Origin of the sequence: Roseomonas gilardii (genome assembly GCF_001941945.1) — a bacterium.
Classification (GTDB): domain Bacteria; phylum Pseudomonadota; class Alphaproteobacteria; order Acetobacterales; family Acetobacteraceae; genus Roseomonas.
In genome coordinates, this window is the sequence record NZ_CP015583.1 from 2,512,667 (window position 1) to 2,568,467 (window position 55,801).

The following is a 55,801-nucleotide window of genomic DNA, read 5'->3' on the forward strand; positions in this document are numbered from 1 at the left end:
AGAAGCACGACCATCGCCTGTGGCGGGAAGCGCTGGAGCGGCTGGAATGGCCGCTGCGGGTCAAGGGCATCGTGGCGGGTGAGGCAGGCGGGCCGGGAGGCGGTGCCGAGGTGGTGCAGTTGGACGGCCTTTCCCGGACCTGACGCGCATGCGGACCGAACCCTACGGAACAGGTCCGCGGCGACCTCCGGGGGAAAACCCCGGAGGGGACCAGGAAAGATCCCGGGGAGGATCGCCTGGGATGATCCTCGGGTCCGGGCCAGGGCGGCTCTCGCATCGCCGTGCCGGCGGAGAGCAGGAGCTCTGGCTGGGTTTCGGCGGCCGGGCGGACCAGGCCTGGCTGCGGCTGCTGCGGCCCGGCTTCCGGCATTGCTTCGCGGCGCTGCGCGACAGGAACGGGTGGACGGTGCTCGACCCACTCTCGGGCCGGCTGCTGGTGACACGGCTGGAGGTCGGCAGAGATTTCGACCTGCCGGGCTTCTGGCGGCGCGCGGGCTGCCACGTCCTGGGTCCCTTCTCGCCTGCCGATCCGGCTCCCGGTCTGCCATGGCTCTCGCCCCTTTCCTGCGTCTCGCTTTGCAGGGCCCTGCTGGGACCGCACGCGCCCTTCGCACTGACTCCTTATAGACTCTACCTTGGGTTGCAGAAAAATTTTCTTGTTGATGGGAAAATATTCTTGACTTCCGCCTCTGATCGCCTGTAAACAACACGTCATCAACGGGCGACTTGCGCCCAAAGGAATTTCTTCCCGAACCCAAGGCCCAAAGGCCCGCGCCGCAGCCCGGCGCGGGCCTTTTTTCGTCCTGGCGGGATCTTTCAGGAGAGCGCGAACGCATGGGTGGCCTCTTCAGCGTACCGAAGCCGGTGGTGGTCGCCACCCCTGCCCTTCCACAACAGGCCGCGGCCGATGCCTCGGCGGGCGCCGCCAATGCCGCCGCCGCCGATGCGCGGCAGGACGATGCCGCGCGGCGCCGGCGCGGACTGGCGGGCACCGTCGCCACCTCGGACCGGGGTGTGCTGTCCCCCCTGCCCGCGCTGCCGGCGGCGGCGCGCAAGACGCTGCTGGGGGAGTGAGGGGATGAAGCCCGAGGAGATCCTCCAGCGCCACGCCCGCGCCCTGGAAGCCCGCCGCCCCTGGGAAGGGGTCTGGCGCGAATGCTATGAGCATGTGCTGGCCACGGTGCCGGGCACAGGCGGCCCGGCGCTGTTCGACGGTACCGCGGCGGATGCGGTGGAGCAGCTGGCAGCCTCGCTCCTGGCCGAGCTGACGCCGCCCTGGTCACGCTGGTTCGGCCTGACGCCGGGCCGGGCGCTGACCGGGCAGGACGATCCCGCCGCCGGGGTCCAGGCTGCCACGGAGGCGTTGGAGCAGGCCGCCGACACGCTGCAGGGGCATCTGGACCGCTCCTCCTTCGCACTGGAGATGCATCAGGCCTTCCTCGATCTGGTGGTGGCCGGGACCGGCGTGCTGCTGGTGGAGGAGGCGGCGCCCGGCGAGGCCTCGGCGCTGCGCTTTCAGGCGGTGCCGCTGCGCGAATGCGTGCTGGAGGAAGGACCCTCCGGCCGGCTGGAAACGGTCTATCGCGCCGCACGGCTGGACCGGTCCGCGATCGCCGTGCGCTGGCCGGGCGCGAGCCTGCCGCCTGCGGGAGCCGGAGAGCCGGACGGCAGGCTGCGGGTCGTCGAGGCGGTCTGGCCGGACGGCGCGGGCTATGGCTTCGCCGCGGTGCTGGACGGCCTGGACGGACAGGCGCGGATGCTGGCGACCGGCCGCTTCGCCCGTAGCCCCTTCATCGCCTTCCGCTGGATGAAGGCGCCGGGCGAGAGCTATGGCCGCGGGCCGGTGATGCGGGCGCTGCCGGATATCCGCACCGCCAACAAGGTGGTGGAGCTGGTGCTGAAGAACGCCTCCATCGCGGCCACCGGCATCTGGCAGGCGGATGACGACGGGGTGCTGAACCCGGCGACGGTGCGGCTGGTGCCGGGGGCGATCATCCCCAAGGCGCCGGGCTCCTCCGGCCTGACGCCGTTGGCGGCGCCGGGGAATTTCGACGTGTCGCAACTCGTGCTCTCGGACATGCGGGGGCGCATCCGCTCGGCGCTGCTGGCGGACCGGCTGGGGCCGCCGCAGGACGCCCGGATGACGGCCACCGAAGTGCTGGAACGCTCCGCCCAGGCGGCGCGGCTGCTCGGCGCCACCTATGGGCGCCTCCAGGCGGAGCTGCTGACGCCGCTGATCGCCCGCTGCCTGTCTATCCTCCGGCGGCGCGGCGAGGTGCCGCCGATCCTGCTGGACGGGCACGAGGCGAGCCTGAGCTACCAGTCCCCGCTGGCGCGGCTCCAGGGCCGTTCGGACGCGGCGAACATGCTGCTCTTCTTGCAAGCCGTCGCGGCGCTGGGTCCGGAGGCGACGGCCCAGGTGGACCGCCCTGCCGCCGCCCGGCACCTGGCGAAGATCCTCGCCGCGCCGGCCGGGATCCTGACCACCGCGGCCGGCGCCGTGGCCGCGCCACAGCCGTCATCGCATCCGGGTTCCGATCCGGATGCCGCCCTCGGCCCCGTCAGGGCCGCCATCGAGGAGTGACCATACGCATGACCGACAGCCTGCTGGATGCGGCCCTGGTGCCGGGCGGGGAGGCCGATGCGCCGGATGCGGCGGCGGTTCCTGGGGAGGCGCCCGGCGGCACCGCCCGGCCGCCCGAGGTGCCCGAGAAGTTCTGGGATGCGGAGGCCGGGCGGGTCCGTCTGGACGGCCTGCTGAAATCCTATCGCGAACTGGAGCGGAAGCTGTCGCAGCGGCTGGCGCGCCCGGGTCCGGAGGCGCCGGAGGACGAGCACCGGCGCTTCGCCCGGCTGCTGGGCGCGCCGGAAGCGCCCGACGGCTACCGGATCGCCGAGCGGCACACGTTGTGCTGCTCCGACCCGGAGGTGAACACGCGGCTTCACGCGGCGGGCTTCACCCAGGACCAGGCGCAGCTCGTCTATGACCTGGCGGCGGAGAAGCTGCTGCCGGTGATCGCGGAGGCGGCGGCGCAGTACGAGGCGCAGCGCCAGCTCGACCGGCTGCGCGAGGAGTTCGGCGGCGAGGAGCGTTTCGCGCAGCTTTCGCGCCAGATCTCCACCTGGGGCCGCGCGAACCTGCCGGCGGAGGTCTTCGCCGCCCTGTCCACCACGGCAGAGGGGGTGAAGGCCCTGCACGCCATGATGCGGAAGGGGGAGCCGGCCATGGCCCGTTCCGCCGAGGAGCCGGCGGGGATGGACGAGGCGGGACTGCGCCGGATGATGCGTGATCCGCGCTACTGGCGGTCCCGCGAGCCGGAGTTCGTGCGCCGCGTCACCGAGGGCTTCCGCCGCCTCACGGGCGGTTGATGCAGAGAAATGCTGACAAGAGGCCAACCGGCGTGATGGAGTCGCGTTAGCCGGTTGACCCACTGCAGCGAGGCCGATCCCGGTCCTTCCTCCACTTCCCCCCTCGGGAAGGCCGGAAACCTCGCTGCGCCGGAACCATCCCCTCCCCCCAAAGGGATGGCCCGGCACCACAGGGGCGGGTGACGCCACTATCCCCCTCGGCGCCGCCCGCCCCTGTCCTCTTTCCAGCCCTTTTCCGGCAGGCCCAACCCGGCCCGCACCGCGCCCCAGGATCACTCCTGGGGCGGGTGCGGCGCCGGGCGTCTGTCGTCTGAGCCGCAGGGCCCGGCCCCCAGCAGGGGGGAACCGGGCTTTCGGCGTTTCCTCTCAACCTTCCCCGATGGAGAAGATGCGTGGGTCAGATCGACGCCGCTTTCGTGAAGCAGTTCGAGGCCGAGGTGCACGAGGCCTATCAGCGCCAGGGCAGCAAACTGCGCCCGACCGTGCGCTCCAAGACCGGGGTGCGCGGTGCCTCCACGGTCTTCCCCCGCGTCGGCAAGGGCACGGCCGCGGCCAAGTCCCGCGCCGGGCAGGTGCCGCTGATGAATCTCGACCATGCCACGGTCGAATGCTTCCTGCAGGACTACTATGCCGGCGAGTGGATCGACCGGCTGGACGAGGTCAAGCTCTCCTTCGACGAGCAGACGGTGGTGGCGCATGCCGGCGCCTATGCGCTCGGCCGCAAGACGGACGAGCTGATCATCGCCGCCCTCGACACGGCGACGCAGACCGCCTCCGGCACCGGGACGGGGCTGACGGACACGGACGGGCTGACCCTCGCCAAGGTGCTGCGCGCCTTCGAGATGCTGGGCGCGGCGGATGTCCCCGATGACGGCCAGCGCTATGCCGTGGTCGGCTGGAAGCAGTGGTCGCAGCTGCTGCAGATCGAGGAATTCGCCAATTCGAACTACATCGGCGATGCCGACCTGCCCTGGAAGGGCACCCAGGCGAAGAAGTGGCTGGGCGCGACCTGGCTGCCGCATTCCGGGCTGACGCTGGATGGGGCGGTGCGCAACTGCTTCTTCTACCACCGCACCTCGGTCGGCCATGCGGTGGCGCAGGAGGTCACCACCGACATCACTTGGCACGGCGATCGCGCGGCGCATTTCGTCAACAACATGATGAGCCAGGGCGCCGTGCTGATCGACCCCACCGGCGTGGTGCGGATGCGCGCGGCGGAGTGAGGGCTTCGGTCCGGGCCGGCTCCTCCCGCCGGCCCGGACCGAGGCGCGGGGCGGGCTGAGGCTCGTCGCGGGAGCGGTGGCCAACGCCGGATATGGAAAGGACCGTATGCGGACCTTCTCCCGGCCCGACCGCCGCGTGCCGGTGTCGGGACGGCGCCTCCAGGCCCCCGCCCGGCAGATGGACCCGCGGGCCCTGCACCACCTGAGGTTGCACAGGATGCATCACGGATCAGCGATTCGTGATGAAATGGAAGCCGGAATGTTCCGCCGACCGCACCCCAGAAAGGGTCCGTCCGGTCCATCCCACCCCACTCTCCCCTTCTCAGGAATTCCGTCGATGGCGCTTTCCGCCCTCGTTCTCTGCTCGCGCGCCCTGCTCCGCATCGGGGCACAGCCGATCGCCTCCTTCGAGGAAGGCACGGCCGAGGCAGAAGTCGCCGCCAGCCTCTACCCGGCGGCGCGCGACGCGCTGCTCGCGGCCCATCCCTGGTCCTTCGCCACCGGGCAGATGGTACTGCCCCGGCTGCTGGACGTGCCGGTCGCGGACATGGCCCATGCTTTCCAGCTACCGCCGCGCTGCCTGCGCGTGCTCTCCGCCGGCAGCGGCCGGCGCGGGCGCGGGCTGGAATACCGGCTGATGGAGCGCCGCCTGCACGCCGACGCGCCGAGCGTGACGCTGACCTATATCTTCAGGCCGGAGGAGGCGCTCTTCCCACCGCATTTCGCCCAAGCCCTGGTGTCGCGCCTTGCGGCGGAATTCTGCATCCCGCTGACGGAAAGCACATCCCGCGCCGAGCTGTTGCAGCGTCTCGCGGGGAGCGACTTCCGCGATGCCCGGCTGGCCGACAGCCAGCAGGCAACGCCGCGGGCGATCGAGGACTTCCCCCTGATCAGCGTGCGGGGCTGAGCCATGCCGGACAGCAGACGCGCCAAGACCTCCTTCACCGCGGGCGAGCTCGCGCCCGAGATGCTGGGGCGCGGCGACACGCGGGCCTTCGACAACGGGGCCCGCATGCTCCGCAACCTGATCCTGCAACCGACCGGCGGGGTAACCCGCCGGCCAGGTCTGCGCCATGTGGCCATGCTGCCGGGCCCGGCGCGGCTGGTGGGCTTCGAGTTCAACACGGAGCAGACCTACCTGCTGGTTTTCCTGGACGGGCGGATGCTGGTCTTCCTGGGAGACGAGCAGGTGGCTTCCGTCAGCGGCCCCTGGACCGCCGCCATGCTGCCGCAGCTCGCCTGGACGCAAAGCGCGGACACGCTGCTGCTGCTGCATCCGGAGATGCCGGTGCAGCGCATCACCCGCAGCAGCCACACCGAGTGGACCGTGGCAGAGTTCAACTTCACCTGGATGCCCTATCACCGCTTCGCGCCGGAGGCGGTGACGTTGCAGGCAAGCGCGCTGGAGGGGCAGGTGACGGTCGCCGCCAGTGCGGACCTCTTCGTGGCGGCGCATCTGGGCAAGCAGCTCCGCATCGCGGGGCAGCGGGTCCGCATCCGCTCGGTGACGGATGCGCGGCATGTGGTGGCCGATGTCGAGGATCGGCTGACCGCCACCGACGCCACGGCGGACTGGGACGAATCTGCCTTCGGCGCGCATGGCTGGCCGGTCTCCGCCTGCTTCCACCAGGACCGGCTGGTGCTGGGCGGGTCGCGCGACCTGCCCAACCGGCTCTGGATGTCGCAGTCCGGCGACCTGGGCAATTTCGACCTGGGCACCGGGCTGGACGACGAGGCGATCGAGTTCGGCCTGCTGTCCGACCAGGTGAACGCGATCCGCGCCGTCTTCTCGGGGCGGCACCTGCAGGTCTTCACCTCGGGCGGCGAGTGGATGGTGACGGGCTCGCCCCTCACCCCGGGCTCGATCCAGATCCTGCGGCAGACACGGGTGGGCTCCATCACCTGGCGGATGATCCCGCCGATCGACGTGGACGGCAGCACGCTCTTCGCCGGGCGCTCCGGCACCGCGATCTACGAGTTCGCCTATACCACCGTGGAGGATGCGTATCAGGCCGGGGATCTGGCGCTGACGGCGCACCATCTGGTCCAGGACCCGGTGGACACCGCCTATGACCAGCGGCGGCGGCTGTTCCATGTGGTGATGGGCGACGGCAGCTTGGCGACGCTGACGCTGTACCGCGCCGAGGAGATCACCGCCTGGACCCGGCAGGAGACCGACGGCGCCTTCCGCGCCGTCGCCGAGCTGGAGGGCGCGGTCTGGTTCGCGGTGGAGCGCGGCGGCACGCTGCGGCTGGAGCGCTTCGACGACGCGCTCTGCACCGACGCGGCGCTGACCGGCACGAGCGACACGGCGCGGACCGTGTGGAGCGGGCTGGAGCATCTGGAAGGCCGCGCCGTCAGCGCGGTCGCCTCCGGCGCGCCGGCCGGGCGCTTCACGGTGCTGCGCGGCGCCGTCACCCTGGCCGAGGCGGCCGGGACGGTGGAGATGGGCCTGCCCTTCACCCATCTGCTGGTGCCCATGCCGGTGGAGGCGCTGAATGCGCCCGGCATCGCCGGCGCGCCGCAGCGGCTGGTGAGCGTCACCTTCCGCCTGCTGGAAAGCAAGGCGCTGGCGGTGGATCTCGGGCGCGGCGCGCAGCCGGTGCCGCTGCGCCGGCTGGACACGGCGCTGCTGGACGCGCCGCCGCCCGCCTTCACCGGCGATGTCACGCTGCGCGCGCTGGGCTGGCGCAAGGACGCGCTGCGACCGCTCTGGCGCATCGAGTCCGACGAGCCCCTGCCCTTCACGCTGCTGTCCGTCACGACCAACACGAGGACCACCGACTGATGTCGCAGCTCGCACCCGTGGCGGGGCTGGTGGGAACCGGCCTCTCGATCTACTCCACCGTGCATCAGGCCCAGGCGCAGAGCGCCCAGGTCAAGGCGCAGAACCGGCAGATCCAGCAGCAGGCGGTGGCGCAGTCGCAGCTCGCCGCCGCGCAGCAACAGCAGGATACGCGGGCGCGGCAGGACCAGCTCGCCGGCACCCTGGCCTCGATCCGTGCCCGCAGCGCCGCCTCCGGCCTCGATCCGAACGACGGCTCGGCGGCGGCGGTGGCCGCCGGGCTGAAGCAGGACGCGGCGCAGGACATCGCGGAGGATGACGCGGTCCGCAACGCGCGCCTCGCCGCCGGGCGGCGCAGCCTGCTGAACAATGACGGCTCGCTGACGACCTGGCTGCGCGCGGGCTCCAGCTTCGCCAGCGCGGCGAAGAGCCTGCTCGGCTGAACCCCGGGCCCCCTTCCCTTCAGGAGAGCATCATGGCCGAGCATATCCGCATCGGCGACGTCGCGCCGCGCGTGCACTATGTGGCCGTCGCGGGCCAGAACGTCTTCGTCTATCCCTTCCCCATCTTCGACATCTCCGACCTGGAGGTGCGGGTCGACGGGCTGCTGGTCCCGTCCGGCTATGTGGTGGACGGAGCCGATGGCAGTTCCGGCGGCACCGTCACCTTCGTCACGCCGCCCGGCGAGGGCGCGCAGGTGCTGCTGCGCCGGCGCCTGACCATCGCGCGCGTCACCGACTTCCAGCCGAATGGCCTGCTGCGCGCCTATACGCTGGATGACGAGCTGGACCGCCAGACGGCCGCCTTGCAGGAGGTCTCGGGGGATGTCGCCAACGCCATCCGCCTCGATCCCGGCGAGGCGGCGGCGCGGCTGCAATTGCCGCTGAAGACCGCCCGCGCCAACCGCGTGCTGGGCTTCGACGCGGTGGGCGACCTCGCGATCTTCTCGCGGGACGATGCGACGCTCTCCGCCCCCTTCCCCGGCGGCATCCCGCGCTCGGTGGAGGACAAGCTCGCGGAACGGCTCTCCGCCCGCGATTTCGGCGCGACGGGCGATGGCGTGACCGATGACGGCGCGGCCCTGCAGGCGGCGATGAACGCGGCGGCGATGGGCGGCAAGCAACTGGTGATCGGCGAGGGCAGCTTCCGCACCACCATTCCGCTGGTTCTGCCGGGCGGCTCGCCGGGTCTGACCATGCGCGGCGCCATCCTCTATGACGGTCCCGCCGGGCAGGTGGCGCTCACCCTCGGCGACGGTGCCGGGGCGCGCAACCGGAGCAAGGTCTATCGCGGGCTGCGCGTGCTGCGCGCCAGCATCGCCGACTGGGGCAACGAGGGCGATATCGGCCTCCTGCTGCGCAACCTCGATGCCTCGCTGGTGGAGATCCAGCAGGTCGAGGGCTTCACCATCGGCGCGCGCACCAGCGGCGAGGCCACCGGCTTCGAGGACAGCACGCTGCATCTCGGCCGCTTCGTGAACAACCGCATCGGCCTCGACATCCATACCGGCAGCGCCGCCGGATGGAACAACAGCGTGCGCTACCTGGGCGGCCATTTCGCCAATGCCAGCGGCACCAACACGACGCTGGACCGCTACGGCATCCGCTTCTCCTGCGAGGCAGGCGCCTATAACCGTCACAACGCGCATCTCTTCATCGGCCCGGCTTTCGAGCTGCAGCGACAGGGCACGCCCGGCACGGTGAGCGCCATCCCCTTCCTCCTCCAGGCGGGCGACGAACGCGGCATCCTGGCGCGCGGCGTGCGGATGGAAGCGTGCAGCCCCTTCGTCGCGCGCCATGCGGGCGGGGCGAACGACTGCGTCTACGAGGTCTGCTACACGGGCACCTACGGCTTCACCGGCGCGGCGGTGGATTATACGGGCACGGCCACCCGGGCCGGCGGCACGGCGATCCCGCTGCACCAGGCCGCAGCGGCGCACGAGACGCCACGTCTGGTGGCGGCAGCGGAGAATGTGCGGCAGCGCGCCTTCCGCCAGACGGTGGACACGGAGGGCGGCATCGGCTTCGAGCAGATGGCGGTGCTGTCGGGCAATCCCGCCGGCCCGCCCACCACGCTCACCGGCTTCGCCTTCGCCGGGCTGGGCAGCCTCGTGCTGAACCCTGACAGCATCGGCCTGCCGACCAGCCGCGCGCTGGCCTTCGTGGTGGATTGCAGCGACTGCAAGGAGTTCTTCATCGCGGCCGAGGGCACGGCGCTGCGCCCGGTGGTGATGCAGTTCGACGCCGGCGAGAACGTCCTGCTGGACACGGCACCCGTGCTGTTCTCCAACATGAACGCCGTCTGGTCCGGCAGCACGGGCAGCACCTCCCGCTTCTGGGAGGGCAACGTCAATCTCGACAGCCCCGTCTCCGGGTTGCTGCTCAACCGGCTGCAACGCGTGACGCTGAACGCGTCGGCGAAGTTCGCGGCGATCGGCGTGCGCGGCGGCGACGAGACGGCGGTGCTGAAGGCGCTGCGCCTCTACTGCTCGCCGCTCCACGCGCCGACGCTGATCTATGGCGGCAGCCGCAAATGGGGCACGCGGGAATACACGGTCACGGATACGGGCTGGAATCCCGGCACGCTCGCGGCAGGCGCGATTGCACAGCGCGACGTCACGCTGAATGGCGCGCGCCAGGGTGATTTCGTCCAGGCCAGCTACCAGCGCTCGACGGGCTTCACCAATGGCGGCGTGCTCTTCCGGGCGGAGGTCGGCGGGACGGCCAGCACCAACCAGATCCGCGTGACGGCGCAGAATGTCAGCGGCGGCAGCATCGCCGCGGATGTGGCCAACGGCACACTCTATGTCCGCGCCGTCAAGCCCCGGCTGTGAGCATGGCGACGCCATGAGCGCGGACGGAATCCTGCCGCCGGAGGAACTCCACGCGGCGATCCGCCGCGTGGTCGCGGATTACGGTGCCTTCGTTGCACGCGAGCCCATGCCCGGCGCGCATGAGGACCCGAAGGGCTTCGCCGCGCACCACGCCGCGGCGAAGACCGCCCTCACCCATCTGGAGCATCTGCTGAAACTGGCCCGCGCCGGCCTCGCCACGGCACCGGCGGGGGATGACGTCCAGACCCTGCTCACCCAGGCCCGCGCCGAGATCGCGGCGGAAGGAGAGGATGACGACGGCCACGACACGGGCGACGAGGACGCCTGAACCGACCGGACCGGATTTCCTGGAATTCGTCTGGGTCTGGAACGCCCGGCTCGGCCAGGCCACGCCGGGCGTCCACCGCCGCATCGCGCGCTGGTTCGATGCCCGGCGCGTGGCAGCCGACCGGCGCCTGCTGCTGATGGCCTTCCGCGGCTGCGGCAAGTCCACGCTGGTCGGACTCTGGTGCGCCTGGACCCTGCTGCGCGACCCGCAGGCGCGCATCCTGGTCCTGGCGGCGGATGCGGCGCTGGCCACGCGCATGGTGGCGAATGTCCGCCGCATCCTGACACGGCATCCGCTCTGCGCGCATCTGCTGCCGGACAGCCCGGGCGAATGGGCCGCCGACCGTTTCACCGTGAAGCGCGAGGGCGCGCTGCGCGACCCCTCGATGCTGGCGGCGGGCATCCTGGGCAACATCACCGGCTCCCGCGCCGACGTGATCGTCTGCGACGATGTCGAGGTCGCCGGCAACTGCGACACGCCCGCCCGGCGCGCAGAGTTGCGGGAACGGCTGGCGGAGACGGAGTTCGTGCTGACCCCCGGCGGCACGATCCTCTATGTCGGCACGCCGCATTGCGCGGAGACGCTCTACCTCCCGCCCGGGGACGAGCGCGCCTTCCTGCGCGGCTACCACCGTCTGCGCCTGCCGCTGCTGGATGCGGCGGGACGCTCCGCCTGGCCGGAACGCTTCGGCGCGGCAGCGGTGGCGGCATTGCGGGATCGCGTCGGGCCGCTGCACTTCGCGCGCCAGATGATGCTGGAGGCCACCGAGGACGCGGCGGCGCGGCTCGATCCCGGCCTGCTCGTCCGCTACGGCGAGGACACTGTCTATGCCGAGAGCGGCGGGCGTCCCGTCCTGTCGCTGCTCGGCCGCCGCCTCGTTTCCGGCGGCGGCTACTGGGACCCCGCCTATGGCCGCCCCGGCAGTGGCGACGCCAGCGTGCTCGCCGCGCTCTACGCCGATGCGGAGGGCAACCACTATCTGCACCGTCTCGCCTATCTGACGCACGAGCCCGACGCGCAGCCCGACCCGGCCACGCAGCAATGCGCCCGCGTCGCCGCCCTGGCGCGGGACCTTCTGCTGCCCGTGGTGCGGGTGGAGACCAACGGCATCGGCCGCTTCCTGCCCGCCCTGCTACGGCGGGAGATGGCCCGCGCCGGCGCCGCCTGCACGGTGGTGGAGCAGTCGAATTCCCGCCCCAAGCGGGAACGCATCCTGGGCGCCCTGGACCCGGCCCTGGCCGCCCGGCGTCTGCATGCGCATGACAGCGTCTTCCGCACCGGCTTCCCGGCGGAAATGGCAGGCTGGCGGCCGGATCTGGCGAACCAGCGCGACGATGCGCTGGATGCCGTGGCCGGCTGCCTGCTGGCGGAGCCGGTGCGGATGCCGGGCCAGCCCGCCACGCCACGCGGGCGCGGATGGCACGGGAATTCCGCTTGACAATAGGAATAATTTCTTCGTAGCCTCGCCGCATCAACGCCATCCCTGCGCCCCGCGCGTCCCGCCTGCTCCGGGATGTGCCTGATCGCGCGTTCGGGGGCGTCTTCCGCCGCCTCCACACCGCCCCGACGGCCGTCCCCACGGCCGGCCCTGCCCGTGCGCGCTCTTCCATCCCTGAAAGGAACACCCCATGGCCCGACCATGGACAGAAGCGGCTTGCCTATCGCTCGGCATGGTCCGCACGCTCCCGCAGCCCCACCGGCGGGCCCGTCATGGCGGCTGACCCCCTTTTCCGCCATCTCGGCCGCCTGCTGCGGCGCGAACCCTGGTGGGCCGAGTTCTGGGCCGGCGCCGCCTGCCTGGTCTGGACGCTCTGGACCTTCCTGGCGGCGGTGGAGCCCGGTGCCCGCCCCACCTTCCGTCTGGCCACCTCCCTGCCGCCGCCCCTGGCCGACGAGCGCTTCTGGCAGGCCAGTGGCGCCGTGCTGGGGCTGATCCAGGTGGCCTCGCTGCTGGCCGACCACCGCCGCGCCCGCCGGGCCGCGAGCTTCCTCGGGAGCTGGTGGTGGACCACCCTGTTCCTGGCCCTGCTCCTCGCCGATCCCGGCGCCCCCGCCATGGCCCTCTATGCCGTGATGGCGGCGATCAACCTCGTCTCCCTGGTTCGCCTGCGGCCGGAGCTGCCCTGAGCATGTCCGACCAGTCGAGCCCCTGGTGGGTCGTGCTGGCCTCCGGCGCCATCTCCGCCATCGGCCTCTGGCTGAACGCGCGCGGCGCCTGGCTGACCACGCGCCTGTCCAGCGAGGAGCGCGAGGCGCGGGAACGCGCCCAGGTCATGGCCTCGCTCGATGCCCGGCAGAGCGCCTGGATCGCGCGGCAGGAACAGGAGCTGGAGAAGATGCGCCTGCGCCTGGAAGCGTTGCAGGCGGATTGCGACCGGGCGCGGGAGCTTGCCCGCGCCTGGCACGCCCGGGCCCATGCGCTGCGCCACCAGCTCGATGCCACACTGCCCGGTCCCGATTCCGGCCCTGGCCCACGGCCTTCCCTGCCCGGTCTTGAGGAAATCGAAACCTGATGCGGGTGGAATTTACCCGTTTCGCTCCCGGACCCCTCCCATGAACCCTCCCGGAAAAGCCGCGATGACCGCCACCGACAGTTCTTCCGCCGACAACCGCGCGCATGATGCCGCGATCCTCGCCCTGACCCTCTATGCCGAGGCCGGCGACCGCCCGCTGCGCGCCATCGAGGCGCTGGCCGCGCTGGTGATGAACCGCCACCGTTCCGGCCAGGGCCATTGGGGCCAGGGCATCACCGGGATCTGTCGCGCGCCCTTCCAGTTCCCGTGCTGGAACAGCCGCCATCCGCACCATGCGCGGCTGCGCGCCGCCGCACCGGGCGGCGAGGCCGCCCGCTCGGCCCAGATGGAGCTTTGCCGCCGCGTCGCGCTGCGCGCCCTGGCGGGTGCGCTGCCCGACCCGACCGGCGGCGCCACGCATATGCACGCGGATGACAGCCAGCCATCCTGGTCGATCGGCCGCACGCCGGTCGCGGAGATCGGCGGCCTGCTCTTCTACCGCCCCGAGCCTGCCGCCGCGCGGCAGCGGGTGGACCGCCCCGCCCTGGCCCTCGCCGTCTGACACGGCGGTGCTACAAGCACCGGCCATGGAACAGACGATCTACACCCTCGTTCGTGGCGAGGACTGGCGTGCCGCCGAGGCGGCGGGCGCCTATCACGGTTCCGCCGACGACCGGCGTGACGGCTTCCTGCATTTCTCCACCGCGGCGCAGTTGCGGCAGAGCGCCGCGAAGCACCGGGCCGGGGAGTCCGATCTCTGGATGGTCGCGGTCTCCGTCCCGGCGCTGGGCGAGGCGCTGCGCTGGGAACCGGCCGCCGGGAGTTCCCGGCCCGGCCTTTTCCCGCATCTCTACGGCCCGTTGCCGTTGCCGGCGGTTCGTTCCGCGCAGCATGTCCCGCTGGGGGCGGATGGACGGCATGTCTTTCCCGCGGACATTCCCTGAGACCATGCGCCCTGTGCCCTGACGGCGGGCACCGGCGCCCCACCGTCACGACAGCCACCCGCGTCAGGGATTCGGGATCACCGGCCGGGAGGCGAAGGAGAAGACGTAGCGCATCGCATCGCCGATCGTGCTTTCCCAGACCGGCCAGACATGCGCGCCATCGACGATGCGGAGCTGCGCCGGCTGCCCTGCGCGGCGCAGCCGGTCATAGAGCCGCGTCGCCTCGCCCTCGATGAAGAAATCGTCGTCATCGCCGGAATTGATGTACATCGGCACAGCGATCTTCTTCGCCAGGAAACCGTCCCAGAGCGTGGGCCAGTTCAGCGACTTCCACACCGCCGGATCGTACTGCTCCGCGCCGAAGACGCCGACGCGGCGGGCCGAGGAGTTCTCCGGCGGCTCCGGATCGTAGATCGCGGGCGAGAGCAGCGCCGCCGCCGCGAACATCTCCGGATGCAGCATGACGAAGCGCAGCGTGCCGTAGCCGCCCATCGACAGCCCGCCGATCAGCCGGCCCTCACGCGTGTCGAGCACGCGGAAGCTCTTCTCCGCATCCGGGATCAGGTCCTGGAAGAAGGCGCTCTCCATCTTCTCCTTGCGGTCCACGTACCAGGTGGTCCCCGCATCGGGCAGGACGATGACGGCGGGCGGGATCTCGCCCGCGCGGATCAGCCGGTCGGCCGTCGCCTGCAGGTTCCCCTTCACCGGCCACTCGTTCAGCGAGCCGCCATTGCCGTGCAGCAGGTACAGCACCGGATAGCGCAGCGTGCCGCCGTCATAGCCATCCGGCAGATAGACGTTGTAGCGCCAGGCCCGGCCGAGCTGCTCGGAACGGAATTCCCGCGTCACGATGCTTCCGGCCCAGGCCGGCGGTGCCAGCAGCAACAGCATCGCGAACAGCAGAATGACGCGCAGCCCGCGTGATCTCCGGTGATGGTCCGGCATGTCTGTTTCCTCCACCGGAGTCCGTGTCTCCCCTCCGGCACGCGCAGGGAACCATGCGGGTCCATCCCTGTGAAGCGGCCCCTGGGGAAGCAACCCGGCGGCTCACCGCCGCTGCGGCCAGCCCTCCGGTTCCGGCAGGGTGATCTGCGGGAAGACCTGCATTCCGGCGGCGGGCGGCGCCGTCTCCGCCGGCACCTCGGCGCAGGAGGGGCGCAGCACGCCGCAATCCCAGCGATACCCATCCGGCCGCCCCGCGATGCTGCCGCCGCGCTCGAAGCGGCACAGGCATTGCCGCCCGCCCAGGCAGGCCGCCACGCCCTCTCGCGGCGCGTTGCAGACCGGCATCGGCGGCGCATGGGCGGGAAAGGCATCGCCCGGCACGGCCTGCGCCCATGCGACGGTCATGCACAGCGGAAGGGCCAGCATCGCGAGCAGCGGAGCCATCGGCGGGATCGGTCGCATCGCGGCAGGATGCGCCCGGTCTTCCTGCCGGAAGGTTAAGCGTCCGGCTTCAGATCGGCGCGTACTTCACCGCGCAGCCATAGGGGGGCGTGGAGGCCCGCTCCACCGGCCGGCCCGCCAGCACCGCCCGCAGCGCGTCGCGGAAGAAAGGCTGCGCGCGCTCGATATCCTCCTGCCGGGTCGATCGGATGGAATCGATGCCGCCCATGTAGAGCAGCACCCCGTCCGGGCCGATCACGAACATCTGCGGCGTGGTCGTGGCGCCATAGGCCCGGGCCGCCTGGCTGCGATGGTCCAGCAGCACCGCCGTCGGCGCCGCGTCGCGGTTGACGGTCAGGGTCTTCGCCTGCCGCCCGGTGACATGCCCCTGCTCCCCCTCCGGGGAGGAGGCGACCGAGAACCACACCACCCCCTGCCGCGTCGCCTCCCGTTGCAGCGCCTGCATGTTGCCGCTGCCGTAGTGCTTCCGGACATAGGGGCAGTCGTGGTTGGTCCATTCCAGCACCACGAGCTTGCCGCGCTGCTCCACCAGTCCGCGCACCACGCCATCCTGGTCCGGCAGGCTGAATTCGGGCGCCGGCGCCCCGATCAGCGGCGCGGCCAGCGCCCATCGCGGCAGGCAGGTCGAAACAACGGCAGTGGTGCCGGCCAGAACCTTCCGGCGCGTCGGCGGCTTGATCACGTGGTCCCCCTTCCTCCTCTTTCCGTCCCGGCCACGCCATGCAGCGTGTCGTCCAGGGCCTTCAGCACGATCCCTTCGGTCAGGATCTGCGGCAGCACGGCGGGCTCACCCCCTCCCGCCGGGTACAGCAGATACAGCGGCACTCCGTCCCGCCCATGGGCTCGCAGCAGGGCGGTGATGGCCGGGTCGCCCCGCGTCCAGTCGCCCTCCAGCACCGTGACGCCACGGCGGGAAAAGGCATCCTGCACGGAAGGCTGGTCGAGCGCCACACGCTCGTTCACCTTGCAGGTGATGCACCAGGCGGCCGTCAGGTTGACGAAGACCGGCCGCCCCGCCGCGCGCAACGCGGCCAGCCGCGCCTCGGACCAGGCCTCGCCGCCCGCCTCGGCCACGCGCGGCGCCGGCGCCGTGTCCAGCCGCGTCAGCCCGGCCAGCCCCGCCAGGATCGCCAGCGCCGCCAGCCCCCGGCTGGCCCGTTGCAGCAGCCCTTCCGGCGTGCGCTGCGCCTGTCCCCAGGCCCAGGCGGCCAGCCCCACCAGCACCGCGCCGCCCAGCACCAGCAGCACCCCGTCCGGCCCGCTCTGCTGCGCCAGCACCCAGGCCAGCCAGGCCGCCGCGCCATACATCGGGAAGGCCAGGAACTGCCGCAGTCGCTCCATCCAGGGCCCCGGGCGCGGCAGGCGCTCCGCCAGTCCCGGGAACAGCGCCAGCAGGGCATAGGGCAGCGCCATGCCGATCCCGAGCGCGGCGAAGACCGCCAGCGCCGCCAGGGCCGGCAGCAGCAGCGCCGCCCCCAGCGCCGCCGCCATGAAGGGCGCGGTGCAGGGCGTGGCCACCAGCACGGCGAGGACGCCGGTCAGGAAGCTGCCCGAATGCCCGCCCCGCGCCGCCAGCCCGCCGCCCGCCGAGACCGGCCCGCCGAAGGCGAAGACGCCGGACAGGTTCAGCCCGACCAGCAGCATCAGCCAGGCCATCACCGCCACGAAGACCGGCTGCGTGAACTGGAAGCCCCAGCCTGCCACGCCTCCCGCCGCCCGTAGCGCCAGCAGCCCGCCGCCGAGCACCAGGAAGGACAGCACCACCCCGGCGCAGTAGCTCGCGGCATGGGCCCGCACCCGGCGCCGCGCCTCGCCGGACAGGCGGGCCAGCCCGATGGCTTTCATCGCCAGGATCGGGAAGACGCAGGGCATCAGGTTCAGCAGCAGCCCACCCAGCGCCGCCCAGAGCGCCGCCTGCAACAGGCCGATGCCCGGAACGGCGGCCCGGGGCGCCGCGGCGCCCGCCGGCACACCCGCCGTCGTCGCTGGCACGCCTTCAGTTACCGCGGGCGCGCCCTCCGCCGCCACGGGCACCGGCCCGATCGCCGCGGACACCGCATAGGCGGCGCGTGTCCCGGCCGCGTCGGTGATGGCGACGACGCCCTCCAGCCGGTCCTTCGGCGCATCGCCCTGGCCGCGCGACAGGCCCAGCACCAGCCCGCCGTCGCGCAGGCTGAGCGGCTGCGGCGCCGCATTGTCCACCGCGCCCCATTCCGCCGGGAAGAAGAAAGCCTGCCTCACCGCGCCGGGCCCCAGCTCGGTCCCGTCCAGCGCCAGGGCGCCGCGCGCGCCATCGAAGCCCGCCCGCGCCACCCAGGGCGAGGGCCTGGGCAGCGCCGCCTCCGCCTCCGCGAAATCCGCCGACAGCGCGGCATCCGGCCGGGGCTTCGCCTCCACCGGCAGGTCCAGGCGGAAGCTCCCTTCCTCCGGGATGCAGACCTTCTCGCAGACCAGCCAGTTGCCGCTGCCCTGCACGGTGAAGACCTGCCCCGGCGCCAGGTCGCCCGGCACCGTCACGGTCAGCGGGAAATCCGCCCGCCCCTCATAGCCGAAATTCACCAGCGGCCCGAGCGGGATGCGCTCCGGCGCCGGGAACTGCAGCGGCCCCGCCGAAGCGCCCGCGGGCAGGTCCAGCACCAGCTCCGGCGGCTGCCCCGCATCGCCCGGATTGGTCCAGTAGGTGTGCCAGCCCGGCGCCAGCCTCTGCCGCAGCATCAGCCGGAAGCTCTGCCCCGGCGCCACCGCCGCCATCTCGCTGGCGAGCACCACGGTCGCGCGCGGCGAGGCGACAGGTTCGGACTCCGTGGCCCGCGCGCCATTCCAGGCGAGACCCGGCGCGGCCAGGAGAAGCCCCGCGACCAGGGCCACCTTCACCGGACCATTGGCCGGAATCCCCGGAATGCCAACCACCTGTCCCATTTGCCTCACTAAACGCGACAACATGAACGCCTTGCAATCCTCGGCATGTGACAAAGCGCGACGCTTGCGCCTATCTGACGGCAGCATGCTCCCCGAACTTCCCGTCACGGAAGCCCTGCCCCGTCTGGCAGCGGCGCTGCGCGATGCCTCGAACGCGGTCCTCGTGGCCCCGCCGGGCGCCGGCAAGACCACCCTGGTCCCCCTCGCCCTGCTGGACGAGCCCTGGCTGGGGGATGGCCGCATCCTGGTCCTGGAACCCCGCCGCCTCGCCGCCCGGGCCGCCGCCCGCCGCATGTCCGACCTGCGGGGCGAGGCGCTGGGCCAGACCGTGGGCCTCACCACCCGCCTCGACCGCGCCGTCTCCGATGCCACCCGCATCGAGGTCGTGACCGAGGGCCTGCTGGTGCGCCGCCTGCAATCCGACCCCGGGCTGGAAGGCGTCGCCGCCGTGCTGTTCGACGAGGCGCATGAGCGCCATCTCGACACCGATCTCGGCCTCGCCCTCTGCCTGGACCTGCAACGCGCCCTGAGGCCGGAGCTCCGCCTCGTCGCCATGTCCGCCACGCTGGACGCCGCCGGCTTCGCCACGCTGCTCGGCGAGGCGGGCCGCCCCGCCCCGGTGATCGAGAGCGCCGGGCGGATGTTCCCGGTGGAGATCCGCCACCGCCCACGCGACCTCGCCTCGCCGCGGGACCTGCCGGAGGCCATGGCCGGCACGATCCGCGAGGCGCTGCGCGAGCATCCGGGCGACGTCCTGGCCTTCCTGCCCGGCTGGGGCGAGATCGCTCGCACCGCCGAGCGCCTGGGCGGGTTGGACGCCGATGTCATCGCCCTGCATGGCGAGCTTCCGCCCGCCGAGCAGGACCGTGCCCTCTCCCCCTCCGCGCGGCGCAAGGTGGTGCTTTCCACCTCCATCGCCGAGACCTCGCTGACCGTGCCCGGTGTGCGCATCGTGGTGGATGGCGGCTTCCGCCGCGTGCCAAGGCTCGATCCCGCCTCGGGCCTCTCCAAGCTCGCCACCGTGCGCATCGGCCGCGCCACGGCGGAACAGCGCGCCGGCCGCGCCGGCCGCACCGAGCCTGGCGTCGCCATCCGTCTCTGGAGCGAGGCGCTGCACCGCGGCCTGCCCCTGGCCGACCGGCCCGAGATCCTGGAGGCCGAGCTGTCCGGCCTCGCCCTGGACTGCGCCGCCTGGGGCGCCGAGCCGCGCGACCTCGCCTTCCCCGACCCGCCGCCCGAGGGCACGCTGGCCGCCGCCCGCGCCCTGCTGCGCGACCTCGACGCCCTCGACGCCCAGAACCGCATCACCCCGACCGGCCGCCGCATGGCGCGCCTCGGCACCCATCCGCGCCTCGCCCGGATGATGGAAGCCGCCGCCTCGCCCGAGGAACGCGCGCTGGCCGCTGACCTCGCGGCGCTGCTGGAGGAACGCGACCCGATCCGCGCCCCCTCCCGCGACCGCGACGCGCCTTCCGACATCGAGCTGCGCCTCGACCTGCTGCGCGGCGGCGACCATCCCGGTGCCGACCGCGCCACCCTGTCCCGCATCCGCCGCGCCGCCGGGCTGCACCGCCGCCGCCTGCGCGTGCCGGGCGGCATGGCGGCGGAGGGCGATCCCGGCGCCCTGCTCGCCGCCGGCTTCCCGGACCGGATCGCGGCGAAGCGCGGCACGATGGACGGCGCCTTCCGCCTCGCCTCCGGCCAGGGCGCCCGCCTCGGCGCCACCGACCCGCTGGGCAAGCAGCCGCTGCTCGCGGTGGCCGACCTCGCCCTCCAGGGCACCGAGGCGCGCATCCGCATGGCCGCCCCGCTCAGCCGCGCCGTGCTGGAGGAACGCTTCCCCGAACGCTTCGTGCGGGAGGAAGGCGCCAGCTTCGACGCCCGCGCCGGCGCCGTCCTGCCCCGCCGCCGCCTGCGTTTCGGCCCCCTGGTGCTGGAGGAGACCACCCTCCCCGTCGCCGATCCCGCCGCCGTGGCGGAGGCACTGGCCGAAGCGGTGGCCGGACGCGGCTTCCGCGACCTGCCCTGGACCGACGCCTCCCGCCGCCTGCGCGCCCGCCTCGCCTGGGCACATCGCGTGGAGCCGGAATCCTGGCCCGACGTTTCCGACGAGGCGCTCGCGGCGCGCGCTGCGGAATGGCTCGCCCCGCATCTGCACGGGCTGACGAAGCTCACCGAGCTGCGCGGCCTGAACGCCCATGAGATCCTTTCCGGCCTGCTCGACTGGCCACAGCGCCGGCGCCTGGACACGGAACTGCCCGACCGGCTGGAACTGCCGAACAACCGCTCCGCCGCCATCGACTACGACCGCGACCCGCCGACGCTGGAAGCCCGCGCCCAGCACCTCTTCGGCCTCGCCAGCCTGCCGCCGCTGATGGGCGGGCGCGTGCCGTTGCAGGTGGCCCTGCTCTCCCCCGCCGGACGCCCCGTGGCACTGACCGCCGACCTCGCCGGCTTCTGGCGCGGCGCCTGGGCCGATGTCCGCAAGGACATGCGCGGCCGCTATCCCAAACATGCCTGGCCCGAGGACCCGACCGCCCCCGCATGAGTGACGCACCATCCCAGCCGGCCGGCGACGGCCCCCTGAACACCGCGACCGCGCCATCCGCCGCCCAGGCCGAGGCGGCGTCCCCATTGCTGCGAAACCGCTCCTTCCTGCTCTTCTGGGTGACGCGGGTCTCCTCCGCCCTGGCATTCCAGGTCATCGCCGTCTCGGTGGGCTGGCAGGTCTATGCGCTGACCGACAGCACCTTCGCCCTCGGCATGGTCGGCCTCGCCCAGTTCCTGCCGCAGATGATCCTGACCCTGCCGGCGGGCCATATCGCCGACCAGTACGACCGCCGCCACATCATGCGCATCTGCCAGCTCGCCGAGGCGCTGGCCGGACTGACCCTGGCCGCCACCGCCCTGGCGGGGCACACCCCGACCTGGCTGATCTTCGTGGCCGTGGCGGCGGTGGGCGGCGCCCGCGCCTTCGAGAGCCCGGCGACCGCCTCCCTGCTGCCGGGCCTCGTGCCCTCCTCCCAGTTGCAGCAGGCCATCTCGCTCACCAGCTCGGCGATGCAGACCGCCATGATCCTGGGCCCGGCCCTGGGCGGTATCCTCTACGCGCTCGGCGCCAGCCTCGCCTATTCGGTCGTCACCGCGCTCTTCCTGACCGCCACCCTCGCCACCACGCTGATCCGGCTGGACCACACGCCGCCGCGGCGGGAGCCGCTGACGCTCGCCAACGCCTTCGCCGGCATCGGCTTCATCCGCACCCGTCCGATCCTGCTCGGCGTCATCACGCTCGACCTCTTCGCCGTGCTGCTGGGCGGCGCCGTGGCGCTATTACCCGTCTATGCCAGGGAGATCCTGCACACGGGCCCCTGGGGCCTCGGCCTGCTGCGCTCCTCGCCCGCGATCGGCGCGCTGGCGATGTCGCTGCTGCTGGGGCGCTTCCCGATGCGCCACCATGCCGGGCTGAAGATGTTCGGCGCCGTCGGCCTCTTCGGCCTGGCCACGGTGGTCTTCGGCCTTTCGACCTGGCTGCCGCTGTCCGTCGCGGCGCTCGTCGTGCTGGGCGCGGCGGATGTGGTGAGCGTGGTGATCCGCTCCGCGCTGGTGCAGTTCGCCACGCCCGACCACATGCGCGGCCGCGTCAACGCCATGAACATGCTGTTCATCGGTGCCTCCAACCAGCTCGGCGAGTTCGAATCCGGCGTCACCGCCGCATTGCTCGGCACGGTGCCCGCCGTCGTGCTGGGCGGGCTCGGCAGCATCGTGATCGTGCTGCTCTGGATGCGCCTCTTCCCGGCGCTGCGCCGCGTGGACAACCTGGAGGCGCTTTCGCGTTAGGCACGGAGGGCGGCGCCCGGGTCCGGAAGGACGCGGGCGCCGCCGGAACCGGAGACGGAAACAGGCTCGAGAAGACCCATGGATATCGTCACCCTCGTCCTCGTCATGCTGCTCGCCGTGGTGGTGAGCAACTACATCGCCCGCCTGTCCCCGCTCCCCCTGCCCCTTCCCCTGCTGCAGATCGCCCTCGGCGCCCTGCTGGCCCATGGCATGCATTTCGAGGTGGAGCTGGAGCCGGAGATCTTCTTCCTCGTCTTCCTGCCGCCCCTGCTCTTCCTCGACGGCTGGCGCATCCCCAAGCGCGGCTTCTTCCGCGACGGCTGGACCATCCTCGCCCTGGCGCTGGGCCTCGTCGTCTTCACCGTGCTCGGCATGGGTCTCTTCATCCACTGGCTGATCCCGGCCATGCCGCTGGCCGTTGCCTTCGCCCTGGCCGCCGTGCTCTCGCCCACGGACCCGATCGCCGTCTCCTCGGTCGCCGCGCGCGTGCCCATCCCGCACCGGCTGATGCATATCCTCGAAGGCGAATCCCTGCTGAACGACGCCTCCGGCCTGGTCTGCCTGCGCTTCGCCGTCGCGGCGGCACTCACCGGCACCTTCTCCATCGCCGAGGCTTCCGTCACCTTCCTCCAGCTCGCCCTCGGCGGCGTCGCCATCGGCGTGGCGGTGACCGTGGCGGTCAGCTTCGTGCAGAAGCGCCTGCTCCGCCATGCCGGGGAGGATCCGGGCATCCAGACGCTGGTCAGCCTGCTGATCCCCTTCGGCGCCTACCTCGCCGCCGAGCAGATGCACACCTCCGGCATCCTGGCCGCCGTCGCCGCCGGCATCGCCATGAACTACGTGGAGAATCTCGGCATCGCCCTGGCGGTCACGCGCATGCGCCGCGCCGCGGTCTGGGACACGGTGCAGCTCGCCGCCAATGGCGCCATCTTCATCCTGCTGGGCGAGCAGCTTCCCCGCATCCTGGCCGGTGCCGCCGCGACGGTGAACCAGGCGGAGCACCACGACGAAAGCTGGCTCGTGCTCTATGTCATCGCCATCACCCTGGGCCTCGCCGCGCTGCGCTTCGCCTGGGTCTGGATCTCCGTGCAGTTCGTCCTGCTGCACGCCTCGCAGAAAGGGCAGCCGGTGGAACAGCCGAGCTGGCACCTCGTGGCCGTCATGGCGCTCGCGGGCGTGAAGGGCGCGATCACCCTGGCCGGCGTGCTCACCCTGCCGCTGGTGTCGCTGGACGGCACTCCCTTCCCGGCGCGCGAGCTCGCCATCTTCCTCGCCATGGGCGTCATCCTGCTTTCGCTGGTCGTGGCCAGCCTGAGCCTGCCGCCCCTCCTGCGCCGCCTTCACCTGCCGCCGCAGCCCTCGCACGAGCACGAGGAGGACGAGGCCCGCGCCGCCGCCGCCAGGGCCGCCATCCGCGCCATCGAGCGCGTGCAGCACGAACTGGCCGAGGGCCGCGACGATGCCGACCTCTTCGCCGAGGCAGCCTCCCACGCCATGGAGCCCTATCACCGCTCCAGCGACACCCGGGCCCAGGAGCCCGAGGAGCAGGAGCGGGCGCAGAAGCGCGTGGCCGTCGAGCGCCACCTGCGCCTCGCCGGGCTGCGCGCCGAACGAGACGAACTCTACCATCTCCGCCGCGCCCGCCGCATCGAGGATGAGACGCTGCGCCGGCTGGTGCGGGAGATCGACCTGACCGAGGCGCGCTACGCCTCCTGAGGCCGATCCAAGGATGGCCTGCCCGTAGGCACCCGGCGGCAGCGGTCCGCCCTAGCGCCGCCGCGGACCTGTCCACAGCGTCAGGCGGCTGAACAGGGCCACCAGCTCCGCCTGCCGCCCGGTGCCGGTCTTCTCGAAGATCGAGCGAAGCTGCGTCCGCAGCGTTTCGCGCGACAGCCCCGTGGCCGCGGCCGCCTGCGGCAGGCTGTGCCCCTGCATCAACAGCCTCGCCAGCCGGATCTGCGCCGGCGTCAGGCCGAAGAGGTCGCTCAGCAGCGTCGCCTCCGGCAAGGGCGGCGGCTGGATCTCGTGGAGCACCAGCACCGCCAGCGCCCCCGTGAAAAGCTCCTGCGCCCCCCGGCGCAGGGGCAGCAGCCGCAGGATCATGGCGGGCCGCGACCCCGCGGGCGCGATGGCGAAGGACAGCAGCGGTGGCAGCCGCGACGCCGCGATCGCCTCCAACGCCGCGAGGATCTGCCGCCCTACGGCCTCGTCCGGCAGGGCCAGCCGCTCCCCGCCTTCCGCCGCCTCCCGCCGCGCCAGGAAGGCCGCGTTCGCCGCCACCACGCGCCCGCCCAGGCCCAGCACCGCGGCGGGCAGGTCGATCTCCTCCAGCAGTTCGAGTTGGCGGTCGAGCTGGCCCAGGCCCATCCGGGCCGTGATCGTGGCGGCGCGCGCCAGATGCGGCCGCAGATGCTGCAGGAACCGGATCTGCTCCGAATCGAGCGGCCCCCGGGACAACTGCCGCTGGACGCTGAACATCAGCCCCTCCCCGGCCGGCAGGTCCACCACCGAATAGGCACCCCAACCCAGGTCCCTCGGCCGGAGGAACTCCTGGTGGTGCGGGTCTGTCGCCATCTCCTCGCGGGTATAGAGCTCCGTGTATTGCAGGAAGCGTGTCCCGGAGTTTCCCAGCAGCCGCCGCGACAGGTCCGAACGCCAATGCCACCCCTCGGCGAACCATTCCCCCGCCGCGTTCCGCAGGCCCGGCGAGGTGATATGCTCGATCCGCTGCCCCAGGGTGACCAGGGACACCCCACCATCGCCGACCTGGAACAGACGCTCCATCTCCCGGAACACGGTTTCCCAGAGCTCGGGGCGCAGCACGGCCTCGTAGATGCGGTCGGTCAGGGCGTCGATGTCTTCGTCCGTCAGGCCAGGATCGCTCCCTTATCCATCGCCCGCCGGGGCCAGCCGCCAGGTGAGCGAGCATGACCGCAGGATGGCCGGGCGATCAAGCCGCTCGGCCAACCCGCTTCCGGCGCCCTCGCCGTGTGCTACCCCACCCTCCCCGGAGCCGCTCAGCCGCCTCCATGCCGCGGGGCGAGGCCCTCGCCCAGTTCCGCCACGAGGCGGAAGGAGCGCAGCCGGGCCTCGTGGTCGAAGATCTGCCCGGTCAGCACCAGCTCGTCCGCTCCCGTCCGCTCCTGGAAGGCCTCCAGCCCGGCCCGTACCTGCGCCGGCGTGCCCACGGCAGAACAGGACAGCGCCCGTTCCGTGCCGGCCCGCTCGGCGGCATTCCAGAGCCGGTCCATGTCGTCCACCGGCGGCGGCAACTGGCCGGGCGTGCCGCGGCGCAGGTTCAGGAACTGTTGCTGCAGCGAGGTGAAGAGCCGCCGCGCCCCGGCCTCCGTCTCGTCCGCGAAGACGTTGATCGCGGCGGCCACATAGGGCCGGTCGAGCTGCTCGGACGGGCGGAACTGCTCCCGGTAGATGCGCAGCGCCTCGTCCAGCGCATCCGGCGCGAAATGCGAGGCGAAGGCATAGGGCAGGCCCAGCGCCGCCGCGAGCTGCGCGCCATAGAGCGAGGAGCCGAGAATCCAGAGCGGCACCTCCTGCCCCGCCCCCGGCACGGCCTGGAGCGGCTGTCCCGGCCGCGCGGGGCGGAAATAGGCCTGCAGTTCCACCACATCGCGCGGGAAGCCGTCCGGATCGCTGTCCAGGTTGCGGCGCAAGGCACGCGCGGCCCGCATGTCGCTGCCCGGCGCCCGGCCCAGCCCCAGGTCGATGCGGCCTGGAAACAGCGCCGCCAGCGTGCCGAACTGCTCCGCGATCACCAGGGGCGCGTGGTTGGGCAGCATGATGCCCGCCGCGCCGACCCGGATGCGGGAGGTCGCCGCCGCCACCTGGCCGATCACCACCGCCGTGGCGGCGCTGGCGATGCCGGGCATGTTGTGGTGCTCGGCCAGCCAGAAGCGCCGATAGCCCCAGGATTCGGCATGCCGGGCGAGGTCGATCGTGTTGCGCAGCGCCGTGCCGGCATCCGCGCCCTGCGGGATGGGCGAGAGGTCGAGGAGGGTGAAGGGGACCATGCGTCCTTCCGTCCGGTGGCCCGGGCGGGATTGCCTCGGGCCGTCCGGCTACAGATAGGGTGCCCGCGCCCGTCCGTCCCGCCCATCCCGCAAGGCTGCCCCGCAAGGCACCTATCGGGCATCCCCGCCGCGGTCCCCGTCTGCCCGGGGGACTCGGTCCGGTGACCGGCGGGCGGGCGGGCGCGCCACCTTCCCACCTGACAGGGCTTTTCCCCGCCGCCGGCGGGCCCAGTTGGAAAGGCCCGACCGAAGGCCGCGCCCAGGAATGACTTTTTCGCCACAACCCCGGCATGCCGTCCCCGCAGCACCGCCGCGACGGGCGCAATCCCCGGCTTCGGCCCTTTTGGCGCCGCCCGGGATCGAGGATGATCCGCCCATGATCCAGCACAGCAGCCGACGCAGCGCCCTGCTTGCCTTGACGGGCCTCGCCATGGCGGGTTGCACCGCCCGCCCCAATTCCGCCGAGGCACAGCGGGTGGCGGTGCTCGACTTCGCCGACCTCGCCGAGAAGGTCCTGCCCGCCGTGGTGAACATCGCCGTCACCGGGGAGCAGCAGGTCCAGATCCCCCCCGACATGCGCGGCACCCCCTATGAGCGCTTCTTCCGGGAGCGCCGGGGCCGCCAGCAGGTCCAGGGCGCCGGCTCGGGCTTCATCATCGACCCCTCCGGCCTGGTGGTGACCAACAACCACGTGGTGGGCAATGCCAACCGCGTCGTGGTGGCGCTGCAGGACGGCACCGAGATGCCGGCCCGGGTGGTGGGCACCGACGACCTCACCGACCTCGCCCTGCTGCGGATCGAGAGCAAGGAGACGCTGAAATCCGTCCCCTGGGGCTCCTCCGGCAAGCTGCGGGTCGGGCAATGGGTGCTGGCCGCCGGCAATCCCTTCGGCCTGGGCGGCACCGTCACCTCGGGCATCGTCTCCGCCCGCGGGCGCGAGATCGGCGCCGGCCCCTTCGACGACTTCATCCAGACCGACGCCGCCATCAACCCCGGTAATTCCGGCGGCCCGCTCTTCAACATCGACGGCGAGGTGATCGGCATCAACACCGCGATCTTCTCGCCCTCCGGCGGTTCGGCCGGGATCGGCTTCGCCACGCCCTCCGACCTCGCGCGCCCGGTGATCGAGCAGCTCCGCCGCGACGGTCGGGTGGAACGCGGCTGGCTCGGCGTCGCGGTCCAGGATTCCACCCCGGAAGGCGGGCGTGGCCGGCGCGGCGTGCTGGTGCAGGGCGTGGAGCGCAACAGCCCCGCCGCCCGCGCCGGGCTGCGCCAGGGCGACCTGGTGATCGCGCTGGATGGCGAGCGGGTCGATACCTCCCGCGTGCTGATCCGCTCCGTGGCCGGGGTGGCGCCGGGGCAGACCGTGCGGCTGACCCTGATCCGCGACGGGCGGCAGCAGGACCTCCCCGTGCAGGTCGGCCGGCGCCCCAGCGGCGCGGGCTGAGGCCGCCATCCGGCCAGCCGCCAAGCTCCGGGTCATGCCTCGGGCCGCCCCTTGGGGCCACCCCTTGGGGCCATGCCCCGGAAGCATGGCGCGGGAGCGTGGCACCATCCGCGAATGATTATCAGTGCATGGCGAATTGGTGTATGCACCCGCCCATGCCGCCGACCCCGCCCTACCGCATCCGCGACATCGCCACGCCTCACGGAACCCCGCTCCACGGAGCCGCCCCGAAGTGAGCGTCGCCACCGCGCACGACCTCGCCGCGGCGGACTACCGGCGCCTCCTGCTTCGCCGTGGCGCCGTGCTGGCCGGCCTGACCCTGCTGCTGCTGGTGGCGCTGGTCTGCGACGTGATGACGGGGCCCTCGCGCCTGCCCTTCGCCGACGTGCTTTCCACCATCCTCTCGCCCGACGGCGCGACCGGCCCGATGCGTGTCATCGTCTGGGATGTCCGCCTGCCCTACGCGCTGATGGCGGTGCTGGTCGGCGCCGCCCTGGCGCTGGCGGGGGCGGAGATGCAGACGGTGCTGAACAACCCGCTGGCCAGCCCCTTCACCCTCGGCGTCTCTTCCGCTGCCTCGCTCGGCGCGGCGCTCGCCATCGTGCTGGGGCGCGGCGTGCCCTGGGTGCCGCAGGACTGGCTGATCCCGGCCAATGCCTTCGTCTTCGCCTTCGCCTCGATGCTGCTGCTGCACTTCATGTCGCGCCTGCGCGGCGCCGGGGTGGATGCGCTGGTGCTGTTCGGCATCGCCCTGGTCTTCGCCATGAACGCGCTGGTGGCGCTGCTGCAGTTCGTGGCCACGGAACAGGCGCTGCAGCAGCTCGTCTTCTGGTCCATGGGCTCGCTGGCCCGCGCCACCTGGCCGAAGATCGGCATCATGGCCCTCGCGCTCGCCGTCTGCGTCCCGTTCTGCGCCCGCGCCACCTGGAAGCTGACGGCGCTGCGCCTCGGCGAGGACCGTGCCCGCTCCTTCGGCGTGGATGCCACCGCGCTGCGCCGGGGCTCGTTGCTGCGCGTCTCGCTGCTCGCGGCCGTGTCCGTCGCCTTCGTCGGCACGATCGGCTTCGTCGGCCTCGTCGGCCCGCATGCGGCGCGGCTGATGGTGGGCGAGGACCATCGCTACTTCCTGCCCGCCTCCGCCCTTTGCGGCGCGGTGCTGCTCTCGCTCTCCTCCATCGCCTCCAAGATGATCGTGCCAGGGCTGCTGATCCCGATCGGCATCGTCACCGCGCTGATCGGCGTGCCCGTCTTCGTGGCGCTGGTCTTCGGCCGGGCGCGCGCGGCATGAGGGACGACGCCATCCACCACACGGACAACCGCCAGCCCCTGACCGTCGGGCACGTCTCGGTCGGCTACGGCAAGCGGCAGATCATCCGCGACCTGTCGCTGCGCCCGATGCTGCCCGGCACGCTGACCGCCCTGGTCGGCCCCAACGGCGCCGGCAAGTCCACCCTGCTGCGCGGCCTAGCCGGGCTGGTGCCGGCGAAGGGCCAGGTCCACCTCGGCGGCCAGGACCTGTCGGCCATGTCGGTCGGCCGGCGAGCGCGCCACGTCTCCTACATGCCGCAGGGCCTGCCCCAGGGCGTGGCGCTCACCGTGCTGGAAACGCTGGTCGGCGCGCTGAAGGCCGTGGCCCCCGCCTCGGGCGCCGTCTCCGGCGAGGAAGCCGCCCGCCGCGGCCTCGCGATCCTGGAGCGGCTGGGCATTGCCGACTTCGCCCTGCGCGGGCTGGACCGGCTGTCCGGCGGCCAGCGGCAGCTCGCCGGCCTCGCCCAGGCCCTGGTGCGGGAGCCGGAAGTGCTGCTGCTCGACGAACCGACCTCGGCGCTCGATCTGCGCTTCCAGCTCTCGGTGATGGGGCTGGTGCGGCAGACGGTGCTGGAGCACGGGCTGGTGGGCGTGGTGGTGCTGCACGACCTCAGCCTCGCCGCCCGGTTCTCGGACCGTGTGGTGGTGCTGCACGACGGCACGGTGCGGGCGGACGGCACGCCCGAAGACACGCTGACCCCGGCGATCCTGGCCGAGGTCTATGGCGTGGCGGCGCGGATCGAGTTCTGTTCCCAGGGCAGCCTGCTGGTCCTCGCGGACGCCCCCCTGCCCCGGCAGGCGGCCTGACCCCGGCGCCGCGTCCGGGGATGACCCGGCCGCTGCCCCGGCCTCAGCCCAGCGCGTCGATCCGCAGCATGCTGTCCACGGCCCGCAGGGTCCGCCCGTTCGCGACATAGGCCCACCGCACCGCCTCCATCTCCGCCGGCGGCTGCGTTCGGCCTGCGGCCCCTGTTGAAGGCCCCGGTGAGGCCGGGTGTGAATCGGCGAACGGGCGCTGATCGCCCCACTGGCTGCCCCCCACTGGCCACCCACGACGCCGAGGGGAGCGAGGACCATGCTCATGCCCCGAGATTGCCGTCCGTTCGTTAACGCCGCCCTAAAACGCTGCAACCTCCTTACCCGTCCGGACCGTCGGCAACAGCTTCCGCCTCGCTTCCCCGCCCCACCCTCCACATCGGCGTCCGGACGCGCCTGCGCCCCTGCTTGACACTGCGGTGCGAAAGGATCATGCGCCTTCCCGCCGCGCGGTCCCTTCCAGGGTCCGGCGCGGCGCCGAACCCCCAGACGAAGCTCATGCCAAGCGACAGTCACAGTCGATCTCGCCCGCCGTTGGTGGCCGCCGCGGACTGATCCCGCGCCTCTGGGTCCGGTTCACCGCGTTCCGCTGCCAACGGCATGACGGAACGGTGAAACATGGATACGAACAGGAACACCCCCGGCGGCATCCAGGCCGACCGGACCGCCGCTCCCGGCCTGGCGCAGGATGTGCGCGAGCAGGGTCCGGCCGCCACCCTGGCGGAACAGCTCGCCCAGGGCCATGTCGCCGATGCGGTGGAGCAGCTGAACACGCTCTCGCCCGAGGAATCGGCCGCCGCCCTGGCGCTGCTGCCCGATGATCGCGCCGTCGAGATCCTCGACAAGCCCGAGCTCGACGACCCGGCGGAAATCGTCCACTTCCTGCCGCGCGACCGCGCCGCGGTCCTGCTGGAAGGCATGTCCGCCGACCGCGTGGCCGACATGCTGCGCGACCTGGAGGGCACGGAGCGGGCCGCGCTGGTGGCGCGGCTCAGCGCCGAGATGGCGCTGGCCGTGCAGCGCCTGCTCTCCTATCCGCCGCGCACCGCCGGCAGCATCATGACCACCGAGTTCGTGAGCGTCCCCTCCAACTGGACGGTGGCGCAGACCCTGGCGCATGTGCGGAAGGTCGAGCGCACGCGCGAGACGATCTACGCCATCTACGTGGTGGAGCCGCGCACACGCGCCCTGGTGCGCGCGGCCACCATGCGCCGGCTCATCACCGCCGAGCCCGGGGATTTCATCCTGTCCGCCACGCGCGAGACGGAGCCCGTCACGGTCAAGCCGCTGACCAGCCGCGAGGAGGTGGCGCGCCTGTTCCGCCGCCACGACCTGCTGGCCGTGCCGGTGGTGGACGACGCCCGCCGCATCCTGGGCATCGTGACGGTGGACGACGTGCTCGACGCCATCGTCGAGGAAGGCACCGAGGACGTGCAGCGCTTCGGCGGCATGGAGGCGAGCGACGAGCCCTATACCGAACTCGGCTTCGGCGCGATGATCCGCAAGCGCGCCGGCTGGCTCTGCGCCCTGTTCCTCAGCGAGATGCTCACCGCCAGCGCCATGCAGCACTACGAGGACGCGCTGGAGCGCGCCGTGGTGCTGACGCTGTTCATCCCGCTGATCATGAGCTCGGGCGGCAATTCCGGCTCCCAGGCGACCTCGCTGCTGATCCGCGCGCTGGCGCTGGGCGAGCTGCGGCTGCGCGACTGGTGGCGGGTGGCGCTGCGCGAGCTGCCGACCGGCCTCACCCTGGGCGCCATCCTGGGCGTCATCGGCATGATGCGCATCGTGGCCTGGCAGGAGCTCGGCTTCTACGACTACGGCGAGCACTGGCCCCTGATCGCCCTGACCGTGGGCACGGCCCTGGTGGGCATCGTGACCTTCGGCTCGATGGCCGGCTCCATGCTGCCCTTCATCCTGAAGCGCATCGGCTTCGACCCCGCCAGCGCCTCCGCCCCCTTCGTGGCGACGCTGGTGGATGTCACCGGCCTGGTCATCTACTTCTCCGTGGCCTCCGCCATCCTGCGCGGGACCCTGCTGTGACCCCATCCCGCCCCCGGAAGACCCGGCCAGGGCACCGCGGGGCGGCCGCTCCGGTCTTCACAAAAGACCGGAATTTCATCAGCCTGCCCATCCAGCACGGTCTGGGCTAAGACAACATCCCGCCGGGAGACCTGGAATGCGGATTCTGCTTGTGGAGGACGACGCCGAGGTCGCCCGCTTCGTGACCAAGGGCCTGCGCGAGGCCGGGCATACCGTCGAGCATTCGTCCAATGGCCGCGACGGCCTCTTCCTCGCCGCCTCGGAACCCTTCGACCTGCTGGTGCTGGACCGGATGCTGCCCGGCGGCGTCGATGGCGTGCGGCTGGTGGAGACCCTGCGCACCCAGGGGAACCGGACGCCGGTCCTGTTCCTGTCCGCTCTCAGCGCCGTGGACGAGCGGGTGAAGGGGCTCAAGGCCGGGGGCGACGACTACCTCGCCAAGCCCTTCGCCTTCGCCGAGCTGCTGGCCCGCGTCGAGGCGCTGGGCCGCCGCCCGGCGGTGGACGCGCCCGCCACGCGGCTGAAGGTCGCGGACCTGGAGCTCGACCTGCTGTCCCGCACCGTCACGCGCGGCGACAAGCGCATCGAGATCCAGCCGCGCGAGTTCCGCCTGCTGGAGCACCTGATGCGCCATGCCGGACAGGTGGTGACCCGCACCATGCTGCTGGAGAAGGTCTGGGACTATCACTTCGACCCACAGACCAACGTGATCGACGTGCATGTCTCCCGCCTCCGCCAGAAGCTGGACAAGGGCTTCGACAAGCCGCTGATCCACACCATCCGCAACGCCGGCTACATGCTGCGCGCGGATCCCTGACGGCAGCCTTTCCATGCGCATCCAGGGGGGCCGGCAACGGGAACCGGCCTCCGCCCCGTCCCGGCCGCACGGGTTACACACCGGCCAGGACGCAGGCGTGACGCCGCGATGAACGCCGAACCACCGGCTGGACCGGAGCAGGAACCGGAGCGCGGGCGGGCGGGCGGGTCATCGCCGGACGCTTCCCCGGACAAGCCGCTGCCCGACGCACCGAACGGGCCGGCGAAGCGGGCTCGCCAGCCGCTGGCGGGGCTGCGCCTGCTTGGCCAGCGGCTGGCACGGCTGGTGGGCGGCGCCGGCTTCCGCGCGGCTGCCTTCTTCGCCACCGTCTTCCTGCTGGCCGGGCTGGTCTTTGCCGCCGTGCTCTGGTGGGGCACCGCCGGGGCGCTGGACCGGCAGACGGACGCCACCATCCGCAGCGACGCCGCCGTCTTCCAGGAACGCTGGCGGGAGGCCGGGCGCGACGGGCTGATCGAGGCCATCGCCCAGCATCTGGCCGAGGATGTGGAGGACCAGAGCCTCTACCTCCTCACTGACGTCACGGGACACCGGCTGGCCGGCAACCTGGAAGCGCCGCGCGACGGCTATTTCGACACCTACCTCGCCGGCCCGCGCTGGCAGTCCCTGTCCCTGCTGCGGGAAGGCGTACTGACCGAGGCGCGGATCTTCCGGCTCGACTTCCCCAATGGCGACGTGCTGCTGCTGGGCCGCGACGTGGAGGACAAGCTGCGGCTGCGGGAGCTGCTGAACGAGGGCCTCGCCTGGTCCGCCGCCGCCGCCGCCTTCTTCGCCTTTGCCGGCGCCTGGGTGCTGCGCCGCGCACTGGAGGACCGGCTCCAGCCCGCCGCCGACACCGCTGCCGCGATCGCGCAGGGCGACCTGAGCCAGCGCGTGCCGCTCTCGGGGCGGGAGGACGAGTTCGACCGGCTCGGCAGCGCCATGAACAACATGCTGGACCGCATCGCCACGCTGATGGAAGGGGTGCGCGGCGTGTCCGACGCCATCGCCCACGACCTGCGCACGCCGATCGCCCGCGCCCGTGCCAAGCTGGAGGACGCGCTCGCCGAGGCCGAGGGCGCCCCGGACCAAGAGGCGGCGGAGCTGCTGCGCCAGGCGGTGGACCGCGGCATCGCCGACCTGGACGGCATCACCCGTGTCTTCCAGGCGGTGCTGCGGATCGCGGAGGTGGAGGCCGGCGCGCGGCGGGCCGCCTTCGCCCCCTTCGACCTCGCCCCGGTTCTGGCGGATGCGGCGGAACTCTACGGCGCCTCGGCCGAGGCGGCGGAGCAGAGCCTGACGGCGGAGATCCAGCCCCACCTGCCGCTGGTGGGCGACCGCGACCTGCTGCTGCAGGCGGTGGCCAACCTGCTGGACAATGCGGTGAAGTTCTCGCCGCCGGACAGCACGGTGCGGCTGCGCGCCTTCCGCGACCGGCAGGCCGTGCATGTCACCGTGGCCGACGAGGGGCCGGGCATGAGCCCCGGGGAACGCGCCCGCGCCGGGGAACGGTTCTTCCGCACCGATGGCGCCCGCGCCACGCCGGGCTCCGGCCTCGGCCTGTCGCTGGTCCGTGCCGTGACCGCGCTGCATGGCGGCGAGATCATCCTTGCCGATACGCGTCCCGGGCGCCCGCTGCCCGGCCTGAGCGTGACGCTGCGCCTGCCGATGGACCCGGAGCAGCCGGATGCCGAGGCGAGCGGCTAACGCAGCTTTCACGGCGCGCACACGGCGGCTCAGTGTCCGGTGCCCGATAAGGTGCCATGCGACACAAGGCCATCGCGCCGGTGCTGTTCCTTGCCGGGCCCCTGTTCTGTCTCCAGACCGCCTCCCTTCAGACCGTGGGGCTGGCGGTGGAGAAGCAGGCGCAGGACCCTTGGCATGTGCGGCCGGACCGTCCGGAATACTGCCAGGAGCTGGCGAGCCGCCTCGCCGCCCTGCCGGGCGCCGCGACCACGCCCGCCAAGCAGTTGGGGGACGAGGGCCTGACCCTGTGCCGGAAGGGCTATCCTCGCACCGGCGTCGCCAAGCTCCGCCGCGCCATCCGCGAGGCCCAGGGGGAGCCGGGAGGGAACTGACGGCAGCCGGAGGCACGGCAACGACGCCGGTCCGGCAGCCGCCATGCGGAGATCAGCCGGCCACCATCCGGAACCTCGCGCCTTCCCGCCCTACCCGGTTGAAACCGGTGACATGCCCGCCCGCGACCAGCCAGCCCGAGCTGACCGCCCGCTCCAGCCCCGCCCCGCGGCTGAGGCGCGCCTCGGCGGGGTCGAGGTCGTAGATCACGCTCAGTTCCGGATCGGCGGATTGCGGTCCGGAGAGATGCAGCAGGTCGCCCCAGAGCAGCAGGCTGTCGCCCGCCCCGTCACCCTGCAGCAGATAGCCCGCATGGCCCGGCGTATGCCCCGGCAGCGGCAGCAGCTCGATCCCCGGCAGGACTTCCCCGGCAGGGACGCCGCGCAGCCGCCCGGCATAGGCCCGCACCAGCTTCTCCGCGATCCCGAAGCCGCCGCGCCGCTCCGGCGGCGTCGCCTCGCGGGCCGCGGCATCGGTGAAGAAGGCCAGATCACGTTCCGGCGCCAGGATTTCCGCCCCCGGCAGCCAGGGCTCCATGTCATCAAGCAGGCCCAGCGCGTGGTCGCCATGGATATGGGTCAGCAGCACGCGGTCCACCTGCCCGGGCGCGATCCCGTGCCGCTCTAGCGCCGCGCGGGCATGCCCGAGCCCAGGCCCCCAGGCGTGGCCCGTCCCGGCATCGACCAGCGTGACGCCATCCGGCCCGCGGAGCAGGAAGGCGTTCACGTCGATCCGCATGGCCGTGTCACGACCGGCACCCAGCGCGAGGTCGCGCGCCTCCGCTCCGCCGGGATGCACCACCACATCCGGCGGCAGTTCGAAGACGCCGTCGGACAGCAACGTCACCTGCCGGTCGCCGATGCGGCGGCTGTCATCGGTCATGTCGATCCCCTTCGCGCGACTCCCCGCCCGGTGGCAGGGGCGCCGCGATTCAATCGACGCGGCGCAGCGTGTCCATCCGGTAGAACTCGCTCCGGCTCGCCGCCAGGGGCTTCAGCACATCCGCCGTGCCGGCGATGAAGCGCTCCGTGGCCTCGTCGCCGGACAGCGGGAAATCCGTCTCCGGCAGCCAGTGGACCAGCACCACGTCGCCGCCGGGGCGCAGCGATCGTTCGACCCTTTCGCAGACGCGCTTCAGATCCTCGCCATCGAGGAAGTACAGCACCTCGGAGAAGAGGATCAGGTCGAACCGCTCCTCCGGCCAGTCCTCCGGGACGCGCCCGTGCAGGAACTCCACATGCGCCTGCCCGGCCAGCCGCTGCCGCGCCCGCGCCAGCGGCGCCTCGGCGGCGTCCAGCGCCACCAGCCGGTCGCAGCGCTTCGCCAGCTCCGCCGTCAGCACGCCGATGGAACAGCCGATCTCCAGCGCCGCCGCGTAATGCGCGCGTGGCAGGGCGGCCAGGGTGGCGGCGTATTTCTCGCGCTCATAGGGCTTGCTCTCGAAGCCCCAGGGGTCCGGATTGCCGGCATAGAGGTCGTCGAAATAGCTGGTCGGCAGGCTGCGCTCGCTGCGGCTCATGGCATCACCTCCAGATAGAGTTCCCAGGGGCGCAGCAGCACGTCGAGCGCCGCCGGCGAAAGGACGAAGCCCCCGGGATCGTCCTCGATCATCCCGGTGGTCTGGCTGCGATGCGCCGCCACCGCCGCCCGCTTGGCGGGAAGCTCCGCCGCGATGTCCAACCGGACGCCGCGCGGCACCGTGGCGAGTTCCACCGGCTCCACCGGCGCCAGCATCCCCGGATAGAGGTGCCGCCAGCCCCAGACCGGATAGGCCAGCAGGCGCAGGCCCAGGTCCCGCGCGACATGCCGCGCCATCCGCCAGGTGGCGAGGTGGTCGCCATGCGGGTCCTCCTCCCAGGGGGCGAGGATCGTGGTGGCGCCGTCCCGCAGCGCCAGCCCGGCGATGGCGGTCGCCGCGGCCTCGAAGCCCGGCCCCTCCCCCGGCACCGCCCCGTCGGGCAGGCCCAGCGTCACCAGCCGCTCCGCGCCCAGGCCGAGCGCGGCCAGCGCCTCCACCATTTCCTCCCGCCGCAGCGCCGCCAGCCGGCGGGGCGGGTAGAGGCGTGAGGCATGGGAGGCGGCGCCGTCCGAGACCAGCACCACCCGCGCCCCCCGCCCCCGCGCCGCGAGTTGGGCCAGCAGCCCGCCGCAGCCCAGGGATTCATCGTCCGGATGCGGCGAAAGCAGCAGCACCGGCCCAGCATCGGGCAGCAGCGCTTCCAGCCCCTCCAGCGGCCAGGACTCCGCGGCGCGGAGAAACTCGGTGGCCTTCATGCGATCCTGTCCGCCTTCATCGTCCTGCGGGAATCCGGTCCGGCAGGGCCCGGGCTCACCGGCCCCAAAGATCGCCGACCGCATCCGTCCTCGCCAGGGCATGCTGTGCCGCCGATGTCAGCGCGCGGTCCGGCCCTGGCTGGCGCAGATAGGTGGCGAGGTCCCGCGCGATCCGCTCGACCGGCGCGGGGCGCAGGAAAGCCCCCAGGCCGATGGAGCGCTGCGCCAGTTCCAGCGCCGCCAGCCCGGCCCGTTCCACCGCGCCGCGCGCCAGGTCCACATAGGCCACGATCCGCGCCGCGGCTTCCCCGCCCGCGTCGTCCGGGGCTTCCGGATCCCCGGCTTCCGGCCCTTCGGCCAGTCGTGCTGCCTCCTGCACCCAGAGCCGCGCCGTCTCGGCTTCCGCCAGGGCCAGGCCGAGCCGCGCCTGCTGGTGTGGGTCCCCGCCCCGGCCGGTCGCGGCGAGATGGCGGCGCAGCGCCTCCACCACCGCCTCGATGCCTCCCAGATGCACGGCCAGAAAGCGCCAGGCGCCGCCGGAGAAGCCGGGCTGGGCGAAGTAGGTCTCGGGCGGGCCGATCAGCGCCCCGGGCCCCACCTCCATGCCCCCGAAATCCACGTTCCCGGTGGCCGAGGCCCGCATGCCCGAGGCCGTCCAGACGGACAGGTCGGCCCGCCCGGTCCCCACCGGCAGCGGCAGCAGCAGCATCCGCACGCCGTCCGGCGCACGGGCCGGAACCAGCGCCCGCTCCACCAGCCCCGCCCCGGAGCACCAGATCTTGCCCCCGCGCAGCCGGCGCATCCCTTCCTCCAGCACCAGCCCGCGTTCCGGGACCTCCGCGGCCCAGACCCCGAAGAGACGGCCCGCCCATGCATCCGCCGCGGCCTCCTCCGCCTGTTCCGGCGTGCCATAGGCAGCGACGAGGCGCAGCGCGTTCACATGCCCCTCGAACAGGCGGCCCAGCGGTAGGCTGGCCCGGCCGATCCGGCGCAGCGCCCGCATCAGCGGCGCGGCACCCCCGGGCTCGGAACCCCAGCCCAGCCCGCCCAGCGCCCGGGGCAGCGGCGCCGCCAGCATCCCGGCCGCGCCGAGGACCGCCACATCCTCCCCGGGCAGGCCGCCTTCCTCGTCCAGCCGGGCGGCCCTTTCCTCCATTCCCGGCAGCAGCGCGTCCAGCCGCTCCAGCATCTCCGCCTGGGAGGCCGGCATCGTGGGCAGGGCGGTACGGGAGGCGAAGCCGGGGCGCGGGAGGGGTTGGTGATTCATGCTGTCGCATCAACCGGACAGTCGGGGCGGGGTTGCCCTCCCGGTGGTGAAGCGGTGCGAAACCGGCATGAAACTTCGGGGGGCCGTCCCATCGCCGGGCCTCCCCTGCACCGGGACACCGGGCTAGCATGGCATCGCTTCGGGCGCGGGGGGCGCCCCGGGAGCGGGGAAATCCGGAGGGGGCTTCGGCGATCATGTCTGTGCGTCGGAAGCTGCGGGCGGCCGTCCTGCTGGCCGTGCCGCTCGCCCTGGCCGGCTGTGCCGGTTCGCGCGGCACCGCCTCCGGTGCCACGGCGCGCGCCCATGGCTACGAGGGCGGCAACGGCACCTATCTGAGCTGCGTGCCCTATGCGCGCGCCCGCTCCGGCCTCGCCCTGCGCGGCGATGCCTGGCAGTGGTGGGATACGGCCGCCGGCAGCTACGCGCGCGGCTCGCGGCCGCGCCCCGGCAGCGTGCTGGTGTTCCGCCGCACCGCCCGTCTGCGCGACGGCCATCTGGCCGTGGTGTCGCGCGTGGTCTCGGACCGGGAGGTGCTGGTGGACCATGCCAACTGGGCCTCGGGCGGGCTGAAGGGCCTCGTGGCGCGCGACCAGCCGGTGATCGACGTTTCCCCCGGGAACGACTGGACCCAGTTGCGGGTCTGGTATCCCCCGGCGCGGGTTGTCGGCAGCACGGTTTTCCCGGCCTACGGCTTCATCTACCGGGACCTGCCCCGGCAGGCGTCGCGCTGAACCGTCGCAGCCCCTTTCTTCGGGGGCCGCTGGACGCGCGGCACCAGCCGGCGAAGATGGGCCCCGGTGGTGCCCGGCGGCCCGGCAGGCTCCCCTCGCGGGCCGGCGGGGGCCTTGCGGGACCTGCCGGGAGAGAAGACGGACACGCCATGACCACGACCCTCAGCCGCCGCGGCCTGCTCGCCAGCGCAACCGCCCTGCCGTTCGCTTCCACCGCCATGGCCTCGCGCCCGGCCCGGGCCGCCGGCCCCGCCGCGGATGCGCCCTGGCCCGACCGGCCGCTGCGGCTGATCCTGCCCTTCCCGGCCGGCTCCACGCCCGACCTGGTGGCCCGCGCCATCGGCCCGGAGCTTTCCGCCGGCCTCGGCCAGCCCGTGGTAGTGGACAACCGCCCGGGCGCCGGCGGCAATATCGGCACCGACATGGCAGCCAAGGCGACGGACGGCCACACCATCTGCCTGTCGATCAACGGGCCGATCACCACCGCCCCGGCCCTGTACCGCAACCTGCCCTATGACCCGCAGCGCGACCTGCAGCCGATCGCCATGGCGGTCCGCGCGCCGCAGCTCCTGGTCGTGGCGCCGAGCGTGCCGGCCCGCAGCCTCCAGGAGTTCTTCACCTATGTGAAGGCCAATCCGGGCAAGCTGTCCTTCGCCTCGGTCGGCGCCGGTTCCGGCGGGCACCTCGCCATGGTGGAGCTGATGGCGCGGGAAGGGCTGCGGATGGAGCACGTGCCCTATCGCGGCTTCCCGCAGGCGGTGCTGGACATGGTCGCCAACCGCATCGAGACCATGGTGGTCACGATCGGCGCGGTCCTGCCGCAGGTGCGCGACGGCCAGCTCATCGCGCTGGCCTGCACCGGCGAGCGCCGCGCCGCCGAGACGCCGGACGTGCCGACCCTGGCCGAGGCCGGCATCCCGGATGCCACCTCCTATGGCTGGAGCGGCCTCTTCGCCCCCGCCTCGATGCCCGAGCCGCACCGGGCCCGGCTGGAGGAGCTCGCCGTGGCGGGCTTCCGCAAGCCGCAGGTCCGCCAGACGCTGGAGAATATCGGCTTCGAGGTGATGGGCCTGCCGAGCCAGGACTTCGCCCGCTTCATCGCCGCCGAGACGGGACGCTGGGGCGGCCTGATCCGCAGGCTGGACATCCAGGCCGATTGATACCGGGCACGGGGCGGCCGCGCGGCGGCACGAGCCTTGGCCCGGACGTTACAACGCGTTGCAAAGCCACCCCGGCATGGCCGGGACCGGAGGTTGTGCCGGGCCCCGCACGCCCCCATCTCCCGGGCAGGAGCCGGTTCGTCCCTGGCCATCGGCCCGCGGCCCCGGCTTCCCCGGCGAGGATCGAAGGGGTCCGACAGCCCGCGCGGTCGGGTGGCGGCGCACCGGATCACCGCCGGGCGGGCAGAATCCGGTGGCCGGGCGATTACGCCGCGTGCCTTTCTGCTCTAGTGTCGGTAGGGAAACGCGATCGAGGCGCCGCCGGGCGCGCCTCGACATAATGACAGGAATTGAGGCCGCACCATGGGTTCGTTCAGCATCTGGCACTGGCTCATCGTCCTGCTGGTGGTCCTGCTGCTCTTCGGAAGCGGCAAGATCAGTGGCCTGATGGGCGACCTGGCCACCGGCATCAAGTCGTTCAAGAAGAACATGCGCGAGGACGAGGACGAGTCCATGGCGCGCGACACGCAGGCGCCGCCGGCCAACCTGCCGCCGCCGCCGCCGGGCACGCCGACCACCGGCACCAACAACGCCACCACCACGGCCAATCCGGGCCGCCCCGCGGCCTGAACCCTGGCGGGGAGCCCGGGCGGACGGTCCATGGGCTCCCCTTTCCGGTTCTGACTACCCGGTTCCGCACGCCCGGTTCGGCCCCCTCTGACGGCGCTCCCGTGCCTCGCGCCGGGGAGAACGCAGGTATGGCATGCGAGGCAGGGACGCGTTGGCGCCCTTCCCCGCGCCCCGGAATTCTGACAGACCGGCGCCGGCCCGGAAGGCTCTCCACGGGGGCCTCCTCCGGGCCGGTTTTCCTTCGCCGGAGCCCCGCGCGCCGGCTTCCCCTATCCGGGAGATCGGGTTCATGGAGCTGGCGGAAGCGGTCAGCCGCATCATCGGGGCCGGCCGGCGCATGGATGCGCGCGGCTGGGTCCCGGCCACGGCGGGCAATCTTTCCATCCGCCTGCCCGACGGCAGGGTCGCGGTCACGCGATCCGGCTGCCACAAGGGCTTCCTGGAGGACGGGCACGTCATGGTCGTGGACCTGGACGGCAGGCCCGAGGACCCGTCGCTGCGGCCTTCGGCGGAAACCCTGCTGCATTGCGGCGCCTACCGGCAGTTCCCCGAGGCGGGGGCGGTGCTGCATGGCCACAGCGTCCCCAACACGGTGATGTCGCGCATGTCGGGCGACGAGATCCTGCTGGAAGGCTACGAGCTGCTGAAGGCCTTCCCCGGCCTGCCCACCCATGACGCCACGGTCGGCCTGCCGGTCTTCGACAACGACCAGGACATCGCCCGCCTCCAGTCCCGCGTTTCCGCCCGCTGGCAGGAGATGGCGGAGGACGGCACGATCATTCCGCCGGGCTATTTGATCCGGGGCCACGGCGTCTATGTATGGGCCGCCGACATGGACGGGGCGCTGGCGCGGCTGGAGGCCCTGGAATTCATGCTGGGCTGCGAACTGATCGCGCAGAGCCGAGGAGGGATGTTCGAATGAGCCGCCTGGTCGTTCACGACGCCGCCACCAAGGCGGTGGAACTCGACACCGACAACGTCACCGCCATCGCCGAGACCCTGGCCGCCATCGGCGTGCGCTTCGAGCGCTGGCCCGTGGTCTCGCTGCCCCATGGCGCCGATGCCGAGGCGGTGCTCGATGCCTATCGCCCGTATCTGGACAAGCTGCTGGGCCAGACCGGCGCCGGCTCCTCCGACGTGATCAAGCTCTCTCCCGACCATCCGCAGCGGGAGACGCTGCGCACCAAGTTTCTGGACGAGCACACCCATACCGAGGACGAGGTCCGCTTCTTCCACGAGGGTTCGGGCAATTTCATCCTGCACGTGGACGGCAAGGTCTATGACGCCCACTGCACCGCGGGCGACCTGATCAGCGTGCCGGCGAACACGCAGCACTGGTTCGACGCGGGCACGCACCCCTCCTTCACCGCGGTGCGGATCTTCACCGACACCTCGGGCTGGGTGCCGCACTACACGGGCACGGACATGGCGAAGCGCTTCCCGGCCGCCCCCGGCATGCCCGCACAGGCATGAGCGCTCCGGTGCCCGCCACGCGCCCGGCCGCGATCCTCACCGATATCGAGGGCACGACCAGCGGCATCTCCTTCGTGAAGGAGGTGCTGTTCCCCTTCGCGGAGGCGGAACTCGACCGCTTCCTGGACCGCCATGGCGAGGAGGCGGAAGTCGCCGCCATCCTGGCCGGGGTGCGCGAACTCGCCCCGGGGCAGGACCCCCGCGCCGCCCTGCGCGGCTGGATGGCCTCGGATGCCAAGGTCACGCCGCTGAAGGCGCTCCAGGGCCTGATCTGGCGGCAGGGCTACGAGGACGGGCGGCTCACCTCGCATCTCTACCCGGACGTGGCGCCCTGCCTGCGCGCCTGGTCGGCGGGCGGGCTGCGCCTCTGCGTCTATTCCTCCGGCTCGGTGGAGGCGCAGAAGCTGCTCTTCGGCCACAGCCCGGCGGGCGACCTGACGCCGCTCTTCTCGGGCTTCTTCGACACGCGGGTCGGCGCCAAGCGCGAGGCCGTGAGCTACCGCACCATCACCGCCGGGCTGCACCTGCCGGCAGGGGAGATCCTCTTCCTCTCCGACGTGGCGGAGGAGCTGGACGCGGCCCGGGAAGCCGGCCTCGCCACCTGTCAGCTCGTCCGCCCCGAGGACGGCACGCACCCCTCCGGCCGCCATCCGGAGGCCGGCGACTTCCCGGCCGTGGCCTCGCTCTTCGGACTGCCCCGCGCCTGAGCCCCGGCGGCGCGGGGCCGCCACGCCCATGCCGGCCGGAAATGTCACCGAAGCATGGCGGAATCGTCATGTGGCGCACCCTGGCCGTGGGTTTACGGCGGCGTCATAGATGGCATCCCGCCCATCCAGCCCGTGAGATCCCCTCGCTCCCATGCTGACCACCTACACCGTGGTGAACGGCCGCCTGGAAGTCCGGGAAGGCATCCCCGCTCCGGAGGAACTGCGGGCCGCCGTCTGGCTCGACCTGCTGAACCCGAGCCGGGAGGAGGAGCGCTCCGTGCAGGAGGCGCTGGGGCTGGAAGTGCCGACGCGCGAGGAGCAGCAGGAGATCGAGAGCTCCTCCCGCCTCTACCGCGAGGAGGATGCCCTCTTCCTCACCGCCAACTTCCTCTATGGCGTGGAGGAAGGCGAGTTCGGCAGCACGCCCATCACCTTCGTCCTCGCCACGCGCAACCTGATCACCGTGCGCTACGCCACGCCCAAGGCCATCGCCATGTTCTCCACCCGGTGCCGCAAGCACCCGCCGAGCCTGCTGCGCTCGCCCGACCAGGTGATGATCGGCATCTTCGAGAGCGTGGTGGACCGGCTGGCGGATATCCTGGAGCGGGTCGGCGCGGACATGGACACCGCCAGCCGCACCGCCTTCCGCTCCGCCAAGGGCACCACCAAGGCGAACCGGCGGGACGAGGACCTGCGTAACGCGCTGATCGCCCTGGGCCAGGTCGGCGAGGTGACCAGCCGCGCCAGCGAGACCCTGCTCGGCCTCAGCCGCATCCTGACCTATCTGGGCACCGAGAAGGACGCGCTGGTGCGCAAGGAGAACACCGCCCAGGTGAAGACCCTGGTGCGCGACCTGAAGTCGCTGGTGGACCATGCGGGCTTCCTCGCCAACAAGGCGAACTTCCTGCTCGACGCGATCCTGGGCGTGATCAACATCGACCAGAACGGCATCATCAAGACCTTCACCGTCGCCTCGGTGGCGCTGATGCCGCCCACGCTGATCGCCAGCATCTACGGCATGAATTTCAAGGACATGCCGGAGCTGGGCTGGGATTTCGGCTATCCGGTGGCGATCGGGCTGATGGTGGTCACCGCGATCCTGCCGGTGCTGTACTTCAAGCGCAAAGGCTGGCTCTGAGCCGCCGGCGCGGCGTGGAAATACGCCTCCGGAACGGCCTGCGGCCTATCCCGGTCCAGGCGGCGCATCCTGTATGCTGCGCTGCGTGACGCGCATCCTCCGCCTCTTTCCGCCTCTGTCACCCGCCGGCCTGCTGGCCGTCCCGCTGCTCCTGTCCGGCTGCGGCGGTGCCCCGCCCCTGGCGGAGCCGGCGAGGCTCGGCCTGAGCGACGTTGCCGCGACGGCCATGGCCCTGGCGGGGCGGCTGCCGGCGGAGGCGATGGGCTTCGGGCAGAAGCCGGCCCCGGCCGGCGCGGTGGAGCGCCTTTCCCCCGCCGTGCTGCTCGCCTACTACCAGCGGACAGGGTCCGGCGCCTCCGCCGTCACGGCCCTGCTCGACCTGCCGCCCTCCGACGAGATCGCGCCCGATCCGCCGGACGGGATCGAGGCTCCGGAACTGGCCGTCTTCCTGGAGACCCGGCGCCGCTTCGTCACGGCGGCCGAGATCCTCGACGGCCGGGACACGCGGGGGCGCCTCTTCACCGCCCGCCCGCGCGGCGCCAGGGTGAGCCTGCGCTGCGTCGCGGTCCTGTCCTCGGAGGATGGCACGCCGGACCGGCAGCACGTGACCTGCGCCCGCATCATGGGGCGGCGAATCGTCATGGTCTCCGCCACGGCCCGCCCCGGGCCCGGCCGAGCCGCCGAGTCCGAGAGCCTGCTCGTGGCCTTCAGCGGGCGCCTCCTGGCGGCGCTGGCGGGGCTGGGGCAGCCGGTCACCCCACCGCCGGGGGAGGCCGATCCCTTCCTGCTCTCCCCGCCCGCCTCGCGCACCTGATACGGGCTGCGGAATGCAGGAACCCCAGGGGCTTCATGGGCCGGGGCCTTTCGGCGAGCGTGCCGTGCCGGGTTTTAAGGTTTTAGCGTTTTAGGATTTTAGCCCTTTATCTGCCCGGATGGCAGTACAGCCTCGGCCTGCGTGGCGAACAGGTTCTGTTTGGGTGTTCGCTCGTGGAGCGGTGAAACTGTGGTGGCGTTGATTTTATTCCTATATCCGAGCGGGCATCGGGAAGCAAGGAAGCCGTTCGGCGGGAGACGTGGCCCGGAGCGAGAGACAGCGCCTCTCCCCCCCGGGGCTGGCCATGAAGCGCAACGCCGGAGCCTCGCGCGCGCTCCATGGGATAGTGCGTTTCCGCGGTCGGATCAGGCTTCCGGCAGGGGCTTAAGCATCGCGAGGCGGAAGGCGGCCAGCAGCGCCACCAGCAGCATTCCCCCGACCATGGCCACCACGCCCGGCCAGCCATGGCTGGCCCAGGCGAGCCCGCCCAGCGAGCCGGCGACGCTGGAGCCCATGTAGTAGCAGAAGAGGTAGAGGGAGGAGGCCTGGGCCCGGCCGCGCCGCGCCCGCCGGCCGACCCAGGAACTGGCGATGGAATGCGCGCCGAAGAAGCCGAAGGTGGTGACGGCGATGCCCAGGATGACCACGGCCAGCGAGGCGGAAAGGGTGAGCGCCACGCCCGCCAGCATGGCCAGCACGATGGCCCAGAAGACGCGCCGCCGCCCCAGCCGGTCGGCCAGCCGTCCGGAGACGGTGGAGCTGACGATGCCCACCAGATAGACGGTGAAGATCATGCCCACCACCGCCTGGCTGAGCCCGAAGGGCGGGGCGAGGAGGCAGTAGCCGATGTAGTTGTACACGGTCACCAGCCCGCCCATCAGCAGGAAGCCCTCCAGGAAGAGCCAGGGCAGGCCGGGGTCGCGCAGATGCACCAGGAAGTTCGCCACCAGCTCCCGCGGGCGGGCGCTGCGCGGGGCGAACTGGCGCGACGGGGGCAGCAGCCGCCAGAAGGCGACCGCCGCCGCGAGGCCGAGCAACCCGATCACCCCGACCGCCAGACGCCAGGAGCCGAGATCCGCGATCAGCCCGGTGATGACACGGCCGCCCATGCCGCCGAGCGCGCTGCCGCTGATGTAGAGCCCCATGGCATAGCCGGAGGATTTCGGGTGCACCTCCTCGCTCACATAGGCCATGGCGACGGCGGGCAGGCCGGAGAAGGTGATCCCTTGCAGGGCCCGCAGTAGCAGGAACTGGTGCCAGGAGGGCACGAGTGCCGAGACCACGGTCAGGATGGCCGAGACCAGCAGCGAGAAGAGCATCACCGGCTTGCGTCCCATCGCCTCGGACAGGGTGCTGGCCACCAGCATGGAGACGGCGAGCAGCCCGGTGGTCAACGAGAGCGACAGGCTGGCCGAGGCGGCGCTGACCCCGAACTCCTCGGAGAAGACCGGCATCAGCGGCTGCACGCAGTACATCAGCGCGAAGGTCGAGAAGCCCGCCGCCAGCATCGCCAGGTTCACGCGCCGGAACTCGGGCGTCCCGCCCTCGATGAAGGCCGGTGCCGGCGGCGCCCCGCCGTCCTGGATGGGGGCTGTGTCGGTGGTCATGCGCGGGTGTCCCGTTTCCGGCCGGGCATGGTTCGCCCCCTGGGCGCTGGCGCCCGGGAGAGCCCGCCCTGGTTGCGGTCCGGCACCCGGCTGGTGGGCGCCACCGCCAGGATGGCCTCTTCCGCTGCGCCGCAACAACCCATGCTTCCTCGATCTGCCTCCCGCTTCGCGCATGGGTCCGCGCCATGCCCTGGCTTGGCGCGGCGTGGCGTCTGGCCCGGGAGCCTGCTAGGAGGCCGCCATGACCTGGGCCGATGGCGCCATCCTCCTGATTCTCGCCGTTTCGGCCGCCCTGGCCTATTCGCGCGGGCTGGTGCGGGAAGTCCTCGGCGTCGGCGCCTGGGCCGGCGCCCTGGTGCTGGCCTTCGTGATGCTCCCAGGGATGCGCGCGGCGCTGGGCGATGCGGTAAGCCCCGCATGGCTGGCGGATGTCGTGGCCGCCGGGTCGGTCTTCGTCATCGCCCTTATCATCCTGAAACTGTTGATCGCCTGGGTGGCGCGCGCGGTACAGTCCTCGGTGCTGGGCGGCGTGGACCGCGCGCTTGGCACCGTGTTCGGAATCGCAAGGGGTGCATTCCTCGTCGTGCTCGCCTACATCGTGGCCGGACAGCTCCAACCCGTCACGGAACGCTGGCCCGAGGCCCTGCGCGATGCCCGCGCATTGCCGTTCGTGGCGCAGGGCGCGAAGTGGCTGGTCGGCCAGCTTCCGCCCGAGTACCGCCTGCGCGTGCCGGATGCCCCGGCCCGTCCGCTGCCGCCCATGGAGGACCTGTTGCGACCGCCCGCGCGCAACCGGACCTGAGGATTGTCGCATGGATTTCACGACCAACCCTCTCGCGCCGTCCAGCCCGGACAGGGACGAGGATGACGGATTCCACGAGGAATGCGGCGTCGTCGGCATCTGGAACGCGCAGGACGCCGCCGCCCTGGCCGCGCTGGGCCTGCACGCGCTGCAGCACCGGGGCCAGGAGGCGGCGGGGATCGTCACCCTGGCGGAACGCGGCCAGTTCCATTCCCACAAGGGGCGCGGCCTGGTGGGCGACAATTTCGGCGATGCCAAGGTCATGGCCGCCCTGCCCGGGCGCGCGGCGATCGCCCATAACCGCTATGCGACGACCGGCGAGTCGGCGCTGCGCAACGTCCAGCCGCTCTATGCCGATTTCGAGTTCGGCGGCCTCGCCGTGGCGCATAACGGCAACCTGGTGAATGCCTTCCAGCTCAAGCGCGCCCTGGTGCGCCGCGGCTGCCTGTTCCAGAGCACCACCGATTCCGAGGTTTTCGTCCACCTCATCGCCATCAGCCTCTACTCCACGGTGCTGGACCGGCTGATCGACGCGTTGAAGCAGGTCCAGGGCGCCTATTCCCTGGTGACGCTGCACGAGGGCGCGCTGATCGGGGCGCGCGATCCGCTGGGCGTGCGGCCGCTGGTGCTGGGCCGTCTCGGCGGGCCGGAAAGCAATTCCTGGGTGATGGCGAGCGAGACCTGCGCGCTGGACATCGTCGGCGCCGAGTTCGTCCGCGACATCGAGCCGGGCGAGGTGGTGATCGCCGACGAGAAGGGGCTGCGGTCGATCCGCCCCTTCGGCAAGCAGCCCAGCCGCTTCTGCATCTTCGAGTACATCTATTTCGCCCGTCCCGATTCGGTGATCGAGGGCACCTCCGTCTACAACACGCGCAAGCGCATCGGCGAGGAACTGGCCCGCGAATCCGGCGTGCCGGCGGATGTGGTGGTGCCGGTGCCGGATTCCGGCGTGCCGGCGGCCATGGGCTATGCGACCGAGGCGGGGATTCCCTTCGAGCTCGGCATCATCCGCAACCACTATGTCGGGCGCACCTTCATCGAGCCGACCGACCAGATCCGCCATCTGGGCGTGAAGCTGAAGCATTCCGCCAACCGCACCATGATCGAGGGGCGGCGGGTGATCCTGGTGGACGATTCGATCGTCCGCGGCACCACCAGCAAGAAGATCGTGGAGATGGTCCGCCAGGCCGGCGCCACCGAGGTGCACATGCGCATCGCGGCGCCGCCGACCACGCATCCCTGCTTCTACGGCATCGACACGCCGGACCGGGACAAGCTGCTCGCCGCGAACAACAACATCGAGGAGATGGCGCGCTTCATCGGCGCCGACAGCCTCGCCTTCATCTCGCTGGACGGGCTTTACCGCGCGCTGGGGCATGAGGGCCGCGACAAGCGCTCGCCGGGCTATTGCGATGCCTGCTTTACGGGCGATTATGCCATCCCGCTGGCGGATCTGCAGGAGGCGCCCGAACGCGCCCCGGCCCTGATTGCCGCCAACGGAGCCTGACCCCTCCCCCCCTCTAAGAGGCCCCATGAACGGCACGATCGAGGAGACGCCACCGCCGGAAGGGCTGCCGCCCAGCCCGGCCCTCGCGGCGGAAGCGGGGCGTCCCCTCGCCGGCCGGGTCGCCCTGGTCACCGGGGCCTCCCGCGGGATCGGTGCCGCCGTGGCGCTGGAACTTGGCCGGATGGGCGCGCATTGCGTGCTGGTCGCCCGCACCCAGGGCGGGCTGGAGGAGATGGACGACGCCATCCGGGACGCCGGCGGCGAGGGTGCCACGCTCCTGCCCTTCGATCTCGCCAAGGGCGCGGAGCGGATCGATGCCATCGGCCCCTCGGTCTATGAGCGCTTCGGCCGCCTCGACATCCTGGTCCATGCCGCGGGCTCGCTCGGCACGCTGACGCCGGTGGGCCATATCACCCCGCGCGACTGGGAGGAGGTGGTGGGGGTGAACCTGACCGCCACCTGGCGGCTGATCCGCACCTGCGACCCGGTGCTGCGTGCCTCCGATGCCGGGCGCGCCGTCTTTCTGTCCACCCGGCGCACGGCGGAGCCGAAGGCGTATTGGGGTGCCTATGGCGCCACCAAGGCGGGGATGGAGCACCTGGCCCTGACCTGGGCGCAGGAGGCGGCGATCACCCCGCTGAAGGTGAACGTGGCCGATCCCGGCGCGGTGGCGACGCGGATGCGGGCGCGGGCCTATCCGGGCGAGGACGCCGCCATCCTGCCGAAGCCGGCGGATGTGGCGCCGGCCATCGCGGCGCTCTGCCTGCCCGGGGAGGCGCGGAGCGGCGTGGTGGTGCGGCTGGGGGAGCGATGAGCCGGTTGGTCGCGGCGGGACTGCCCGGCCTGCTGCTGGCGGTCCTGCTGATGGGCTGCGCGCCTCCGCCCGTTGCGACCCCGGAACCCGTCGCCGCCGGCCCGGCGGACGGCCCCAGGGATGGACGGGCGGATGGCGGCTGGGAACCCGCGCCGACCACCGCCGCCCCGCTGCGGCCGCAGCGCGACAATGGCCGGCGCGGCCTGAGCGTCAGCCGCTCGCCCCTGCTGTCCGGCACCGGGGCGCGTGGTGCCATGGGCTGGCCCGACCGGTATCAGGGGGATCTGGGCGGCGCGCCCTACCGGCCGCAATACTGATCGGGGCCGGCCGGAAGGGGCGGAGCGCTACTCCGCGTCCTCGTAGGGATTGCTTGTCCCGCGCAGATGCAGCCGGACCGGCACGCCCGGCATGTCGAAGCTCTCGCGGAACAGGTTCACGAGATAGCGCTTGTAGTCCTCCGGCAGCAGCTCCGCCCGGGTGCCGAAGACGGTGATGGTCGGCGGCCGCGCCTTGGGCATGGTGCAGTAGCGCAGCTTCAGCCGCTTGCCGCCCACCAGCGGCGGCTGGTGCTTCGCCAGCGCTTCCTCGAACCAGCGGTTCAGCGCGCCCGTCGGGACGCGGCGGTTCCAGCGCTCATAGACCTCGCGCACCGTGGGCATCAGCTTCTCCACGCCGCGCCCGGTGGCGGCGGAAAGCGGCACCACCGAGATGCCCTTCATCTGCGCCAGGGAGGCGGTCAGCACGTCCTCCAGCTTCCGCCGGGCGGCGTTGCGGTCCTCCACCGCGTCCCACTTGTTGTAGGCGATCACGACGGCCCGTCCCTCGCGCTCGGCGAGGCGGGCGATGCGCAGGTCCTGCTCGTCCATGCCCAGGTTGGCGTCCAGTACCAGGATCGCGACCTCGCACTCCTTCAGCGCCGCGATGGTGGCGCCGGTGGACATCTGCTCCAGCCCTTCATGCACCCGGGCGCGGCGGCGCAGGCCGGCGGTGTCCACCAGCCGCACCTTGCCGCCCGTCTCGTCCACCCATTCCGAGGCCACGGCATCGCGGGTCAGGCCGGGCTCCGGCCCGGTGATCATCCGCTCCTCGCCCAGCAGCGCGTTCAGCAGGGTGGACTTGCCCGCATTGGGGCGGCCGACGATGGCGATGCGCAGGGGCCGGTTGCGGCGGGCCTCCTCGGTGTCGGGCTCTTCCTCGTCCTCCGCCGCCGGCGCCCAGTCCTTCAGGCGCGCGGCCACCTCGTCATGCAGCTCCCCCCAGCCATCGCCGTGCTCGGCCGAGACCGGCAGCGGCGAGCCGAGCCCGAGTTCATAGGCTTCCAGCGCGTTGGCGGCGCCGGTGCGTCCCTCGGCCTTGTTGGCCAGCACGAGCACCGGCCGCTCCTGCCGCCGCAGCCAGGTGGCGAAGGCACGGTCCGAGGGGGTGAGGCCCGCCCGGGCATCCACCACGAAGAGGATCAGGTCCGCCTCCCGCAGCGCGGCCTCGGAGGAGGCTCGCATGCGGCCGGGGATGGTGTCGGGCGGCGATTCCTCCAGCCCGGCCGTGTCCACCACGGTGACGTCGATGCCGCCGATGCGGGCCTCGCCTTCCTTGCGGTCGCGGGTCACGCCCGGCGTGTCGTCCACGATCGCGGTGCGTCGGCCGACCAGCCGGTTGAACAGGCTCGACTTGCCGACATTGGGCCGTCCGAGGATCGCGATGCGCGGCTTCATGCCGTGGTCCTTATGCTCTGCGGCCGATGCCGCGCCGGTCCGGAAGGCCGGGACCGGCGCGCCGCTTCCTTGTCGTCTCTTGATTCGGGCTTGCGGCCGCGCTGGACAAGGGCTGATGCGCGGTCCCTGCCCCGCGAAACGAAGCAAGGGCCCGGCGCGGCGGGCCGGAAGCCCCTGAACAGGGCCCGTGAACAGGGCTCATGAGCGGGGGCCATGCGCGGGGCCGGTGCCCGCCACGGTTCCCCGCTACGGCTCGATGCCCCGCCCCGATACCCCGGCTGGCGAGCGGCGCCGCGCGGGCGCCGCCGTTCTCAGCCCCGCAGTGCGGCCAGGGTGCCGTCGTCGCTGAGCACCAGCACGGCACCCCCGGCCGTGGCCGGGGCCAGGCTGACCGGGCCCGGCAGGGGCACGCGCCCGGCGACGGCGCCGTCATTGGCGCCCACGATCAGCGCCTGGCCGCCGCTGCCCGGCACCAGGAGCTGCCCGTTGGCCAGCAGCGGCGCCGCGAAGCGCGCCGGCTCCGGCGCCTTCTTCTCGCCCGGCGCGGCCGGCGGGTTCAGTTCGGTGATCCAGCGGACCTGCCCGGTGTCGCGGGTCATGGCGACCAGCCGCTGCGTGGCGGAAACGAGGAAGATCCACTCCCCCGCCACGGCGGGGGTCACGCCGCCGCCGACATTGCGCTCCCAGAGCCGCCGGCCGGAGCGGAGGTCCACCACCATGGTGGTGCCGCCCATGCCCAGCGCGATCACCCGCCCGTCCGAGATCACCGGCAGGGCATGCACGCCCGCGATGTCGGCGATGCCGCGGTCCACCCCCGGCGCGGCGGAAAGCGCCTCGGTCCAGACCACGCGGCCATCGGCGGTGCGCAGGGCGACCAGTTCGCCCGACGGGAAGCCGGCCACCAGCGTGTCGCCCTCCACCGCCGGGGCGGCGAGGCCGAGCGGCACGGCGCTCACCTGCTGCCCCTGGAAGGACCAGAGCTTGTGCCCGTCCTCGGCCGAGAGGGCGTTGAGCTGGTTGTCCAGCGTGAGGACGAAGATCCGCCCTTCCGCCACGGTGGGGGCGCCGCGCATCGGCGCCGACAGGCGCGTGCGCCAGCGCAGCGTGCCGTTGCCGGCATCCAGGGCGATGACCTCGGCCATGCCGGTGGCGATGTAGAGCGTGCCGCCGTCGAAGGCGCAGCCGACGCCCAGCGCGCCGACATCGTCATCCTCCGGCCGGGTGTCGAAGCGCCAGCGGCGCCCGCCCCGCGCCAGGTCCCAGGCCGAGACCACGCCGAAGGCATCGGAGGCGAAGACCGTGTCCGCCGAGGCGATGGGCCCGGAGGTCATGCGGCGGCGGAAGGCGCTGCCGGAACCGACCGAGCCGCTCCAGGCCAGCCGCAGCCCGTCCAGCGGCAGCGCAGCATGGCCCGGGGAATGGTCCAGCGTCCCGCCGGCCTGCGGCCAGGCGGCAATGGCCGCCGGCGGCGGCAGGTCCACCGGCCGCGCGGCCAGGCCTTCGTCCACCGAGACGGGCTTTTCCATCTCCAGCACCGAGCGGCGCTCGCCCGGCAGGATGTCCTTCCGGCTGGCGAAGATATCGTCCAGCGTCTCGCAGCCGGCCAGCATGCCGGTCGCCGCGAGGAGGGCGGCGCGCCGCGTGATGGTCATGCGTGTCATCCCTCTAGTCCCGCCGCCAGCCGTGCCGCGCGGTCGCGGAGGCCCTGCGGCGCCGTCTCATCCGCGGCCAGTGCCTGGAAGGTCTTGCGCGCCTCGTCCTTCTGCCCCTGCCGCAGCGCCACCAGCCCCTGCATTTCCTGGGCCGAGTAGCGCCAGGGCTTCTTGGCGCCGGAGAGCGGCGCGACCCGGCTGGCCAGGGCGCCCGTGTCCTCGGAGTCGAGGCCGTTCATCACCCACATCAGCGAGGCGAGCTCGCGATAGACCTCCCCGGCCTTCGGGTCCTGCGCCACGGCGTCCCAGAGCGCCAGGGCGGCGGCACGGTCCCCGGCCTCCGCCTTCAGCGCGGCGGCGCGCAGGCGCGCCAGGGTGCGGTAGCCGTCGGGCGCCCCGGAGGCGATCTGGGCGAAGCGTTCGCCGAGCGTGGCGGGATCGGCGCCCGGCTGCTCGGCGGCACGGCTGGTCTCCAGGAACAGCGCGGCGGCCTGCTCGGACTGGCGAGACTGGTACCAGCGCCAGCCCTGCCAGCCGCCGGCGCCGGCAGCCGCCACCAGGGCCACGACTCCCAGGGCGCTGCCCCAGCGCAGGGCGAGGCGGCGCATGCGCTCGGCGCGCACTTCCTCCTGAAGTTCGTCGAAGATATCGGACAAGGCGGTCCCGTCCCCCAGGCAAAGGCGGCGCTCCATATACCCTCCATCCCCCGGCCCGTTAAGCCCGGCCTCCCCGCCTGGGCCCGGCACCTCCTCCGAAGGTGAGGCTCCGCGATGCTGGACAGGCCGGAGGGAGGGGGCTACCCGGATCGTCGCCTGACCCTGCAACCGGAAGACCCGCCCCTGGCCCGGCCATCCCGCACAGCACGCGCCGGGGCCATCCCGCGCGCCGCGTGGCGGGCGGCCGATGGCACCCCGGACCGCCCCGCCCGCATCCGTCCGGCTCCCGATCGCCGGGCGTCCGGCCGCGTGACCCGGCGATGACCGCGCGCCTGCACGAATGCCCGGATTGCGGGTTGCGCCTCTGCCTGCCGGCCCTCGACCCCGGGATGGAGGCCCGCTGTCCCCGCTGCGCGCGGGTGCTGCGGCGGCACCGGGTGAACGCTTTCTCGGCCCCGCTGGCCCTGTCCCTGGCCGGCATCGTCCTCTACGCGATGATCCTCACCATGCCCTTCCTGGGCCTGAACCTGCTGGGGCGGGAGCGCGTGAGCCTCGTGGATTCGGGGGTCCATTCCTTTGCCCAGGACGGGTTCTGGGGCCTGGGGGGACTGGTCTTCCTGGTGCTGGTGGTGGTGCCGGGCGCGCAGCTCGTGCTGCTGCCCACGGTGATCCTGGGCCTGCACATGCGGAACCCGCCCGCGGGGCTGCACCGGCTGTTCCGCTGGTACATGGCGCTCGATGCCTGGATGATGGTGGAGGTCTTCCTGTTCGGCACCCTGGTCTCCTACACGCGGCTCGTGGACCTCGCGCATGTGGAGATCGGCCCCGCCGCCTATGGCATCGCCGCGCTGTCCCTGGTGCTGGTGGCGCGCAACGCCTCGCTGGAGCCGCAGGTGGTCTGGGACCGGCTGGAGGAACGCGACCTCGTGGCCGAATCCGGTGCCATCCGGCGCGGGGAAGCCAGTCCCGGCACCCCGCCGGGCACCCCGCCAGGCACCCCGCCAGGCCCCGACCCACGGGCCTTCCGCGCCGAGGGGGTGGCGGCGCCCGGTATGGCGGCCCACGAGACCGCGCTGATCGCGTGCCACCGCTGCCACCGGCTGGACCATGCGCGTCCCGGCGCGCCCTGCCCGCGCTGCGGCAGCCGGTTGCACCACCGCAAGCCGGACAGCATCGGCCGGAGCTGGGCGTTGGTGGCGGCCGCCTTCATCCTCTATTTGCCGGCCAACTACTATCCGGTGATGCAGATCACCACGCTGGGCCAGGGCGGGCCGCACACCATCCTGGGCGGGGTCATCGAGTTCCTCGAAACGGGCTTTTGGCCCCTCGCCCTCATCGTCTTCCTGGCCAGCGTCGCGGTGCCGATGCTCAAGCTGGTCGGGCTGATGGTCATGCTCACCAGCATCCGGCGCCGTTCCGCCCGCCACCTGCTGCGCCGCACCCAGCTCTACCGGCTGGTGGAGGCGATCGGGCGCTGGTCGATGATCGATGTCTTCGTGGTCTGTGTGCTGATCGCCCTGGTGCGCTTCGGCATGCTGGCCGAGATCACCGCGCAGGTCGGCGCCGCCTGCTTCGCCGGGGTGGTGGTGGTGACCATGGTGGCGGCCGAATGCTTCGACCCGCGCCTGATGTGGGATGCCGCCGGCTCCCCGGCCCAGGACCCCGACATGCCCCGGCGCTGGCGTGCCGAGGCCGCGGCCGCCGCCTCCCAGGATGGTCCTTCCCGGAACGGCCCCGCGCCGTCCGGGGCCCCTTCCACCGGTCCCGCCGGGACCGCCAGCCAGCACGGAGCCGCATGAGCGGAACAGAACCCCCGGCCGGCGGCATGTCGCGCGAGCCGGTCCCGGGCCAGAGCCCCGACAGCCCGCGCGAGGCGCGGATCCGCCACCGCCGTTTCTCCGCGATCTGGCTGATCCCCATCGTGGCGGCGCTGGTCACCGGCTATCTCGGCTGGCGCACCTTCTCCGACCGCGGGCCGCTGATCACCGTGAGCTTCGGCAATGCGGATGGCCTGACCGCCGGGCAGACGCCGGTGCGCTTCAAGTCCGTGCAGGTCGGGATGGTGGAGAGCATCCATCTCACCACCGACCTCCGCCGCGTGGACGCGCGCATCCGCATGGACCGTGCGGTCGGCGATCATGTCACCGAACACAGCCGCTTCTGGGTG

The 55,801-nt window shown here is 72.4% G+C and carries 54 protein-coding genes (2 of these 54 cut by a window edge); 40 read left to right on the forward strand and 14 right to left on the reverse strand.

All coding sequences use genetic code 11. The features are described from left to right. The 16 genes from RGI145_RS11500 to RGI145_RS11575 all read left to right on the forward strand — a co-directional run. Positions 1–143, forward strand: the final stretch of a protein-coding gene (locus RGI145_RS11500) for a hypothetical protein (protein WP_075798442.1). The gene continues 298 nt to the left of window position 1, outside the view; the window shows 143 of its 441 coding nt (coding positions 299–441); the start codon falls outside the window, past its left edge; it ends in the stop codon at positions 141–143. Positions 144–241: 98 nt separating this feature from the next. Continuing rightward, positions 242–703: a hypothetical protein gene (locus tag RGI145_RS11505; RefSeq protein ID WP_075798443.1), complete on the forward strand. Its 462-nt coding sequence runs from the start codon at positions 242–244 to the stop codon at positions 701–703. Between the two features lie 131 nt (positions 704–834). Beyond that, positions 835–1,074: a hypothetical protein gene (locus RGI145_RS11510; protein ID WP_075798444.1), complete on the forward strand. Its 240-nt coding sequence runs from the start codon at positions 835–837 to the stop codon at positions 1,072–1,074. A 4-nt stretch (positions 1,075–1,078) separates the two neighbouring features. Beyond that, positions 1,079–2,584, forward strand: a complete 1,506-nt coding sequence (locus RGI145_RS11515) for a portal protein (protein ID WP_075798445.1) — start codon at positions 1,079–1,081, stop codon at positions 2,582–2,584. Positions 2,585–2,592: 8 nt separating this feature from the next. Continuing rightward, on the forward strand, positions 2,593–3,369 hold the full coding sequence (locus RGI145_RS11520; protein WP_075798446.1) for a capsid assembly protein: 777 nt from the start codon (positions 2,593–2,595) through the stop codon (positions 3,367–3,369). Between the two features lie 392 nt (positions 3,370–3,761). Beyond that, the gene (locus tag RGI145_RS11525) at positions 3,762–4,592 is read left to right on the forward strand and encodes a phage capsid protein (protein WP_075798447.1); all 831 of its coding nucleotides are present in this window, start codon (positions 3,762–3,764) and stop codon (positions 4,590–4,592) included. 337 nt (positions 4,593–4,929) lie between these two features. Continuing rightward, a complete protein-coding gene (locus RGI145_RS11530; protein WP_075798448.1) occupies positions 4,930–5,499 on the forward strand; it encodes a phage connector family protein in 570 nt (189 codons plus the stop codon). A 3-nt stretch (positions 5,500–5,502) separates the two neighbouring features. Then, positions 5,503–7,380, forward strand: a complete 1,878-nt coding sequence (locus tag RGI145_RS11535; RefSeq protein ID WP_075798449.1) for a phage tail protein — start codon at positions 5,503–5,505, stop codon at positions 7,378–7,380. Beyond that, positions 7,380–7,820 carry a hypothetical protein gene (locus RGI145_RS11540; protein ID WP_075798450.1) on the forward strand — a complete coding sequence of 147 codons (441 nt, stop codon included), beginning with the start codon at positions 7,380–7,382 and terminating at the stop codon, positions 7,818–7,820. Before RGI145_RS11535 ends, RGI145_RS11540 begins: the two co-directional genes overlap by 1 nt. 32 nt (positions 7,821–7,852) lie before the next feature. Continuing rightward, positions 7,853–10,210, forward strand: coding sequence for a glycosyl hydrolase family 28-related protein (locus RGI145_RS11545; protein WP_075798451.1), 2,358 nt, complete (start codon positions 7,853–7,855; stop codon positions 10,208–10,210). 13 nt (positions 10,211–10,223) lie between these two features. Continuing rightward, entirely contained in the window at positions 10,224–10,538 is a 315-nt protein-coding gene (locus tag RGI145_RS11550) for a hypothetical protein (protein ID WP_075798452.1), read from the forward strand. After that, positions 10,501–11,976: a phage terminase large subunit gene (gene terL / locus RGI145_RS11555; RefSeq protein ID WP_075798453.1), complete on the forward strand. Its 1,476-nt coding sequence runs from the start codon at positions 10,501–10,503 to the stop codon at positions 11,974–11,976. Before RGI145_RS11550 ends, terL begins: the two co-directional genes overlap by 38 nt. A 272-nt stretch (positions 11,977–12,248) precedes the next feature. After that, positions 12,249–12,665 carry a hypothetical protein gene (locus tag RGI145_RS11560; protein ID WP_075798454.1) on the forward strand — a complete coding sequence of 139 codons (417 nt, stop codon included), beginning with the start codon at positions 12,249–12,251 and terminating at the stop codon, positions 12,663–12,665. A gap of 2 nt (positions 12,666–12,667) precedes the next feature. Next, positions 12,668–13,051, forward strand: coding sequence for a hypothetical protein (locus RGI145_RS11565; RefSeq protein WP_075798455.1), 384 nt, complete (start codon positions 12,668–12,670; stop codon positions 13,049–13,051). A gap of 64 nt (positions 13,052–13,115) precedes the next feature. Beyond that, positions 13,116–13,613 (forward strand): cell wall hydrolase, encoded by a 498-nt coding sequence (locus tag RGI145_RS11570; RefSeq protein ID WP_075798456.1) that lies wholly within the window; start codon positions 13,116–13,118, stop codon positions 13,611–13,613. 25 nt (positions 13,614–13,638) lie between these two features. Further along, on the forward strand, positions 13,639–13,995 hold the full coding sequence (locus tag RGI145_RS11575) for a DUF952 domain-containing protein (RefSeq protein ID WP_075798457.1): 357 nt from the start codon (positions 13,639–13,641) through the stop codon (positions 13,993–13,995). A 63-nt stretch (positions 13,996–14,058) separates the two neighbouring features. Here RGI145_RS11575 and RGI145_RS11580 read toward each other — a convergent pair whose 3' ends face one another. From RGI145_RS11580 to RGI145_RS11595, 4 genes are all read right to left on the reverse strand, one after another. Continuing rightward, entirely contained in the window at positions 14,059–14,940 is an 882-nt protein-coding gene (locus RGI145_RS11580; protein ID WP_075798458.1) for an alpha/beta hydrolase, read from the reverse strand. A 102-nt stretch (positions 14,941–15,042) separates the two neighbouring features. Further along, positions 15,043–15,384 (reverse strand): hypothetical protein, encoded by a 342-nt coding sequence (locus RGI145_RS11585; RefSeq protein WP_156878498.1) that lies wholly within the window; start codon positions 15,382–15,384, stop codon positions 15,043–15,045. A gap of 67 nt (positions 15,385–15,451) precedes the next feature. Then, positions 15,452–16,084, reverse strand: a complete 633-nt coding sequence (locus RGI145_RS11590) for a redoxin domain-containing protein (RefSeq protein ID WP_075798460.1) — start codon at positions 16,082–16,084, stop codon at positions 15,452–15,454. Then, positions 16,081–18,321, reverse strand: a complete 2,241-nt coding sequence (locus RGI145_RS11595; RefSeq protein WP_075798461.1) for a protein-disulfide reductase DsbD family protein — start codon at positions 18,319–18,321, stop codon at positions 16,081–16,083. Before RGI145_RS11595 ends, RGI145_RS11590 begins: the two co-directional genes overlap by 4 nt. A gap of 85 nt (positions 18,322–18,406) precedes the next feature. Here RGI145_RS11595 and hrpB point away from each other — a divergent pair, with 85 nt between their 5' ends. From hrpB to RGI145_RS11610, 3 genes are all read left to right on the forward strand, one after another. Further along, the gene (gene hrpB / locus RGI145_RS11600; RefSeq protein WP_075798462.1) at positions 18,407–20,869 is read left to right on the forward strand and encodes an ATP-dependent helicase HrpB; all 2,463 of its coding nucleotides are present in this window, start codon (positions 18,407–18,409) and stop codon (positions 20,867–20,869) included. Then, a complete protein-coding gene (locus RGI145_RS11605) occupies positions 20,866–22,158 on the forward strand; it encodes an MFS transporter (protein WP_237183049.1) in 1,293 nt (430 codons plus the stop codon). Before hrpB ends, RGI145_RS11605 begins: the two co-directional genes overlap by 4 nt. Positions 22,159–22,236: 78 nt before the next feature. Then, the gene (locus RGI145_RS11610; protein ID WP_075798464.1) at positions 22,237–23,874 is read left to right on the forward strand and encodes a Na+/H+ antiporter; all 1,638 of its coding nucleotides are present in this window, start codon (positions 22,237–22,239) and stop codon (positions 23,872–23,874) included. A gap of 51 nt (positions 23,875–23,925) precedes the next feature. Here the strand turns inward: RGI145_RS11610 and RGI145_RS11615 are convergent, their stop codons facing one another. Then, the gene (locus RGI145_RS11615) at positions 23,926–24,981 is read right to left on the reverse strand and encodes a helix-turn-helix transcriptional regulator (RefSeq protein WP_075798465.1); all 1,056 of its coding nucleotides are present in this window, start codon (positions 24,979–24,981) and stop codon (positions 23,926–23,928) included. A 194-nt stretch (positions 24,982–25,175) separates the two neighbouring features. After that, complete coding sequence (locus RGI145_RS11620) at positions 25,176–26,186, reverse strand: LLM class flavin-dependent oxidoreductase (RefSeq protein ID WP_075798466.1); 1,011 nt, start codon at positions 26,184–26,186, stop codon at positions 25,176–25,178. A 376-nt stretch (positions 26,187–26,562) separates the two neighbouring features. On the opposite strand from RGI145_RS11620, the gene RGI145_RS11625 reads away from it, so the two are divergent. From RGI145_RS11625 to RGI145_RS11655, 7 genes are all read left to right on the forward strand, one after another. Next, positions 26,563–27,633 carry a S1C family serine protease gene (locus tag RGI145_RS11625; protein WP_075798467.1) on the forward strand — a complete coding sequence of 357 codons (1,071 nt, stop codon included), beginning with the start codon at positions 26,563–26,565 and terminating at the stop codon, positions 27,631–27,633. 232 nt (positions 27,634–27,865) lie between these two features. Beyond that, positions 27,866–28,921: a FecCD family ABC transporter permease gene (locus RGI145_RS11630; protein ID WP_075798468.1), complete on the forward strand. Its 1,056-nt coding sequence runs from the start codon at positions 27,866–27,868 to the stop codon at positions 28,919–28,921. Next, on the forward strand, positions 28,918–29,748 hold the full coding sequence (locus RGI145_RS11635; protein WP_075798469.1) for an ABC transporter ATP-binding protein: 831 nt from the start codon (positions 28,918–28,920) through the stop codon (positions 29,746–29,748). The genes RGI145_RS11630 and RGI145_RS11635 overlap by 4 nt, the downstream gene beginning before the upstream one ends. Positions 29,749–30,375: 627 nt before the next feature. Further along, the gene (gene mgtE / locus RGI145_RS11640; protein ID WP_208863868.1) at positions 30,376–31,800 is read left to right on the forward strand and encodes a magnesium transporter; all 1,425 of its coding nucleotides are present in this window, start codon (positions 30,376–30,378) and stop codon (positions 31,798–31,800) included. A 136-nt stretch (positions 31,801–31,936) separates the two neighbouring features. Further along, complete coding sequence (locus RGI145_RS11645; protein WP_019461493.1) at positions 31,937–32,617, forward strand: winged helix-turn-helix domain-containing protein; 681 nt, start codon at positions 31,937–31,939, stop codon at positions 32,615–32,617. Between the two features lie 108 nt (positions 32,618–32,725). Next, positions 32,726–34,321 (forward strand): sensor histidine kinase, encoded by a 1,596-nt coding sequence (locus RGI145_RS11650; RefSeq protein ID WP_237183050.1) that lies wholly within the window; start codon positions 32,726–32,728, stop codon positions 34,319–34,321. 56 nt (positions 34,322–34,377) lie between these two features. Continuing rightward, a complete protein-coding gene (locus RGI145_RS11655) occupies positions 34,378–34,692 on the forward strand; it encodes a hypothetical protein (RefSeq protein ID WP_075798470.1) in 315 nt (104 codons plus the stop codon). A 52-nt stretch (positions 34,693–34,744) separates the two neighbouring features. Here RGI145_RS11655 and aidB read toward each other — a convergent pair whose 3' ends face one another. The 4 genes from aidB to RGI145_RS11675 are packed head-to-tail and all read right to left on the reverse strand — an operon-like array spanning position 34,745 to position 38,231. Further along, positions 34,745–35,572: an AidB family quorum-quenching N-acyl homoserine lactonase gene (gene aidB / locus RGI145_RS11660; protein ID WP_075798471.1), complete on the reverse strand. Its 828-nt coding sequence runs from the start codon at positions 35,570–35,572 to the stop codon at positions 34,745–34,747. A 49-nt stretch (positions 35,573–35,621) separates the two neighbouring features. Continuing rightward, complete coding sequence (locus RGI145_RS11665) at positions 35,622–36,209, reverse strand: class I SAM-dependent DNA methyltransferase (RefSeq protein WP_075798472.1); 588 nt, start codon at positions 36,207–36,209, stop codon at positions 35,622–35,624. Beyond that, positions 36,206–36,964 (reverse strand): PIG-L deacetylase family protein, encoded by a 759-nt coding sequence (locus RGI145_RS11670; protein ID WP_075798473.1) that lies wholly within the window; start codon positions 36,962–36,964, stop codon positions 36,206–36,208. The genes RGI145_RS11665 and RGI145_RS11670 overlap by 4 nt, the downstream gene beginning before the upstream one ends. Positions 36,965–37,019: 55 nt before the next feature. After that, positions 37,020–38,231 carry an acyl-CoA dehydrogenase family protein gene (locus tag RGI145_RS11675; RefSeq protein ID WP_075798474.1) on the reverse strand — a complete coding sequence of 404 codons (1,212 nt, stop codon included), beginning with the start codon at positions 38,229–38,231 and terminating at the stop codon, positions 37,020–37,022. A 194-nt stretch (positions 38,232–38,425) separates the two neighbouring features. Between RGI145_RS11675 and RGI145_RS11680 the strand changes: the two genes are divergently transcribed. The 8 genes from RGI145_RS11680 (at position 38,426) to RGI145_RS11715 (ending at position 44,884) form a co-directional block, all read left to right on the forward strand. Continuing rightward, positions 38,426–38,962, forward strand: a complete 537-nt coding sequence (locus RGI145_RS11680) for a CHAP domain-containing protein (protein ID WP_237183051.1) — start codon at positions 38,426–38,428, stop codon at positions 38,960–38,962. 149 nt (positions 38,963–39,111) lie between these two features. Then, positions 39,112–40,122, forward strand: a complete 1,011-nt coding sequence (locus tag RGI145_RS11685; protein ID WP_083670624.1) for a Bug family tripartite tricarboxylate transporter substrate binding protein — start codon at positions 39,112–39,114, stop codon at positions 40,120–40,122. 363 nt (positions 40,123–40,485) lie between these two features. After that, the gene (locus tag RGI145_RS11690; protein ID WP_019461502.1) at positions 40,486–40,752 is read left to right on the forward strand and encodes a twin-arginine translocase TatA/TatE family subunit; all 267 of its coding nucleotides are present in this window, start codon (positions 40,486–40,488) and stop codon (positions 40,750–40,752) included. A gap of 289 nt (positions 40,753–41,041) precedes the next feature. Then, positions 41,042–41,674 (forward strand): methylthioribulose 1-phosphate dehydratase, encoded by a 633-nt coding sequence (locus RGI145_RS11695; RefSeq protein ID WP_075798475.1) that lies wholly within the window; start codon positions 41,042–41,044, stop codon positions 41,672–41,674. Continuing rightward, entirely contained in the window at positions 41,671–42,225 is a 555-nt protein-coding gene (locus tag RGI145_RS11700) for a 1,2-dihydroxy-3-keto-5-methylthiopentene dioxygenase (protein ID WP_075798476.1), read from the forward strand. The genes RGI145_RS11695 and RGI145_RS11700 overlap by 4 nt, the downstream gene beginning before the upstream one ends. Further along, positions 42,222–42,932: an acireductone synthase gene (mtnC, locus tag RGI145_RS11705; protein WP_075798477.1), complete on the forward strand. Its 711-nt coding sequence runs from the start codon at positions 42,222–42,224 to the stop codon at positions 42,930–42,932. Before RGI145_RS11700 ends, mtnC begins: the two co-directional genes overlap by 4 nt. 151 nt (positions 42,933–43,083) lie before the next feature. Beyond that, complete coding sequence (gene corA / locus RGI145_RS11710; RefSeq protein WP_075798478.1) at positions 43,084–44,070, forward strand: magnesium/cobalt transporter CorA; 987 nt, start codon at positions 43,084–43,086, stop codon at positions 44,068–44,070. An 85-nt stretch (positions 44,071–44,155) separates the two neighbouring features. After that, entirely contained in the window at positions 44,156–44,884 is a 729-nt protein-coding gene (locus RGI145_RS11715; protein ID WP_156878499.1) for a hypothetical protein, read from the forward strand. Between the two features lie 365 nt (positions 44,885–45,249). On the opposite strand, the gene RGI145_RS11720 is transcribed toward RGI145_RS11715, so the two are convergent. Beyond that, positions 45,250–46,491 carry an MFS transporter gene (locus RGI145_RS11720; RefSeq protein ID WP_083670626.1) on the reverse strand — a complete coding sequence of 414 codons (1,242 nt, stop codon included), beginning with the start codon at positions 46,489–46,491 and terminating at the stop codon, positions 45,250–45,252. Positions 46,492–46,732: 241 nt separating this feature from the next. On the opposite strand from RGI145_RS11720, the gene RGI145_RS11725 reads away from it, so the two are divergent. The 4 genes from RGI145_RS11725 to RGI145_RS11740 are packed head-to-tail and all read left to right on the forward strand — an operon-like array spanning position 46,733 to position 49,931. Beyond that, the gene (locus tag RGI145_RS11725) at positions 46,733–47,293 is read left to right on the forward strand and encodes a CvpA family protein (protein ID WP_075798480.1); all 561 of its coding nucleotides are present in this window, start codon (positions 46,733–46,735) and stop codon (positions 47,291–47,293) included. 10 nt (positions 47,294–47,303) lie between these two features. Beyond that, positions 47,304–48,800, forward strand: coding sequence for an amidophosphoribosyltransferase (gene purF, locus RGI145_RS11730; RefSeq protein ID WP_075798481.1), 1,497 nt, complete (start codon positions 47,304–47,306; stop codon positions 48,798–48,800). A 25-nt stretch (positions 48,801–48,825) separates the two neighbouring features. Then, positions 48,826–49,614 (forward strand): SDR family NAD(P)-dependent oxidoreductase, encoded by a 789-nt coding sequence (locus RGI145_RS11735; RefSeq protein WP_083670628.1) that lies wholly within the window; start codon positions 48,826–48,828, stop codon positions 49,612–49,614. Next, the gene (locus tag RGI145_RS11740) at positions 49,611–49,931 is read left to right on the forward strand and encodes a hypothetical protein (protein ID WP_156878500.1); all 321 of its coding nucleotides are present in this window, start codon (positions 49,611–49,613) and stop codon (positions 49,929–49,931) included. The genes RGI145_RS11735 and RGI145_RS11740 overlap by 4 nt, the downstream gene beginning before the upstream one ends. 27 nt (positions 49,932–49,958) lie before the next feature. On the opposite strand, the gene der is transcribed toward RGI145_RS11740, so the two are convergent. From der to RGI145_RS11755, 3 genes are all read right to left on the reverse strand, one after another. Continuing rightward, positions 49,959–51,326 carry a ribosome biogenesis GTPase Der gene (gene der / locus RGI145_RS11745; protein ID WP_075798483.1) on the reverse strand — a complete coding sequence of 456 codons (1,368 nt, stop codon included), beginning with the start codon at positions 51,324–51,326 and terminating at the stop codon, positions 49,959–49,961. A gap of 311 nt (positions 51,327–51,637) precedes the next feature. Next, positions 51,638–52,978: an outer membrane protein assembly factor BamB family protein gene (locus tag RGI145_RS11750; RefSeq protein WP_083670630.1), complete on the reverse strand. Its 1,341-nt coding sequence runs from the start codon at positions 52,976–52,978 to the stop codon at positions 51,638–51,640. A gap of 5 nt (positions 52,979–52,983) precedes the next feature. Next, positions 52,984–53,634, reverse strand: a complete 651-nt coding sequence (locus RGI145_RS11755) for a tetratricopeptide repeat protein (protein WP_237183052.1) — start codon at positions 53,632–53,634, stop codon at positions 52,984–52,986. A 320-nt stretch (positions 53,635–53,954) separates the two neighbouring features. Between RGI145_RS11755 and RGI145_RS11760 the strand changes: the two genes are divergently transcribed. Both RGI145_RS11760 and RGI145_RS11765 read left to right on the forward strand, forming a co-directional pair. Continuing rightward, a complete protein-coding gene (locus RGI145_RS11760) occupies positions 53,955–55,433 on the forward strand; it encodes a paraquat-inducible protein A (protein WP_075798486.1) in 1,479 nt (492 codons plus the stop codon). After that, on the forward strand, positions 55,430–55,801 hold the 5' end (the start) of the coding sequence (locus tag RGI145_RS11765) for a PqiB family protein (protein WP_237183053.1). The gene runs 1,359 nt beyond the window's last position; only the first 372 of its 1,731 coding nucleotides appear in the window; it begins with the start codon at positions 55,430–55,432; its stop codon lies off the right edge, out of view. The genes RGI145_RS11760 and RGI145_RS11765 overlap by 4 nt, the downstream gene beginning before the upstream one ends.

Coding starts and splice junctions, on each gene's coding strand:
- mtnC (WP_075798477.1), top strand. CDS start 42,222: ATGAGCGCTCCGGTGCCCGCCACGCGCCCGGCCGCGATCCTCACCGAT.
- RGI145_RS11750 (WP_083670630.1), bottom strand. CDS start 52,978: ATGACCATCACGCGGCGCGCCGCCCTCCTCGCGGCGACCGGCATGCTG.
- RGI145_RS11665 (WP_075798472.1), bottom strand. CDS start 36,209: ATGAGCCGCAGCGAGCGCAGCCTGCCGACCAGCTATTTCGACGACCTC.
- RGI145_RS11735 (WP_083670628.1), top strand. CDS start 48,826: ATGAACGGCACGATCGAGGAGACGCCACCGCCGGAAGGGCTGCCGCCC.
- RGI145_RS11585 (WP_156878498.1), bottom strand. CDS start 15,384: ATGGCTCCGCTGCTCGCGATGCTGGCCCTTCCGCTGTGCATGACCGTC.
- RGI145_RS11530 (WP_075798448.1), top strand. CDS start 4,930: ATGGCGCTTTCCGCCCTCGTTCTCTGCTCGCGCGCCCTGCTCCGCATC.
- RGI145_RS11570 (WP_075798456.1), top strand. CDS start 13,116: ATGACCGCCACCGACAGTTCTTCCGCCGACAACCGCGCGCATGATGCC.
- RGI145_RS11700 (WP_075798476.1), top strand. CDS start 41,671: ATGAGCCGCCTGGTCGTTCACGACGCCGCCACCAAGGCGGTGGAACTC.
- RGI145_RS11670 (WP_075798473.1), bottom strand. CDS start 36,964: ATGAAGGCCACCGAGTTTCTCCGCGCCGCGGAGTCCTGGCCGCTGGAG.
- hrpB (WP_075798462.1), top strand. CDS start 18,407: ATGCTCCCCGAACTTCCCGTCACGGAAGCCCTGCCCCGTCTGGCAGCG.
- RGI145_RS11655 (WP_075798470.1), top strand. CDS start 34,378: ATGCGACACAAGGCCATCGCGCCGGTGCTGTTCCTTGCCGGGCCCCTG.
- RGI145_RS11535 (WP_075798449.1), top strand. CDS start 5,503: ATGCCGGACAGCAGACGCGCCAAGACCTCCTTCACCGCGGGCGAGCTC.
- aidB (WP_075798471.1), bottom strand. CDS start 35,572: ATGACCGATGACAGCCGCCGCATCGGCGACCGGCAGGTGACGTTGCTG.
- RGI145_RS11690 (WP_019461502.1), top strand. CDS start 40,486: ATGGGTTCGTTCAGCATCTGGCACTGGCTCATCGTCCTGCTGGTGGTC.
- RGI145_RS11685 (WP_083670624.1), top strand. CDS start 39,112: ATGACCACGACCCTCAGCCGCCGCGGCCTGCTCGCCAGCGCAACCGCC.
- RGI145_RS11680 (WP_237183051.1), top strand. CDS start 38,426: ATGTCTGTGCGTCGGAAGCTGCGGGCGGCCGTCCTGCTGGCCGTGCCG.
- corA (WP_075798478.1), top strand. CDS start 43,084: ATGCTGACCACCTACACCGTGGTGAACGGCCGCCTGGAAGTCCGGGAA.
- RGI145_RS11540 (WP_075798450.1), top strand. CDS start 7,380: ATGTCGCAGCTCGCACCCGTGGCGGGGCTGGTGGGAACCGGCCTCTCG.
- RGI145_RS11545 (WP_075798451.1), top strand. CDS start 7,853: ATGGCCGAGCATATCCGCATCGGCGACGTCGCGCCGCGCGTGCACTAT.
- RGI145_RS11725 (WP_075798480.1), top strand. CDS start 46,733: ATGACCTGGGCCGATGGCGCCATCCTCCTGATTCTCGCCGTTTCGGCC.
- RGI145_RS11605 (WP_237183049.1), top strand. CDS start 20,866: ATGAGTGACGCACCATCCCAGCCGGCCGGCGACGGCCCCCTGAACACC.
- terL (WP_075798453.1), top strand. CDS start 10,501: ATGACGACGGCCACGACACGGGCGACGAGGACGCCTGAACCGACCGGA.
- der (WP_075798483.1), bottom strand. CDS start 51,326: ATGAAGCCGCGCATCGCGATCCTCGGACGGCCCAATGTCGGCAAGTCG.
- RGI145_RS11635 (WP_075798469.1), top strand. CDS start 28,918: ATGAGGGACGACGCCATCCACCACACGGACAACCGCCAGCCCCTGACC.
- RGI145_RS11560 (WP_075798454.1), top strand. CDS start 12,249: ATGGCGGCTGACCCCCTTTTCCGCCATCTCGGCCGCCTGCTGCGGCGC.
- mgtE (WP_208863868.1), top strand. CDS start 30,376: ATGGATACGAACAGGAACACCCCCGGCGGCATCCAGGCCGACCGGACC.
- RGI145_RS11645 (WP_019461493.1), top strand. CDS start 31,937: ATGCGGATTCTGCTTGTGGAGGACGACGCCGAGGTCGCCCGCTTCGTG.
- RGI145_RS11695 (WP_075798475.1), top strand. CDS start 41,042: ATGGAGCTGGCGGAAGCGGTCAGCCGCATCATCGGGGCCGGCCGGCGC.
- RGI145_RS11510 (WP_075798444.1), top strand. CDS start 835: ATGGGTGGCCTCTTCAGCGTACCGAAGCCGGTGGTGGTCGCCACCCCT.
- RGI145_RS11620 (WP_075798466.1), bottom strand. CDS start 26,186: ATGGTCCCCTTCACCCTCCTCGACCTCTCGCCCATCCCGCAGGGCGCG.
- RGI145_RS11610 (WP_075798464.1), top strand. CDS start 22,237: ATGGATATCGTCACCCTCGTCCTCGTCATGCTGCTCGCCGTGGTGGTG.
- RGI145_RS11740 (WP_156878500.1), top strand. CDS start 49,611: ATGAGCCGGTTGGTCGCGGCGGGACTGCCCGGCCTGCTGCTGGCGGTC.
- RGI145_RS11720 (WP_083670626.1), bottom strand. CDS start 46,491: ATGACCACCGACACAGCCCCCATCCAGGACGGCGGGGCGCCGCCGGCA.
- RGI145_RS11595 (WP_075798461.1), bottom strand. CDS start 18,321: ATGGGACAGGTGGTTGGCATTCCGGGGATTCCGGCCAATGGTCCGGTG.
- RGI145_RS11505 (WP_075798443.1), top strand. CDS start 242: ATGATCCTCGGGTCCGGGCCAGGGCGGCTCTCGCATCGCCGTGCCGGC.
- RGI145_RS11760 (WP_075798486.1), top strand. CDS start 53,955: ATGACCGCGCGCCTGCACGAATGCCCGGATTGCGGGTTGCGCCTCTGC.
- RGI145_RS11650 (WP_237183050.1), top strand. CDS start 32,726: ATGAACGCCGAACCACCGGCTGGACCGGAGCAGGAACCGGAGCGCGGG.
- RGI145_RS11580 (WP_075798458.1), bottom strand. CDS start 14,940: ATGCCGGACCATCACCGGAGATCACGCGGGCTGCGCGTCATTCTGCTG.
- RGI145_RS11625 (WP_075798467.1), top strand. CDS start 26,563: ATGATCCAGCACAGCAGCCGACGCAGCGCCCTGCTTGCCTTGACGGGC.
- RGI145_RS11520 (WP_075798446.1), top strand. CDS start 2,593: ATGACCGACAGCCTGCTGGATGCGGCCCTGGTGCCGGGCGGGGAGGCC.
- RGI145_RS11675 (WP_075798474.1), bottom strand. CDS start 38,231: ATGAATCACCAACCCCTCCCGCGCCCCGGCTTCGCCTCCCGTACCGCC.
- RGI145_RS11575 (WP_075798457.1), top strand. CDS start 13,639: ATGGAACAGACGATCTACACCCTCGTTCGTGGCGAGGACTGGCGTGCC.
- RGI145_RS11550 (WP_075798452.1), top strand. CDS start 10,224: ATGAGCGCGGACGGAATCCTGCCGCCGGAGGAACTCCACGCGGCGATC.
- purF (WP_075798481.1), top strand. CDS start 47,304: ATGGATTTCACGACCAACCCTCTCGCGCCGTCCAGCCCGGACAGGGAC.
- RGI145_RS11515 (WP_075798445.1), top strand. CDS start 1,079: ATGAAGCCCGAGGAGATCCTCCAGCGCCACGCCCGCGCCCTGGAAGCC.
- RGI145_RS11565 (WP_075798455.1), top strand. CDS start 12,668: ATGTCCGACCAGTCGAGCCCCTGGTGGGTCGTGCTGGCCTCCGGCGCC.